This window comes from Kitasatospora sp. NPDC052896 (assembly GCF_044547075.1).
In the GTDB taxonomy this organism is placed as follows: Bacteria; Actinomycetota; Actinomycetes; order Streptomycetales; family Streptomycetaceae; genus Kitasatospora.
Window position 1 is genome coordinate 114,649 of the sequence record NZ_JBITZU010000002.1, and the last position, 57,671, is coordinate 172,319.

The 57,671-nt window shown below is 72.3% G+C and carries 46 protein-coding genes and 1 tRNA gene (1 of these 47 running past the window's edge); 12 read left to right on the forward strand and 35 right to left on the reverse strand.

Annotated features, from left to right (window positions below):
- The 21 genes from atpA to ACIGXM_RS06780 all read right to left on the reverse strand — a co-directional run.
- Positions 1 to 1,534: the 5' portion of a F0F1 ATP synthase subunit alpha gene (gene atpA / locus ACIGXM_RS06680; RefSeq protein ID WP_396557574.1), read on the reverse strand. 41 nt of this gene lie to the left of the window's left edge; 1,534 of the gene's 1,575 nt are visible here — the first part of the coding sequence; the start codon lies at positions 1,532 to 1,534; its stop codon lies beyond the left edge, outside the window.
- A gap of 277 nt (positions 1,535 to 1,811) precedes the next feature.
- A complete protein-coding gene (locus ACIGXM_RS06685; RefSeq protein WP_396557576.1) occupies positions 1,812 to 2,627 on the reverse strand; it encodes a F0F1 ATP synthase subunit delta in 816 nt (271 codons plus the stop codon).
- Positions 2,624 to 3,175: a F0F1 ATP synthase subunit B gene (locus ACIGXM_RS06690; protein ID WP_396557577.1), complete on the reverse strand. Its 552-nt coding sequence runs from the start codon at positions 3,173 to 3,175 to the stop codon at positions 2,624 to 2,626. The genes ACIGXM_RS06685 and ACIGXM_RS06690 overlap by 4 nt, the downstream gene beginning before the upstream one ends.
- Positions 3,176 to 3,209: 34 nt before the next feature.
- On the reverse strand, positions 3,210 to 3,440 hold the full coding sequence (gene atpE, locus ACIGXM_RS06695) for an ATP synthase F0 subunit C (protein ID WP_396557579.1): 231 nt from the start codon (positions 3,438 to 3,440) through the stop codon (positions 3,210 to 3,212).
- A 90-nt stretch (positions 3,441 to 3,530) separates the two neighbouring features.
- Positions 3,531 to 4,346 carry a F0F1 ATP synthase subunit A gene (gene atpB / locus ACIGXM_RS06700; protein WP_396557581.1) on the reverse strand — a complete coding sequence of 272 codons (816 nt, stop codon included), beginning with the start codon at positions 4,344 to 4,346 and terminating at the stop codon, positions 3,531 to 3,533.
- A 300-nt stretch (positions 4,347 to 4,646) separates the two neighbouring features.
- Entirely contained in the window at positions 4,647 to 5,090 is a 444-nt protein-coding gene (locus ACIGXM_RS06705; RefSeq protein WP_396557583.1) for a hypothetical protein, read from the reverse strand.
- Positions 5,091 to 5,411: 321 nt separating this feature from the next.
- On the reverse strand, positions 5,412 to 6,755 hold the full coding sequence (locus ACIGXM_RS06710) for an MraY family glycosyltransferase (RefSeq protein ID WP_396557585.1): 1,344 nt from the start codon (positions 6,753 to 6,755) through the stop codon (positions 5,412 to 5,414).
- Positions 6,756 to 6,887: 132 nt separating this feature from the next.
- Positions 6,888 to 8,156 (reverse strand): serine hydroxymethyltransferase, encoded by a 1,269-nt coding sequence (gene glyA / locus ACIGXM_RS06715; protein WP_396557587.1) that lies wholly within the window; start codon positions 8,154 to 8,156, stop codon positions 6,888 to 6,890.
- A gap of 38 nt (positions 8,157 to 8,194) precedes the next feature.
- On the reverse strand, positions 8,195 to 8,863 hold the full coding sequence (locus ACIGXM_RS06720) for a protein-tyrosine-phosphatase (RefSeq protein WP_396558331.1): 669 nt from the start codon (positions 8,861 to 8,863) through the stop codon (positions 8,195 to 8,197).
- Between the two features lie 47 nt (positions 8,864 to 8,910).
- Positions 8,911 to 9,558 (reverse strand): L-threonylcarbamoyladenylate synthase, encoded by a 648-nt coding sequence (locus ACIGXM_RS06725; RefSeq protein WP_396557590.1) that lies wholly within the window; start codon positions 9,556 to 9,558, stop codon positions 8,911 to 8,913.
- 31 nt (positions 9,559 to 9,589) lie between these two features.
- Complete coding sequence (prmC, locus tag ACIGXM_RS06730; protein ID WP_396557592.1) at positions 9,590 to 10,456, reverse strand: peptide chain release factor N(5)-glutamine methyltransferase; 867 nt, start codon at positions 10,454 to 10,456, stop codon at positions 9,590 to 9,592.
- Between the two features lie 22 nt (positions 10,457 to 10,478).
- Entirely contained in the window at positions 10,479 to 11,555 is a 1,077-nt protein-coding gene (gene prfA / locus ACIGXM_RS06735) for a peptide chain release factor 1 (RefSeq protein ID WP_396557594.1), read from the reverse strand.
- A 111-nt stretch (positions 11,556 to 11,666) separates the two neighbouring features.
- Positions 11,667 to 11,888 (reverse strand): 50S ribosomal protein L31, encoded by a 222-nt coding sequence (gene rpmE, locus ACIGXM_RS06740; RefSeq protein ID WP_145904411.1) that lies wholly within the window; start codon positions 11,886 to 11,888, stop codon positions 11,667 to 11,669.
- Positions 11,889 to 12,032: 144 nt separating this feature from the next.
- On the reverse strand, positions 12,033 to 13,169 hold the full coding sequence (locus tag ACIGXM_RS06745; RefSeq protein ID WP_396557597.1) for an LCP family protein: 1,137 nt from the start codon (positions 13,167 to 13,169) through the stop codon (positions 12,033 to 12,035).
- Positions 13,170 to 13,334: 165 nt separating this feature from the next.
- Complete coding sequence (gene rho, locus ACIGXM_RS06750) at positions 13,335 to 15,377, reverse strand: transcription termination factor Rho (protein ID WP_396557599.1); 2,043 nt, start codon at positions 15,375 to 15,377, stop codon at positions 13,335 to 13,337.
- A 616-nt stretch (positions 15,378 to 15,993) separates the two neighbouring features.
- On the reverse strand, positions 15,994 to 16,911 hold the full coding sequence (thrB, locus tag ACIGXM_RS06755; RefSeq protein WP_396557601.1) for a homoserine kinase: 918 nt from the start codon (positions 16,909 to 16,911) through the stop codon (positions 15,994 to 15,996).
- Between the two features lie 328 nt (positions 16,912 to 17,239).
- Positions 17,240 to 18,328 (reverse strand): threonine synthase, encoded by a 1,089-nt coding sequence (gene thrC, locus ACIGXM_RS06760; protein WP_396557603.1) that lies wholly within the window; start codon positions 18,326 to 18,328, stop codon positions 17,240 to 17,242.
- Positions 18,329 to 18,334: 6 nt separating this feature from the next.
- Entirely contained in the window at positions 18,335 to 19,627 is a 1,293-nt protein-coding gene (locus ACIGXM_RS06765; RefSeq protein ID WP_396557605.1) for a homoserine dehydrogenase, read from the reverse strand.
- A 132-nt stretch (positions 19,628 to 19,759) separates the two neighbouring features.
- A complete protein-coding gene (lysA, locus tag ACIGXM_RS06770) occupies positions 19,760 to 21,151 on the reverse strand; it encodes a diaminopimelate decarboxylase (RefSeq protein WP_396557607.1) in 1,392 nt (463 codons plus the stop codon).
- A gap of 82 nt (positions 21,152 to 21,233) precedes the next feature.
- Positions 21,234 to 22,895 carry an arginine--tRNA ligase gene (gene argS / locus ACIGXM_RS06775; protein ID WP_396557609.1) on the reverse strand — a complete coding sequence of 554 codons (1,662 nt, stop codon included), beginning with the start codon at positions 22,893 to 22,895 and terminating at the stop codon, positions 21,234 to 21,236.
- 117 nt (positions 22,896 to 23,012) lie between these two features.
- Positions 23,013 to 23,441 (reverse strand): response regulator, encoded by a 429-nt coding sequence (locus ACIGXM_RS06780; protein WP_396558333.1) that lies wholly within the window; start codon positions 23,439 to 23,441, stop codon positions 23,013 to 23,015.
- A gap of 165 nt (positions 23,442 to 23,606) precedes the next feature.
- Between ACIGXM_RS06780 and ACIGXM_RS06785 the strand changes: the two genes are divergently transcribed.
- Positions 23,607 to 23,678 (forward strand) — tRNA-Arg (locus ACIGXM_RS06785).
- 381 nt (positions 23,679 to 24,059) lie between these two features.
- On the opposite strand, the gene ACIGXM_RS06790 is transcribed toward ACIGXM_RS06785, so the two are convergent.
- From ACIGXM_RS06790 to ACIGXM_RS06800, 3 genes are all read right to left on the reverse strand, one after another.
- Positions 24,060 to 25,055 carry a trypsin-like serine peptidase gene (locus ACIGXM_RS06790; RefSeq protein ID WP_396557611.1) on the reverse strand — a complete coding sequence of 332 codons (996 nt, stop codon included), beginning with the start codon at positions 25,053 to 25,055 and terminating at the stop codon, positions 24,060 to 24,062.
- Between the two features lie 293 nt (positions 25,056 to 25,348).
- The gene (locus tag ACIGXM_RS06795; RefSeq protein ID WP_396557613.1) at positions 25,349 to 26,884 is read right to left on the reverse strand and encodes an MFS transporter; all 1,536 of its coding nucleotides are present in this window, start codon (positions 26,882 to 26,884) and stop codon (positions 25,349 to 25,351) included.
- A gap of 244 nt (positions 26,885 to 27,128) precedes the next feature.
- Entirely contained in the window at positions 27,129 to 28,874 is a 1,746-nt protein-coding gene (locus ACIGXM_RS06800; protein WP_396557615.1) for a DUF885 domain-containing protein, read from the reverse strand.
- Between the two features lie 185 nt (positions 28,875 to 29,059).
- Here ACIGXM_RS06800 and ACIGXM_RS06805 point away from each other — a divergent pair, with 185 nt between their 5' ends.
- Positions 29,060 to 29,851 (forward strand): TetR/AcrR family transcriptional regulator, encoded by a 792-nt coding sequence (locus tag ACIGXM_RS06805; protein WP_396557617.1) that lies wholly within the window; start codon positions 29,060 to 29,062, stop codon positions 29,849 to 29,851.
- A gap of 55 nt (positions 29,852 to 29,906) precedes the next feature.
- Here the strand turns inward: ACIGXM_RS06805 and ACIGXM_RS06810 are convergent, their stop codons facing one another.
- The gene (locus tag ACIGXM_RS06810; RefSeq protein ID WP_396557619.1) at positions 29,907 to 30,773 is read right to left on the reverse strand and encodes a fumarylacetoacetate hydrolase family protein; all 867 of its coding nucleotides are present in this window, start codon (positions 30,771 to 30,773) and stop codon (positions 29,907 to 29,909) included.
- Between the two features lie 155 nt (positions 30,774 to 30,928).
- Complete coding sequence (locus tag ACIGXM_RS06815) at positions 30,929 to 32,143, reverse strand: protein kinase (protein ID WP_396557621.1); 1,215 nt, start codon at positions 32,141 to 32,143, stop codon at positions 30,929 to 30,931.
- A 380-nt stretch (positions 32,144 to 32,523) separates the two neighbouring features.
- On the opposite strand from ACIGXM_RS06815, the gene ACIGXM_RS06820 reads away from it, so the two are divergent.
- Positions 32,524 to 34,827 carry an FdhF/YdeP family oxidoreductase gene (locus tag ACIGXM_RS06820; RefSeq protein WP_396557623.1) on the forward strand — a complete coding sequence of 768 codons (2,304 nt, stop codon included), beginning with the start codon at positions 32,524 to 32,526 and terminating at the stop codon, positions 34,825 to 34,827.
- Positions 34,828 to 34,876: 49 nt separating this feature from the next.
- On the opposite strand, the gene ACIGXM_RS06825 is transcribed toward ACIGXM_RS06820, so the two are convergent.
- Entirely contained in the window at positions 34,877 to 36,391 is a 1,515-nt protein-coding gene (locus ACIGXM_RS06825; RefSeq protein ID WP_396557625.1) for an NlpC/P60 family protein, read from the reverse strand.
- A gap of 365 nt (positions 36,392 to 36,756) precedes the next feature.
- Between ACIGXM_RS06825 and ACIGXM_RS06830 the strand changes: the two genes are divergently transcribed.
- Positions 36,757 to 37,929, forward strand: coding sequence for an anion permease (locus ACIGXM_RS06830; protein WP_396557627.1), 1,173 nt, complete (start codon positions 36,757 to 36,759; stop codon positions 37,927 to 37,929).
- A gap of 14 nt (positions 37,930 to 37,943) precedes the next feature.
- Positions 37,944 to 38,180: a hypothetical protein gene (locus ACIGXM_RS06835; protein WP_396557629.1), complete on the forward strand. Its 237-nt coding sequence runs from the start codon at positions 37,944 to 37,946 to the stop codon at positions 38,178 to 38,180.
- Positions 38,181 to 38,242: 62 nt separating this feature from the next.
- On the opposite strand, the gene ACIGXM_RS06840 is transcribed toward ACIGXM_RS06835, so the two are convergent.
- Positions 38,243 to 39,844 carry an MDR family MFS transporter gene (locus ACIGXM_RS06840; protein ID WP_396557631.1) on the reverse strand — a complete coding sequence of 534 codons (1,602 nt, stop codon included), beginning with the start codon at positions 39,842 to 39,844 and terminating at the stop codon, positions 38,243 to 38,245.
- A 107-nt stretch (positions 39,845 to 39,951) separates the two neighbouring features.
- The gene (locus ACIGXM_RS06845) at positions 39,952 to 40,536 is read right to left on the reverse strand and encodes a MarR family winged helix-turn-helix transcriptional regulator (protein WP_396557633.1); all 585 of its coding nucleotides are present in this window, start codon (positions 40,534 to 40,536) and stop codon (positions 39,952 to 39,954) included.
- 220 nt (positions 40,537 to 40,756) lie between these two features.
- Here ACIGXM_RS06845 and ACIGXM_RS06850 point away from each other — a divergent pair, with 220 nt between their 5' ends.
- Positions 40,757 to 41,797 (forward strand): DUF3533 domain-containing protein, encoded by a 1,041-nt coding sequence (locus tag ACIGXM_RS06850; protein ID WP_396557634.1) that lies wholly within the window; start codon positions 40,757 to 40,759, stop codon positions 41,795 to 41,797.
- A gap of 9 nt (positions 41,798 to 41,806) precedes the next feature.
- Here ACIGXM_RS06850 and ACIGXM_RS06855 read toward each other — a convergent pair whose 3' ends face one another.
- The 4 genes from ACIGXM_RS06855 to ACIGXM_RS06870 all read right to left on the reverse strand — a co-directional run bounded on the left by ACIGXM_RS06855 (position 41,807) and on the right by ACIGXM_RS06870 (position 46,181).
- Entirely contained in the window at positions 41,807 to 42,259 is a 453-nt protein-coding gene (locus ACIGXM_RS06855; protein ID WP_396557636.1) for a GtrA family protein, read from the reverse strand.
- Complete coding sequence (locus ACIGXM_RS06860; protein WP_396557638.1) at positions 42,256 to 42,684, reverse strand: hypothetical protein; 429 nt, start codon at positions 42,682 to 42,684, stop codon at positions 42,256 to 42,258. The genes ACIGXM_RS06855 and ACIGXM_RS06860 overlap by 4 nt, the downstream gene beginning before the upstream one ends.
- Positions 42,685 to 42,827: 143 nt before the next feature.
- Entirely contained in the window at positions 42,828 to 45,287 is a 2,460-nt protein-coding gene (lon, locus tag ACIGXM_RS06865; protein WP_396557640.1) for an endopeptidase La, read from the reverse strand.
- 144 nt (positions 45,288 to 45,431) lie between these two features.
- Positions 45,432 to 46,181, reverse strand: coding sequence for a rhomboid-like protein (locus ACIGXM_RS06870; RefSeq protein WP_396557642.1), 750 nt, complete (start codon positions 46,179 to 46,181; stop codon positions 45,432 to 45,434).
- A gap of 548 nt (positions 46,182 to 46,729) precedes the next feature.
- Here ACIGXM_RS06870 and ACIGXM_RS06875 point away from each other — a divergent pair.
- From ACIGXM_RS06875 to ACIGXM_RS06900, 6 genes are all read left to right on the forward strand, one after another.
- Positions 46,730 to 47,467, forward strand: coding sequence for a response regulator transcription factor (locus tag ACIGXM_RS06875; RefSeq protein WP_396557644.1), 738 nt, complete (start codon positions 46,730 to 46,732; stop codon positions 47,465 to 47,467).
- Between the two features lie 57 nt (positions 47,468 to 47,524).
- Positions 47,525 to 48,682: a sensor histidine kinase gene (locus ACIGXM_RS06880; protein WP_396557646.1), complete on the forward strand. Its 1,158-nt coding sequence runs from the start codon at positions 47,525 to 47,527 to the stop codon at positions 48,680 to 48,682.
- Positions 48,683 to 49,012: 330 nt separating this feature from the next.
- Positions 49,013 to 52,771 (forward strand): multifunctional oxoglutarate decarboxylase/oxoglutarate dehydrogenase thiamine pyrophosphate-binding subunit/dihydrolipoyllysine-residue succinyltransferase subunit, encoded by a 3,759-nt coding sequence (locus ACIGXM_RS06885; protein ID WP_396557648.1) that lies wholly within the window; start codon positions 49,013 to 49,015, stop codon positions 52,769 to 52,771.
- Positions 52,772 to 52,890: 119 nt separating this feature from the next.
- Positions 52,891 to 53,070, forward strand: a complete 180-nt coding sequence (locus ACIGXM_RS06890; RefSeq protein WP_396558335.1) for a DUF6104 family protein — start codon at positions 52,891 to 52,893, stop codon at positions 53,068 to 53,070.
- Positions 53,071 to 53,257: 187 nt separating this feature from the next.
- A complete protein-coding gene (locus ACIGXM_RS06895; RefSeq protein ID WP_396557650.1) occupies positions 53,258 to 54,160 on the forward strand; it encodes a DUF4097 family beta strand repeat-containing protein in 903 nt (300 codons plus the stop codon).
- Positions 54,157 to 55,164, forward strand: coding sequence for a helix-turn-helix transcriptional regulator (locus ACIGXM_RS06900; protein ID WP_396557652.1), 1,008 nt, complete (start codon positions 54,157 to 54,159; stop codon positions 55,162 to 55,164). Before ACIGXM_RS06895 ends, ACIGXM_RS06900 begins: the two co-directional genes overlap by 4 nt.
- A 44-nt stretch (positions 55,165 to 55,208) precedes the next feature.
- On the opposite strand, the gene ACIGXM_RS06905 is transcribed toward ACIGXM_RS06900, so the two are convergent.
- Together ACIGXM_RS06905 and ACIGXM_RS06910 are read right to left on the reverse strand one after the other, a co-directional pair.
- Entirely contained in the window at positions 55,209 to 56,171 is a 963-nt protein-coding gene (locus ACIGXM_RS06905) for a zinc-binding dehydrogenase (protein ID WP_396557654.1), read from the reverse strand.
- 87 nt (positions 56,172 to 56,258) lie between these two features.
- Positions 56,259 to 57,455 (reverse strand): NADP-dependent malic enzyme, encoded by a 1,197-nt coding sequence (locus ACIGXM_RS06910; protein WP_396557656.1) that lies wholly within the window; start codon positions 57,453 to 57,455, stop codon positions 56,259 to 56,261.
- Between the last annotated feature and the right edge of the window lie 216 nt (positions 57,456 to 57,671).

Sequence of the window (57,671 nt, forward strand, 5' to 3'; positions counted from 1 at the left end):
AGCCCAGCTTGAAGGCGTCGATCGCCTCGGTCAGCGCGTCGATCGTGCCGTCCTCGAGCTTGGCGGTCTCGACGATCGCGGCCAGCAGGTCCTTCTTCTCGATGCGCAGGTGGTCCAGGAACTCGCGCTCGAAACGACGGATGTCGGCGACCGGGACGTCGTCCAGCTTGCCGGTGGTGCCGGCCCAGATGGAGACGACCTGCTCCTCGACCGGGAACGGCTGGTACTGGCCCTGCTTCAGCAGCTCGACCATGCGGGCGCCGCGCTCCAGCTGGGCCTTGGAGGCCGAGTCCAGGTCGGAACCGAAGGCGGCGAACGCCTCCAGCTCGCGGTACTGGGCCAGGTCCAGGCGGAGCCGGCCGGCGACCGACTTCATGGCCTTGATCTGGGCCGAGCCACCGACGCGGGAGACCGAGATGCCGACGTTCACGGCCGGGCGGATGCCGGCGTTGAACAGGTCGGACTCCAGGAAGCACTGGCCGTCGGTGATCGAGATGACGTTGGTCGGGATGTACGCCGAGACGTCGTTGGCCTTGGTCTCGATGATCGGCAGACCGGTCATCGAGCCGGCGCCCAGCTCGTCGGAGAGCTTGGCGCAGCGCTCCAGCAGGCGGGAGTGCAGGTAGAAGACGTCACCCGGGTAGGCCTCGCGGCCCGGCGGGCGGCGCAGCAGCAGGGAGACGGAACGGTAGGCCTCGGCCTGCTTCGACAGGTCGTCGAAGACGATCAGGACGTGCTTGCCGTCGTACATCCACTCCTGGCCGATGGCCGAACCGGTGTACGGGGCGAGGTACTTGAAGCCGGCCGGGTCGGAGGCGGGAGCGGCCACGATGGTGGTGTACTCCAGCGCGCCGGCCTCCTCCAGGGCGCCACGGACGGACGCGATGGTCGAGCCCTTCTGGCCGACAGCGACGTAGATGCAGCGGACCTGCTTCTTCGGGTCGCCGGAGCGCCAGTTGTCGCGCTGGTTGATGATCGTGTCGATCGCCACCGCGGTCTTGCCGGTCTGGCGGTCGCCGATGATCAGCTGGCGCTGGCCGCGGCCGATCGGGGTCATCGCGTCGATGGCCTTGATGCCGGTCTGCATCGGCTCGTGGACCGACTTGCGGACCATGACACCGGGGGCCTGCAGCTCCAGGGCGCGACGGCCGGTGGAGGCGATGTCGCCCAGGCCGTCGATCGGGTTGCCCAGCGGGTCCACCACGCGGCCGAGGTAGCCGTCACCCACCGGCACGGAGAGGACCTCGCCGGTGCGACGCACCGTCTGACCCTCCTCGATGCCGCCGAACTCACCGAGGATGACGACACCGATCTCGCGGGTGTCGAGGTTCAGCGCGAGGCCGAGCGTGCCGTCCTCGAACTTCAGCAGCTCGTTGGCCATGACCGAGGGCAGGCCCTCGACATGGGCGATACCGTCCGCCGCGTCAGTGACCGTGCCGACCTCTTCACGCGAGGCGGCGTCCGGCTGGTACGACTGGACGAAGTCGGCCAGCGCGTCCCGGATCTCCTCCGGCCGGATCGTAAGCTCCGCCATCAGGCTTCCCTGCTCTCCTAGGTTGCGATCCTCGGCCCGCCCGTGGAGGGCCGCAAGTTTCGTGGCTTACGCTCGCCGGTGGAATCACCGGGCCCGTCCGCACCTCGGGGGTGCGGCCGGTTCCCGGGGGTTTCCCCCGAGGGAACGCTGCCGATCCTCGGCCGGTGCTGTTGGACCGGCCGTTCGTATGTGCCGGTTGCCCCGTGGGTGGGACCGGCGCCCGACCGAGGGTCGGATGTACTGCGTCGGTACTGCGTCTGGTTGTGCCGCGGAGGGCTCAGCCTTCGAGGGCCTGCCGAGCGCCTTCGAGGCGGCTCGACACCGTGCCGTCGATGATCTCGTCACCGATCTGCACCCGGACACCGCCGACGACCGTGGGGTCGACGTCGATGTTCAGGAGCACCGCCCGGCCGTACAGCCGGCCGAGCGCGCCCGCGAGGCGCTCCCGCTGGCCGTCGCTGAGCGGAACCGCGGTGGTGACCAGGGCCACCACACGGTCACGGCGGTCGGCGGCGAGCTTGGAGTAGGACTCCAGGCCCTGCTCCAGGCTACGGCCACGCGGGTGCACGACCAGAGCGGTGACCAGCCGGACGGTGCCGGGCAGGGCCCGGCCGCCGAGCAGCTTGGCGACCAGCGCGGTCTTCGCGGCGGCGGTGGCCTTGGGCTCGGTCAGCGCGGCGCGCAGCTCGTGGGAGCCGCTCACCACCCGGCCGAACCGGAAGAGCTCGTCCTCCAGGTCGTCCAGTCGACCGACCTTGTCGGCCGCGATGACCTCGGCGTACGCGGCCAGCCGCTCGGTCGCGTCGACCAGGTCGCGCGAGCCCGACCAGCGGGAGCGGACCAGACCGGACACCAGGTCCACGGTCTCACCGGAGACCTGGCCACCCAGCAGCGACGAGACCAGGCCGGCCTTGTCCGCACCGGAACGGGACGGGTCGGTGAGCACCCGGCGCAGCGAGACCTCGCGGTCCAGCAGCGCGGTGACGGCGCTGAGCTCCTCGGCGACCTTGGCCGAGTCCACCGCGGTGTTGTCGGTCAGGCTGTCGAGGTTCTCCCGGCCGGCGGCCAGGGCCTCACGGCTGGCGCCGATCACTTGGCGACCGCCGCGCTCGCGGAGGCCTTGGCCTCGAGGTCGTCCAGGAAGCGGTCGATGACACCGCTCTGCCGGGCGTGGTCCTCCAGGGACTCACCCACGATGCGGGAGGCCAGCTGCGAGGCGAGCGAACCCACGTCCTGGCGCAGGGCGGCGGTCGCCTGCTTCTTGTCGGCCTCGATCTGGGCGTGGCCGGCCGCGATGATGGCCTCGCGCTGGCGCTGGCCCTCCTCGCGCATCTCGCTGATCAGGGCAGCGCCCTGCTCGCGGGCGTGCTCGGTGATCCGAGCGGCCTCGTGGCGCGCCTCGGCGAGCTCGGCACGGTACTTCTCCAGCAGGGACTGCGCCTCGGCCTGGGCGGCCTCGGCGCGCTCCATACCGCCCTCGATCTGGTCCCGGCGCTCCGCCAGCACCTTCTCGATGCTGGGAAGAAGCTTCTTGCCGAGCAGACCGAAGACGATGAAGAAGCAGACCAGGCCGATGATCAGCTCGGGCGTCTTGGGCAGGAGGGGGTTCATCGGCCCCTCCGCCACAAACTGCGTGAGCATATCTGGACCTTCCGTCCGGTGGTACTACGGCGGATTACTTGGTGCCGAACACGAACGGCATGACGATGCCGATGAGCGCGAGCGCCTCGGTCAGCGCGAAGCCGATGAACATGTTGGAGCGGATCAGGCCGGCGGCCTCGGGCTGACGGGCCATGGCCTGAACGCCGTTGCCGAAGATGAGACCGACGCCGATGCCGGGGCCGATCGCGGCGAGGCCGTAACCGACGGAGGCGATGGAGCCACTGACCGCAGCGAGGTTCGACATCTCAGTTTGTCCTTTGCAGGGTGGTGAACCGGTGGTGGTTGGCCACCGGACGTACGGGAGGGAGGAGAGTGGCTGAGGGCTACAGCGGACTCAGTGCGCTTCCTCAAGCGCACCGGCGATGTAGCTGCTGGCCAGCATCACGAAGATGTAGGCCTGCAGGAACTGGACCAGCAGCTCGAACGCGGTCAGACCCAGGGTCACCACGAAGGAGGTGCCGGCGTACAGCGCACCGATGCTCGGGGTCAGCAGGTACCAGGACGCGATGGAGAACATCACGATCAGCAGGTGGCCGGCGAACATGTTGGCGAAGGCTCGGACCGCGAGGGTGAACGGGCGCACGAAGATGTTCGAGAAGAACTCGATCGGGACCAGGATGAACATGACCCAGCCGGGGATGCCCGACGGCCAGCAGAGGTTCTTCAGGCCGCCGACGAAGCCGTGCTTCTTGAAGGTCAGCGTCATGTAGGTGATCCAGACCACGGCCGCCAGGCCCGCCGGGAAGGCGATCACCGAGGTCACCGGGAACTGGGCCAGCGGGATCACCGACATGATGTTCATGATCCACACGAAGAAGAACATCGAGACCAGCATCGGGACGTACTTCTCGCCCTTTTTGCCGATCGTGTCGAGGACGATGGCCCGCTTGACGAAGTCGTAGCCGATCTCACCGACGAGCTGCAGCTTGCCGGGCAGCACCTTCGGCTTGGCGAACGCGACCCAGAAGAACCCGATCACCAGCACGGCGGCGATGATCGACAGCAGCATCGGCTTGTTGAAGTCGAAGCTTCCGATCGAGAAGATCGGCTTGAACTGGAACTCGTCGAGACCCGGCGCCGGGAAGCCGCAGCCAGAGAACAGATGGCAGCCCCCGGAGGCAAGCTGCACAGTGAGCTGGTCAGCACTCACCACGGACTCCTTCGTCGTGACGCATGGTTACGGCAACCTCGGTGTGTCGGCGCGGCCTGCGGCCACGGTGCGGCACTGGAACATGTTGGGTTTCTCGGTGACCCGGCGCGGCGGCGGGTGCCGCCGCCGCGGGATCTTCGAAGACTGCGCGAGTGCGGGGGGCGATCTTTCCGTGCGGCATCCGCGCGCCGCTCGGCGGGACCTGGCCGCTTCCCGTACTCCGTTGTTGCGACGGACGATAGCAGCCTGTCAGGACCGCATAAACACCGCCCCCCTCGCGAGAGGGACAGCAGGCGTCGGTCACTGTTGACGCTCCGGGTGCGACGTCCGGTCGGCGGCCCGGTCCTCGGAGTTCGTCTGTACGTAGAACGTCTTGGCCTTGAGCGCGCCCCGCACCTGGCCCGCGGTCCAGATCAACGCGCAGCCGAGCAGGGTGAAGCCGAAGACCTTGGTGTCGAAGAGCGTGGTGTTCTTGAAGATCGCCAGCACGATGGCCACCAGCAGGATCTGGGTCGTGTACACCAGCAGCCCTGCGGCCATCATCATCTGCGGGTTGTTCCTGGTCAGCCGGTCGAGGGCGAGCTGCCCGAAGCTGAAGAACGCCATCACCAGCAGGGTCGCGACCAGCGCGCCGATCAACCCCTTGCTCCCCACCACCACGGTCGAGATCGCAAGGGCAACGACTCCGGCGACCGCAGTGGGGATTGCGGCGCCACGGATGATCCGGGCGTCGTGGGACGGCATGTCGGCAACTCCGGCGGCATGTCGAGGACGGGGGAAGCTCTGCGGGAACGGGTGGCGCACGGTGCGGGAACACCGGACCGAGCGGGCGCCGGGAGATCGGCCGGCTGACGGCCGCGGCTCCTCGGAGACGACCCTCGGGGACGGAGGTCCTTCACCACTGGGTCTTTCGGCGCGTTCTCGGTACTCGTGAACGGTATCACAAACTATTTGATGAGAGCTTTACCATGAATGTGTGGCTCCTGTCACACTGACGGCCGAGCAGTGCCGCCGAACGAGTGAAGCCAATCGGAGTAAGGGAGCTGACGCACCGACGGCTCGCGGTCACCCCGTCCGCTGGTCCCCCGCGGCGGAGGCGCCGGTGCCCAGCCGACCGAGCAGCTCCTGGTCCTTGGCGGACAGCTCGGCCATCGCCGGCGGCTCCTCGGTGACCACCTCGGTGACCGTCTTCGCGGCCACCGTCCCGGCCTCGGCCGGGGTCGCCTCGGCGGCCTTGCCACCCCGTCGGTACCGCGGCGGGACGAAGGCCTGCACGGCGTTCGGCGCCTTCGGCCGGAACCGCGGGGTCAGCAGCACCACGATGCCGACCAGGCAGAGGCCGGCGCAGGCCAGCACCACCGTGCGGCCGGTGTCGGTGAACGAGAAGGCCACCGTGCCGAAGGCGATCAGCGCGGCCCAGAAGTACATCACCAGCACGGCCCGGCTGTGCGAGTGGCCGACCTCCAGCAGCCGGTGGTGCAGGTGCTGCTTGTCGGCGGCGAACGGCGAACGGCCGGCCCAGGTGCGTCGGACCACGGCCAGCAGCAGGTCGGCCAGCGGCAGCGCGATCACGGTCAGCGGGAGCAGCAGCGGGATGTAGATCGGCACCAAGGCGTGCACCGCGGCGGTCTGCGAACCGGCCTGCGCGGTGATCAGGTCGGGGTCCACCCGGCCGGTGACCGAGATCGCGGCCACCGCGAGCATCAGGCCGAGCATCATCGAGCCGGAGTCGCCCATGAAGATCCGGGCCGGGTGCAGGTTGTGCGGCAGGAAGCCCAGGCACATGCCGATCAGCAGCGCGCTGAACAGCACGGCGGGCGCCGCCTCGCTGATCCCGTAGCCGTACCAGAGCCGGTAGGAGTACACGAAGAAGGCGATCCCGGCGATGCAGACCATGCCGCCCGCCAGGCCGTCGAGGCCGTCGATGAAGTTGACCGCGTTGACCATGACGACCACCAGCGCGACCGAGATGATCATGCCCTGGGTGGGGGTCAACGCGACCGGGCCGACGCCGGGGACCGGGATCGAGATGACCGTGATGCCCTGGTAGACCATCACACCGGCGGCGATCATCTGGCCGCCGAGCTTGACCAGCGCGTCAACGCCCCACTTGTCGTCCAGCACGCCGAGCACCCACATGATGCCGACGCCGGAGAGCAGCGCCTTGATGTCCGAGGAGTCGTCGCTGAAGACCTTGCCCAGGTTGGTCAGGTGCGCGGCCACCAGCAGGCCGGCGCAGAGCCCGCCGAACATGGCGATGCCACCGAGCCGCGGGGTCGGCTCGGCGTGCACGTCACGGGCGCGGACCGGCGGCATGGCACCGGCGATGATGGCGAACTTCCGCACCGGAGCGGTCAGCAGGTAGGTGACCGCGGCCGTGCAGAAGAGCACGAGCAGGTACTCACGCACCGCTGACCTCCTTCCACTCGCGCCGACGGTTGAGTACGGAAGTTACTCCCGCACTGGTCCGGGGTTCGGGGTGCGTCGCCACGGCACACACCTTATTGAGTCGGACGCCCGCCGCGCGCACCGCGGTTCGCCCTAACGCCCGTCGCCGGCCCCGAACCTCCGGGCGAGTTCACGCACCCGGGGGACCACCCGGTCCACCGGTGTCCCGCCGAGCAGCTCCGCGATCAACCCGCCCACCTCGGCCAGCTCCCGCGCACCCATCCCCAGCGCGGCGGCCGCGCCGGTGCCCAGCCGGATCCCGGAGGTTTCCGCGGCCGACGCTGAATCGTACGGCAGTGCGCACTTTCCGAGCAGCAGTCCGGCCGCGGCGCAGCGCCGCTCGGCCTCCGCGCCGGTCACCCCCAGCGGGCTGACCTCGGCGGTCACCAGATGGGTGTCGGTACCGCCGGTGACCGGCCGGGCACCGGCCTCGGCGAGCGCCGCCGCGAGGGCGCGCGCGCCGTCGACCGCGCGCCGGGTGTACGCGCCGAACTCCGGCGTGCCCGCCTGCGCGAACGCGACCGCCTTGGCCGCCACCTCGTTCATCGCCGCGCCGCCCTGGATGAACGGGAACACCGCGCGGTCCACCCGCTCGGCCAGCTCCCCGGTGCAGAGCAGCAGCCCGCCGCGCGGCCCGCGCAGCAGCTTGTGGGTCGCGGCCACCACCACGTCCGCGTGCGGCACCGGCGAAGGCGCCACCCCGCCGGCCACCAGGCCGATGGTCTGCGCCGCCGAGGCGATCAGATAGGCGTCCACCTCGTCGGCGATCTCCCGGAACGCGGCCCAGTCCTGGTGCCGCGGGTAGGAGATCGAACCGGCCACGATGGCCTTCGGGCGGTGCACGTGGGCCAGTTCGCGGACCTGGTCCAGGTCGACCAGACCGTCCTCCTCGCGCACCCCGTAGCCCACGAACTGGAACCACCGGCCGGAGAAGTTCGCCCGCGAGCCGCAGGACAGGTGCCCGCCGTGCTCCAGCGAGAGCGCGAGCACCACGTCGCCCGGCCGCAGCAGCGCCGCGTAGGCCGCCAGCATCGCCGAAGTGCCGGAGCGGGGTTGGACGTTGGCGTGTTCGGCGGCGAACAGCCGGCAGGCCCGCTCGACCGCCAGCAGCTCGGTGGCGTCGGCCAGGGCGCAGCCGGTGTGGTGCCGGTGACCGGGGTAACCCTCGGCGTACTTGTCCACCAGCGGGCCGCTCAGCGCGGCCAGCACGGCCTCGGTGGCCAGGTTCTCGCCGGCCAGCAGCTGCAGGCTGGTCGCGCGCCGCTCGGCCTCCGCCGAGAGCAGGTCGGCCAGCTCGGGATCGGCCGCCCGGAGCGCCTGCGAGGGCTCCCAGCGGACCTGCACGGCATCGGTGACGGTCATGGCGACGCTCCCGGGCGGTCAGGGCGGTGGGAACCAGCCTAGGACCGCGCGCCCCAGCCGTCCTGGCGGCGCTCGGCCGGTACGCCCGTCAGGGCGGTCAGCACCGGATCGAGCGCGTGGAATATCTCCTCGCCGCAGTCGCGGAACATCCCGATCGGCGCGCCGTACGGGTCGTCCACCTCGTCGGCCTCCGGGGTCGCCGCGAGCAGCCAGCCGCGCAGTGAGGCGGCGGCCCTGACCAGCACCCGGGCCCGCTCGGTCAGCTCGGCGCCGTCCCGCGGGTCGGGCAGGGTGGTCGGGTCTATCGAGCGCACCAGGCGGGTGAACTCCTTGAGCGTGAAGGTGCGCAGTCCCGCCGCGTGGCCCATCGAGATCACCTGGGCCCGGTGGTCCAGGGTCGCGGTGAGCACCAGGTCGGCCTCGACCACGTGCTCGTCCAGCAGCTCGCGGCCCGCGAAGTTGCCGCTGTCCACGCCGTACTCGCCGAGCACGGTGGCCGCGTGCGCCTCCATCGGCGCGCCCTCGTGGCCCCAGGTGCCGGCGCTCTCCACCACGATCCGGGCGGCCGAGCCGCCGTTCAGCCGGGCGTCCAGCTCATGCCGGGTCAGCCGCTCGGCGATCGGCGATCGGCACACGTTGCCGGTGCAGACGAAGAGGATCCGGAAGACGTCGGCCGGGCGCGGCGCCACCGTGAGGTAGGGGGCCAGCCCGCCGAGCACCCGGTCGTCCGGGAGTCCGGGATGGAGTCCGGCCGTCAACTGCCGACCTCCAGGTCGGGGACGACCTCCCTCAGCTGTTCGACGCCGACCGCGCCGGCCCGCAGCAGGACCGGCACCTTGCCGGTGACGTCGACGATGCTGGAGGACTGGCCGTGCTCGGCCCGGCCGCCGTTCAGGTAGACCGCCACCGCGTCGCCCAGCTGGTACTCGGCGTCCTCGCAGGTCGCCGGGGAGGGGCCACCTGTCTTGTTGGCGCTGGAGACGGCCAGCGGGCCGGTGCTGTTCAGCAGTTCGATGGCGACCGGGTGCAGCGGCATCCGGACCGCGACGGTGCCCCGGGTCTCGCCCAGGTCCCAGCGCAGCGAGGGCTGGTGGCGCGCCACCAGGGTCAGGCCACCCGGCCAGAAGGCGTCGACCAGCTCCCAGGCCTGCTCGGAGAAGTCGGTCACCAGGCCGTGCAGGGTGGTCGGCGAACCGACCAGCACCGGGGAGGGCATGTTGCGGCCACGGCCCTTGGCGGCCAGCAGGGCGGCCACCGCCTCGGCGTTGAAGGCGTCCGCACCGACCCCGTAGACGGTGTCGGTCGGCAGCACGACCAGCTCACCGCGGCGGATCGCCGAGGCGGCCTCGCGCAGCCCGGTCACGCGGTCGCCGGCGTCGGCGCAGTCGTAGCGGCGGCTCATCGGTGCGGTCCCCTTCCGGAACGGTTCATGTCTAGAGCTGGATCTTGCGGGCGGTGGTGAAGCGCGGACGTCCGTTCAGGTCCCGGTGGTCGGCGGTGTCCGTCCAGCCGCCCTCCTCGTTGAAGATCCACGGCACCTGGCCGCCCTGGGTGTCCGCGTGCTCGACCACCACCGCGCCACCGGGCCGCAGCAGCCGGGCGGCGACCCGCTCGATGCCGCGGATCGTCTCCAGCCCGTCCTCGCCGGAGAAGAGCGACATCTGCGGGTCGTGGTCGCGCGCCTCGGGCGCCACGTACTCCCACTCGGTGAGCGGGATGTACGGCGGGTTGCTGATCACCAGGTCGAAGCGGCCGTCCCAGGAACGGTCGTCCACGAAGGCCCGGGTGGCGTCGCCGGCGTGCAGGGTGACCCGGTCCCGGTCCCCGCTCGCCTCGATGTTGCGCCGGGTGTACTTCAGCGCGCCCTCGTCCAGCTCGAAGGCGTGCACGATGCTGCGCGGCAGCTCCTGGGCGAGGGCCAGCGCGATGGCGCCGGAGCCGGAGCAGAGGTCGACCACCAGCGGCTCGGCGACGTCCATCTCGCGCACCGCCTCTATCGCCCACTCGACCACGGTCTCGGTCTCCGGCCGGGGCACGAAGACGCCCGGGCCGACCTCCAGCTCCAGGTAGCGGAAGAAGGCCCGCCCGGTGATGTGCTGCAGCGGCTCGCGCGCCTCCCGGCGCGACACGGCCTCCCAGTACCGGGCGTCGAAGTCGGCGTCCTTCACGGTGTGCAGCTGGCTGCGCTTGACGCGGTGGATGTGTGCGGCGAGCTCCTCCGCGTCGAAGCGCGGCGACGGCACGCCGGCCGCGGCCAACCGCTGGGTGGCCTGGGCCACCTCGGCGAGCAGCAGGTTCATCCGTACGTACCCCTCTGCAGAGTTACTGCTCTTGTGCGGCGGCGAGCTTCGCCGCGGCGTCGGCGTCGACCGCCGACTGGATCAGCGCGGTCAGGTCGCCGTCCAGCACCTGGTCCAGGTTGTACGCCTTGAAGCCCGTGCGGTGGTCCGAGATGCGGTTCTCGGGGAAGTTGTACGTCCGGATCCGCTCCGAGCGGTCGACCGTACGGACCTGGCTGCGCCGGGCGTCCGAGGCCTCCCGCTCGGCCTCCTCCTGCGCGGCGGCCAGCAGCCGCGAACGCAGGATGCGCATCGCCTGCTCCTTGTTCTGCAGCTGGCTCTTCTCGTTCTGGCAGGAGGCCACGATACCGGTCGGCAGGTGGGTGATCCGGACCGCGGAGTCGGTGGTGTTGACCGACTGGCCACCCGGGCCGGACGAGCGGTACACGTCGATCCGCAGGTCGTTCTGGTGGACCTCGACCTCGACCTCCTCGGCCTCCGGGGTGACCAGCACGCCGGCGGCGGAGGTGTGGATCCGGCCCTGCGACTCGGTGGCGGGGACCCGCTGCACCCGGTGCACGCCGCCCTCGTACTTCAGCCGGGCCCAGACGCCCTGGCCGGGCTCGGTGAGACCCCTGGTCTTCACGGCCACCGAGACGTCCTTGTAGCCGCCCAGATCGGACTCGTTGGAGTCGATGATCTCGGTCTTCCAGCCGGCCCGCTCCGCGTACCGCAGGTACATCCGCAGCAGGTCGCCGGCGAACAGCGCGGACTCCTCGCCGCCCTCGCCCGCCTTGACCTCCAGGATGACGTCCTTGTCGTCGTTGGGGTCGCGCGGGACCAGCAGCAGCCGCAGCTCCTCGGTCAGCTCCGCCTGGCGGCTCTCGGAGGCCTTCACCTCGGCCAGGAACTCGGAGTCCTCGGCGGCCAGCTCGCGGGCCGTCTCGATGTCCTCACCGGCCTGCCGCCAGGCCCGGTAGGTGGCGGTGATCGGGGTCAGCTCGGCGTACCGCTTGGCCAGCTTGCGCGCGTTCGCCTGGTCCGCGTGCACGGACGGGTCGGCCAGCCGCTCCTCGAGGGCGGCGTGCTCGACGAGGAGCTCTTCGACTGCCTCGAACATGGCGGGGCCTACTTCCGGTGAGATCGGTTTCCAGGTGGTGAGACGCGAACGGCGCCGGCCCAGGCGCCCCCGCGATGTGCGGGGGCACCGGAGACCGGCGCCGCGGGAGCGCTAGGCCTTCGCGCTGTGCTGCTTGCCGAAGCGAGCCTCGAAGCGGGCCACACGGCCACCGGTGTCGAGGATCTTCTGCTTGCCGGTGTAGAAGGGGTGGCACTGCGAGCACACCTCGGCGCGGATCACGCCGGAGGGCTCGGTGGAGCGAGTGGTGAACTCGTTGCCACAGGTGCAGGTCACACTGGTGACCACGTACGTGGGGTGGACGTCGCGCTTCAAGGGATTCTCCTAGGTATCGGGAGGGCACCGGGTCGGCGGAGGGAATCCGCACGTGAACCGGGACCGACGGACCAGTGTGCCAGCACGGTCCGCTTCTTCCCAAACCGGGGCCCGGGTGGATTTGTTCCGCACGCCCACGGCGCGCTAGGGCGCGACCCCGGCGGGCGCCCCGGGCGGCGTCGCAGGCGGCGTCGCGGTGGACGCCCCGGACGGCGTCGCGTCGGCCGGGTTGCTCGGCTGGTCGCCGACGATCGCCGGCGGCACCGGCCGGTCGGCCCGCAGCGCGGCCCAGAGCCGGTCGGCCGACGGCAGCTGCGGCACCAGCCGGTCGGGGTCGTCGGGGGCCGTCACGACCGGCATGGTGACCATGGTGAGCCGGTCGGTGCCGATCCCCTTCAGCTCGTCGCCCAGTCCGGTCAGCGCGCTCACCGAGGCCAGCCGGGAGTCGGTGGTGATGCTCCTGGTCAACGTGGTCCCCACGGTCCAGAGCCGGGCCGGGTTGGCGAACAGCCCGACCGACTCGACCTGCGTGATGACCGAGCGGACCAGCTCCTTCTGCAGCTCTATCCGGCCCAGGTCGCCGCCGTCCCCGACGCCGTGCCGGGTGCGCGCGAAGGCCAGTGCCCGGGTGCCGTCGAGGTGGGTGGTACCGGCCTTGAGGTCGAGCCCGCTGTCCTGGTCGTGGATGTCCACCGTGGTCGTGACGGTCACCCCGCCGATCGCGTTGATGAAGTTCGCGAACCCGCTGAAGTCGATCTCCAGGTAGTGGTCCATCCGCAGCCCGGTCAGCTGCTCGGCGGTCTTCACCGCGCAGGCCGCGCCGCCGACCTCGTACGCGCTGTTGAACATCGCCCCGCGCAGCGGCGGCACCGGCGTGCCGTCCGGCGCGGTGCAGGCCGGCCGGGCGACCAGGGTGTCACGGGGTATCGAGACCACCGTGCCGAGCGTGTGGTCCTGGTTGACGTGCAGCACCATCGCGGTGTCCGAACGGGCGGTGCCGTCGGTGGCGCCGCCGGCCAGCGCGCCGTTCGGGCCGCTGCGCGAGTCCGAGCCGAGGACCAGGACGTTGAAGGAGCCGTTGTTCGGCGCGGCCGGCCGGGAGCCGCCCAACGCGCCGTCGATGTCGACGCCGCGGATGTCGTGGTCCAGCCGCCAGTACGCGTAACCGCCCACACCCGCCCCGGCCAGCACCAGTGCGGACAGCGTCAGCGCGGCGGCCCGGAGCACCCGGCTCCGGCGACCGCGGACCTCGCGGGACTTCTCCTGCTGCTGATCGGCCATGGCGTGGGTTCCTCGCGCTCGGAGCCACTCCTTTCGAGGATAAGCGCCCGAGTTATTCGTGCATGTCCGGTTTGCGCAGTCGCGCAAGCGTCACGGAACGCCGGGAGACGCCGAGGAGCCCCGGGCGGCGGTGGCCGCCCGGGGCTCCTCGGGTTGGACGATGCGTCAGTCGCCGGATCCCGGCGTGGTCTTGGCGATCTGCATCAGGAACTCGCCGTTGCTCTTGGTCTGCTTCATCTTGTCCAGCAGCAGCTCGATCGCCTGCTGCGAGTCGAGCGCGTGCAGGACCCGACGGAGCTTCCAGGTGATCGCCAGCTCCTCGCTGCCGAGCAGGATCTCCTCCTTGCGGGTGCTGGACGCGTCCACGTCCACCGCGGGGAAGATCCGCTTGTCGGCCAGCTTGCGGTCGAGCCGCAGCTCCATGTTGCCGGTGCCCTTGAACTCCTCGAAGACCACCTCGTCGGCCCGCGAGCCGGTCTCCACCAGCGCGGTGGCCAGGATGGTCAGCGAGCCGCCGTTCTCGATGTTGCGCGCGGCACCGAAGAACTTCTTCGGCGGGTAGAGCGCGGTCGAGTCGACACCACCGGACAGGATGCGGCCGGAGGCCGGCGCCGCCAGGTTGTAGGCGCGGCCCAGACGGGTGATCGAGTCGAGCAGGATCACCACGTCGTGGCCCAGCTCCACCAGGCGCTTGGCGCGCTCGATGGCCAGCTCGGCGACCGTGGTGTGGTCCTCGGCCGGACGGTCGAAGGTCGAGGAGATGACCTCGCCCTTGACCGACCGCTGCATGTCGGTGACCTCTTCCGGACGCTCGTCGACCAGGACGACCATCAGGTGGCACTCGGGGTTGTTGCGGGTGATCGCGTTGGCGATCGCCTGCATGATCATCGTCTTGCCGGTCTTCGGCGGGGCGACGATCAGACCGCGCTGGCCCTTGCCGATCGGCGACACCAGGTCGATGATCCGGGTGGTCAGCACGCCCGGGTCGGTCTCCAGGCGCAGCCGCTCCTGCGGGTAGAGCGGGGTCAGCTTGCCGAACTCGGGACGGCCGCGGCCGCTCTCCGGGTCCATCCCGTTGACCGAGTCCAGCCGCACCATGGCGTTGAACTTCTCGCGACGCTCGCCGTCCCGCGGCTGGCGCACCGCGCCGGTGATCGCGTCACCCTTGCGCAGCCCGTTCTTGCGGACCTGGGCGAGCGAGACGTAGACGTCGTTCTGGCCGGGCAGGTAGCCGGAGGTCCGGACGAACGCGTAGTTGTCCAGGATGTCGAGGATGCCCGCGACCGGGATCAGCACGTCGTCGTCGCCGACCTGCGGCTCCGCCTGGCCGACCTCGAAGCCGTCGCGACGGCCCCGGCGGTTGCGGTCGCGGTAGCGGCCGCGCCGGCCGCGCCGGCCGTCGCCGAACTCGTCCTCGTCGAAGCCGCCCTGCTGGGCCGGCTGGGTGGCCTGCTGGGTCTGCGGGGCGGCCTGGCCGCCCTGCTGCTGGCCCTGGCGCTCGGCGCGGTCCCGCCGGCTGCGGCGGTCCCGACGCGACTCGCGGCCCTCGGCGCCCTCGCCCTCGCCGCCCTCGGTCCGCTCACGGCGGTCCCGACGCTCCCGGCGGCCCTCGCGCTGCTCCTCGCGGCCCTCGAAGCCACGACCCTCGCCCTGGCCGCGGGTCTCGGCCGGCTTGGTCTCGGTGGCGGCCTCGGCCACGGTCTCCACCGCGGTGGCGGCGGGCGCCTCGGCGGTGGCGGTGCCGGTCGGCGCGCCGGCCGCGGAGGTGGCCCGGCGACGGCCGCGCTCGGCCCGCGCCGGGGCGGCGGCCTCGGGGGCGGCCTGACCCGGGATCTCGATCTGGGCGGGGGCCTCGGCCGGCTTCTCGGCGCTCTGGCTGGCGCGGCTGCGGCGGGCCGGCTTCTCACCGGCCGGGGCGGCCTCCTTGGCCGCGGCACGGGCCGGTGCGGCCGGGGCCGCGGAGCCGGAGGCGAGCAGCGGGTCGCCGCCGCTCTTCTCCTTGATGGCCTCGATGAGCTGCTGCTTGCGCATCCGGCCGGTGCCGCTGATGCCGAGCGTCGAGGCGAGCTTCTGGAGCTCCGCCAGGACCAGACCGTCAAGGCCTGCGGCGGCGGTACGGCGGCGCTTGGCCGGCGCGGCGGGCGCCGCGGGCGCATCCGTCGCGTCGGCGTCCGGGCGCACGCCCATCAGATCGGTGGTGTCGCTCACTAAGGGTCCTTCCCTGGAGCGGACGTCGGCCTGTCTGGCTCGGCGACCGGTTGTGCTGTCTGACCTGCGCTCTGATCGGCGGAGGTCCGAGGCGGTGGTCCCGCCACCGCGGCGGTGCTGGGCGGCGGGAGAGTGCGAAGTGCGGTGCACGAGGCACGGTGGAGCGGATGGCACGGCGGACGGATCTCATGCCGACCGCGCAGCCTGCGAAACCCGGGCCCCCGTCGCGTGACGGTCTCCCGCGCTCCCGCCCGTCAGGACCTCGTCGGAAGGTCCGGTTGCGGCGGGTGGGGGTCAGGTTCCGTCACGGCTTCGGGATGCGGCCACAGTCGCGCAGGCAGGCTGCGTACGCGCCGTGGTGGGCTCCCGGAGAATCGTGGTCCCCGACATCGCCTGGATCCCGTGGACACGGGATGCCGGGATGGGGACGCGGTGCACCGGGCCCCGCAGGGCACCTGATGCAGACATGAGGTTAACACTACCGACCCCCTCACACATTCCCCAGCCTTGGGCTTGCCAATCGTGTCCCCGCCTTCCGCCCTCCCGGGCCGTGCGGTGGCGGCACGATCGTGCGGACAGTGACCGCGCGGGCCGCGTGGTCACTGTGCGTGGACGGTCACCCGTCCAACGGCAGGACGCGTGCTCCGTCACGGTCCAGCTGCAGCCGGTGCGCCGCGAACGACGGACCGGCGAAGTGCAGCAGCTTGTCGGCGCCCGCCTCGTCGGTCAGCGCGAGCACGGTCGGACCGGCTCCGGAGATCACCGCCGGCACCCCCTCGGCCCGCAGCGCGCCGACCAGCGCGGCGCTGTCCGGCATCGCGGAGGCGCGGTAGTCCTGGTGCAGACGGTCCTCGGTGGCGGGCAGCAGCAGCTCGGGGCGCCTGGTCAACGCCTCGACGAGCAGTGCGGAACGGCCCGCGTTGGCGGCCGCGTCGGCCAGCGGGACGGTCTTCGGGAGCAGGCCGCGGGCGGTCTCGGTGAGCACCTCGGTGGACGGGATGAAGACCATCGGCACGACCTCGGCGGCCGGGTCCAGCCGGACCGCGCGGGCCGCGTCCTCGTCCGTCCAGGCGATGGTGAACCCGCCGGCCAGGCAGGCGGCGACGTTGTCCGGGTGGCCCTCCAGCTCGGAGGCGAGGGCCAGCAGCGCGGCGTCGTCGAGGGCGGCCGGGCCGCCGATGGTCACCGCGCGGGCGGCGACGACGCCCGCGCAGATCGCGGCCGAGGAGGAGCCCAGGCCGCGGCCGTGCGGTATGCGATTGGCGCAGACCACTTCGAGCCCGCGTGGCTGCCCGCCGAGCCGGTCGAAGGCGGCCCGCATCGAACGGACCACCAGGTGGCGCTCGTCCCGGGCCAGGGTCTCGGCGCCCTCGCCCGCGATGTCGACCGAGAGGCCGGAGTCGGCTACCCGGACCACGATGTCGTCGTACAGGCCCAGGGCGAGTCCGAAGGCGTCGAAGCCGGGGCCCAGGTTGGCGCTGGTCGCGGGGACCCGCACCCGGACGGCGGCGGCACGGAACGCGGGACCGGCCATGCGGTGGACTCTCCTGGGATCTAGAGGCCGCGCGGAGCGCGTCGAAGGGGGGATGGGCGGGTGTCGGGTGGGGAGCCGATGAGGTCAGGGCCTGCCCGGCCGTTGGCATGCGCCACACCGCCGGGAGCCAGCGTATCGAAGAGAGGTTCCACAGCGGTACACCCCGCTCCCTCTCGATCTGCCGTGTTGCAGGTTCTGGCCGGAATCCGTGCCGAAATGGCATCGGATCAGCCTCACAAAGACCAACGAAATCGACACCGGTTGCGTTACCCGGACACGCCGGTGGGCCGGCCCCGAACGGACCGGCCCACCGGTGGTCGACGCCACGTCAGTCCAGCAGGCCCAGCCGCCGCGCGGCCGCCTCGGCGCTGATCGGGACGACGTGCGGCTGCGGCGCGCCGGCCACCGCCCAGTCCGGATCCTTCAGGCCGTTGCCGGTGACCGTGCAGACGATCCGCTGGCCGGGGTCGACCAGGCCGCGCTCGGCGGCCTGCAGCAGCCCGGCCACGCCGGCGGCCGAGGCGGGCTCCACGAAGACGCCCTCACGCGCCGCCAGCAGGCGGTAGGCGGAGAGGATCTGACGATCGGTCACCTTGTCGATCAGGCCGCCCGACTCGTCCCGGGCGGCCTCGGCGAAGGCCCAGGAGGCGGGGTTGCCGATCCGGATCGCGGTGGCGATGGTCTGCGGCTTGAGCACCGGCGCGCCGTCCACGATCGGGGCCGAGCCGGCCGCCTGGAAACCCCACATCCGCGGCTTGCGGGAGGCCAGACCGTCGTCCGCGTACTCCCGGTAGCCCTTCCAGTAGGCGGTGATGTTGCCCGCGTTGCCGACCGGCAGCACGTGGATGTCGGGCGCGTCGCCGAGCATGTCGACGATCTCGAAGGCCGCCGTCTTCTGGCCCTCGATCCGGACCGGGTTGACCGAGTTGACCAGCGCGACCGGGTACTTCTCGGACAGTTCACGCGCCAGGGTGAGGCAGTCGTCGAAGTTCCCGTCCACCTGGAGGATCTTCGAGCCGTGCACCAGCGCCTGGCCCATCTTGCCGAGCGCGATCTTGCCCTGCGGGACCAGCACCGCACAGACCATCCCGGCCCGGACCGCGTAGGCGGCCGCCGAGGCCGAGGTGTTGCCGGTGGACGCGCAGATCACCGCCTGCGCGCCGGCCTCCTTGGCCTTGGAGATCGCCATCGTCATGCCGCGGTCCTTGAACGAACCGGTCGGGTTGGCGCCCTCGACCTTCAGGTAGACGTCACAGCCGGTCCGCTCGGACAGCAACTGGGCCGGGACCAGCGGCGTGCCGCCCTCCAGCAGGGTGACCACCGGCGTCGTGGCGCTCACCGGCAGCCGGTCGCGGTACTCCTCGATCAGGCCGCGCCACTGGTGGGTGTGGCCGGCTCGGGCGGTGACGGCGTTCATGGTGCTCTACTCCCCTTCGACCCGCATGATGCTGGCCACGTCGCGCACGCTGTCCAGCGCGCGCAGCTTGTCAACGGTCGCCGACAGCGCGGCGTCGGTGGCGCGGTGGGTGACCACGACGAGCGAGGCGTCGCCGTCGCGGCCCTGCTGGCGCACGGTGTCGATGGAGACGCCGTGCTCGGCGAAGACCGAGGCCACCTGGGCGAGCACGCCCGCCCGGTCGTCCACGTCCAGGCTGACGTGGTAGCGGGTGACCACCTCGTCCATCGGCTTGGCGGGCAACTGGGTGTAGACCGAGTCACCCGGGCCGGTGGCGCCGCCCAGCTTGTTGCGGCAGACCGCGACCAGATCACCGAGGACCGCGCTGGCGGTCGGCGCGCCGCCCGCGCCCGGGCCGTAGAACATCAGCCGGCCGGCCGCCTCGGCCTCGACGAAGACCGCGTTGTAGGCCTCGCGGACCGAGGCCAGCGGGTGCGAGAGCGGGATCATCGCGGGGTGCACCCGGGCGGTGACCGAGGCGCCGTCCCTGGCCCGCTCGCAGATCGCCAGCAGCTTGACCACGCAGCCCATCTGCTTGGCGCTGGCGATGTCGGCGGCGGTGACCTCGGTGAGGCCCTCGCGGTAGACGTCGGCGGCGGTGACCTTGGTGTGGAAGGCGATGCCGGCCAGGATCGCGGCCTTGGCGGCGGCGTCGAAGCCCTCGACGTCGGCGGTCGGGTCGGCCTCGGCGTAGCCCAGCGCGGTGGCCTCCTCCAGCGCCTCCGAGTAGCCGGCGCCGGTGGTGTCCATCTTGTCCAGGATGAAGTTGGTGGTGCCGTTGACGATGCCCAGCACCCGGTTCACCCGGTCGCCGGCCAGCGACTCGCGCAGCGGCCGGATCAGCGGGATCGCGCCCGCCACCGCCGCCTCGTAGTACAGGTCCACGCCGGCCGCGGCGGCGGCCGCGTGCAGCTCGGCGCCGTCCTTGGCGAGCAGCGCCTTGTTGGCGCTGACCACCGAGGCGCCGTGCTCGAAGGCCGAGAGGATCAGGTGTTTGGACGGCTCGATCCCGCCCACCACCTCGATCACCACGTCGATGTCGCCGCGCTGGACCAGCGCCTCGGCGTCGGTGGTGAGCAGGTGCTCGGGGACGCCCGGGCGGGGGCGCCCGGCGCGGCGCACCGCGATGCCGGCGAGCTCGACCGGCGCGCCGATCCGCGCGGCGAGGTCGGCGGCGTCCGTCGTCATGATGCGCGCCACCTCGGAGCCCACCACACCACAGCCCAGCAACGCCACCTTCAGCGGGCGCGTACGCATCATCCGACTCCGCTCATCCATCCTGGTCGCCGGCGGTCGTTCGTTCGGGGGTGCCACCGGTCATCGGTCCGTCCCAGTCTCCGGGACTTTCCGTGCGAATCTACGGGCATTCCAGGATTTGAGACGAAATTTCCGCTATCCGACATCGAGCCGGAGGAGATCCTCCTCCGTCTCGCGCCGCACGATCACCCGCGCCGCACCGTCCTTGACCGCGACCACCGGGGGGCGCAGCGCGTGGTTGTAGTTGCTCGCCATCGAACGGCAGTACGCACCGGTGGCGGGCACCGCGATCAGGTCACCGGGCGCCAGGTCGGCGGGCAGGAAGGCGTCCCGGACCACGATGTCGCCCGACTCGCAGTGCTTGCCGACCACCCGGACCAGCATCGGCTCGGCCTCGCTGGTACGCGACACCAGGGCCACCGAGTAGTCGGCGTCGTAGAGCGCGGTGCGGATGTTGTCGGACATCCCGCCGTCCACGCTGACGTAGGTGCGCAGGCCCTCCAGCGGCTTCACCGTGCCGACCTCGTAGAGCGTGCAGGCGGTCGGGCCGACGATCGCCCGGCCCGGCTCGACGCTCAGGCGCGGCGCGGTGAGGCCGGCGGCGGCGCACTCCCGGCGGACGATGGCGGCCAGCGCGGCGGCGATCTCGGCCGGCTCGCGCGGGTCGTCCTCGCTGGTGTAGGCGATGCCGAGGCCACCGCCGAGGTCGATCTCCGGCAGCTCGACGCCGTGCTCGTCGCGGATGTCCGCCAGCAGCCCGACCACCCGCCGGGCGGCCACCTCGAAGCCGGCGGTGTCGAAGATCTGCGAGCCGATGTGCGAGTGGATGCCGCGCAGCTCCAGGCCCGGCCGGCCGAGCACCCGGCGGACCGCCTCGGCGGCGGCGCCACCGGAGAGCGAGAGGCCGAACTTCTGGTCCTCGTGCGCGGTGGCGATGAACTCGTGGGTGTGCGCCTCGACGCCCACCGTGACCCGGACCAGCACCGGCTGGCGGACCCCCTGGCCCTCGGCGATCGCGGCCAGCCGCTCGATCTCCTGGTAGGAGTCGAGCACGATGTGGCCCACCCCCGCCTTGACCGCCTGCTCCAGCTCCTGCTCCGACTTGTTGTTGCCGTGCAGCGCGATCCGCTCGGCGGGCATCCCGGCGGCCAACGCCACGGCCAGCTCGCCCGGGCTGCAGACGTCCAGGTTGAGGCCCTCCTCGTGCAGCCAGCGGACCACGGCCTTGGAGAGGAACGCCTTGCCCGCGTAGTAGACGTCGGCGTCGCCGCCGAAGGCGTCCCGCCAGGCACGGGCCCGGGCGCGGAAGTCGTCCTCGTCCATCAGGTACGCCGGGGTGCCGAACTCGGCGGCCAGTGCGCCGACGCCGACCCCGCCGACGGTGACCGCGCCGTCCGCGCCGCGGGCGACGGTACGGGACCAGACCTTCGGGTCGAGCGCGTTCAGGTCGCTCGGCGGGGCCTGGTAGTGGCCCTCGGGCAGCACGTCGCCGTGGCGGGGGCCCGCGGGGTGCGCGGAGCGGCTCATGGTGGTCTCTTCCTCGGTTGGTGCAAGGGGCAGTGACGGCTCTGGCGAGCCGTCACCGCCCCTGAACGCGGGCGGGGCGGTGTCACATCCGCTCGGGCGCCGAGACGCCCAGCAGGTTCAGGCCATTGGCCAGCACGGTCCTGGTGGCCTCCACCAGCCAGAGCCGGGCCCGGTGGGTGTCGTTCAGCTCCTCGTCCCCCTTGGGCAGGAACGGGCAGTTGTCGTAGAAGCGGTGGAAGGCGCCGGCGACGTCCTCCAGGTAGCGGGCCACCCGGTGCGGCTCGCGCAGCTCACCGGCGGTGGCGATGATCCGCGGGAACTCGCCGAGCGCGCCGAGCATGTCGCCCTCCCACTGGGTGGCCAGCAGCTCGGGCCTGAAGTCCGCGGCGGAGCCCTTGTCGACGCCCAGCTCGGCGGCCTTGCGCGCCACTCCGCACATCCGGGTGTGCGCGTACTGCACGTAGAAGACCGGGTTCTCGTTCGACTGGCTGGTGAGCACGTCGATGTCGAGGGTGATGGTGGAGTCGGTGGAGGACCGCGCCAGGGTGTAGCGGGCGGCGTCCACGCCGACCCAGTCGACCACGTCGTCGATGGTGATGATGTTGCCGGCCCGCTTGGACATCCGGACCTCCTCACCATCGCGCAGCATCTTGACGAACTGGCCGATCTTGACCTCGATGTTGCGGTCCATGTCGTCGCCGGCGCAGGCCGCGATGGCCTTGAGGCGGTTGACGTAGCCGTGGTGGTCGGCGCCCAGCATGTAGACGGAGACCTCGCTGCCGCGGTCCCGCTTGCTCAGGTAGTAGGCGGCGTCGGCGGCGAAGTAGGTGGTCTCGCCGTCGGCCTTGATCAGGACCCGGTCCTTGTCGTCGCCGAAGTCGGTGGTGCGCAGCCAGATCGCGCCGTCCCGGTCGAAGACGTGGCCCTGCTCGCGCAGCCGGTCGATGGCCTTCTCCACGGCGCCGGAGTCGTGCAGCGACTTCTCCGAGAACCAGGTGTCGAAGTGCACGCCGAACTCGTCCATCGAGCGCTGGATCTCGGCGACCATCAGCTTCAGGCCCTCGGTGCGGAACACCTGCAGCTGCTCGTCCTCGGGCAGCTGGAGCACGCCCGGGACGCCGTCGGTGATCGCCTTGGCGATGTCACCGATGTACTCGCCGACGTAGCCGTCGGCCGGGACCTCCCGGCCGTTGGCGGCGGCCCGCAGCGAGGCGGCGAACTTGGAGATCTGCACGCCGGCGTCGTTCAGGTAGTACTCGGTGGCCACCTCGGCGCCGGTGGCGCGGAGGATCCGGGCCAGCGAGTCGCCGACGGCCGCCCAGCGGACCCCACCGATGTGGATCGGGCCGGTCGGGTTGGCGGAGACGAACTCCAGGTTGATCCGCAGACCCTTGAGCGCCTCGTTGCGGCCGTACGCCGCGCCGGCCTCGACGATGGTGCGGGCCAGCTCCCCCTGGGTGGCGGCGTCCAGGGTGATGTTCAGGAAGCCCGGGCCGGCGATGTCGACCTTGGCGACGCCGGGCAGCTCTCGCAGGCGGGCCGCCAGTGCCTCGGCGACGGATCGCGGCGGCTTGCCGGCCGGCTTCGCGAGCTGGAGGGCCACGTTGGTGGCGTAGTCGCCGTGGTCCCGGTTCTTGGGTCGCTCGACCGTGACCGTCTCGGGAACGGGGACGGACAGCTCGCCCGCCTCGACGGCGGTGCGCACGGCGACCTGGACTGCCTGGGAAAGCTCTGCGGGTGTCACGACGCCAAGCCTAGGCGAGAGGCGGCACGGCCCGGCCACTCGGCCACCCGTTGAGACGGTTCGATCCACGGTGGTGTTCGCTGAGAGCGAAACACCGGCCCCTGCCCCCCCCAGGGGCTACCCCCGGACCCCTCCGGCCCCTTCGCCGAAGCCGTACGCGAACCCGTCCCCGTCCCGCATCCGCAGGGTCAGCAGCCGGCGGACCAGCTCCACCAGGTCACCCGGGTCGAACGGCTTGGCCAGGTAGCCGTCCACCCCCACCGACTCGCCGCGGGCCAGGTCCGCCGGCGTACAGGCACTGACGATCGCGATCGGCAACCGCGCGGTCTCCGGCCGGGCGCGCAGCCGGGCCGCCGTCCGCAGCCCGTCCAGCCTGGGCATCATCACGTCGAGCGTCACCACGTCCGGGGCTATTCGGTGCACCACCTCCAGGCACTCGGCACCGTCGGCCGCGGTCACCACCTCGAAGCCCTCCAGCTCCAGGTTGACCCTGATCAGCCGGCGGATCACCTCGCTGTCGTCCACCACGAGGACCCGCCCGGACACACCCGACACCCCACCGAGACTACGGCCGCCCACCACCGCCCGTCCGGCCTTTGCGCACTTCCGCCGCACCCGCCGCACCCCACCCCGGAAACCCCTGCACGGACCACCCCGCCGAGCTGGTAATGTTCTCCACGTCGCCGAGAACGCGGCAGCACCACCGAGCAGGCCCCCGTAGCTCAGGGGATAGAGCACCGCCCTCCGGAGGCGGGTGCGTAGGTTCGAATCCTACCGGGGGCACTTCGCAAGAAGTGCAACTAAGGCCCAGGTCAGCTGACCTGGGCCTTTTTCATGACTTCGAGTTTCATGACTTCGAGGGGCGCGTGAGCCGGGACGGCGAACCGCCGGTGCGCAACTCCCGGAGCCGCTGGTTCCGAACGGACCGGCAGAGCCGGGCCGAGGCCGTCGCCGCGGGCGGATTCGTCCTCGCCCTGGCCATCGGCCCGTTGCTCAGCACCCTCGGCCAACTGTGGGCCACCCGCTCGCCCTTCGTCCTCGGCGAGCTCCCGGGCATCGCCCCGTTCGTCCTGCTCGGCGCCAGCTTCCGCGTTCGACGCGTGAGCATGGGCGAGCCCTCCCGCCGGGGGGGATGGGAGGGCTCGCCGGTCTGGGGGGTGACGGTCAGGAGGAGGACTGGGACTCGGCGGTCTGGTAGAGGCCGGCGATCGTCTGGTCGAAGTACGCGCTGTACGAGACGTCCGGGGTGTCGCCGCCCTGCTGGTAGCCGCCGATGACGCCGATGACCGCGCCGGTGGAGGTGTCGATCCAGGGGCCGCCGCTGGTGCCGCCGGCGTAGGCCGGGCAGGCGATCTGCCGCTGGTAGGTGCTGAACTGGCTGGTGGCGTTGGTGCAGAGGGACGGGTCGTCGCCGTTGTTGTTGTAGCCGTAGAGGCGGACGCTGTCCGTGAAGGCGGCGTTCAGGCCGATCGGGTTGGCGCCGACCACGTCCTGGACCTGCTGGCCGCTGCTGTTGGTGCCCAGCTCCAGGAAGGCGAAGTCCTCGTCGGTGTCGCCGTTCTGGCTCCAGCCACTGGTGGTGAAGATCTTGGTGACCGGCCAGCTGCCGAACGGCGCGTTGCCCTCGCGGTAACCGGGCACGAAGCTGACCCCCTGGGTGGAGGACAGGCAGTGGGCCGCGGTGAGGATCAGGTTGTGGCTCGGGCTGGGCACCACGCTGGCGGTGCAGAAGTGGTTGCCGGGGCCGACGCTGCCGCTGAAGAGCGCGCCCACCCGGTTGGACTCGGGGCCGGCCGGGGCGATCACCGTGGTGTCGGGCGTCAGGTTCGGCGCGGCGACAGGCGTGGGCGAGGCGGTGGGGGACGGCGAGGCGGAGGGGGACGGCGAGGGGGAGGCCGAAGAGCTCGGGGTGGCGGAAGGCGAGGGGGACGGCGAGCTGGCGGCGGCCAACGGGGAGGCCGAGGACGCGGACGGCGACGCGTGCGTGGCCGTCGCGTGACTGGCGGTAACCGTCGGGCGGGCGAAGGCCAGCGCCTCCGGGGCGACCAGGCTGACCCCGGCGGCCGTGGCGACCAGGGCGGCGGCCATGCTGACCCCCAGCAGGATGGGACCGGGCTTGGAACGGCGCCCACGGTGCTGCCGCCGCTGCTGACTATCCATCAGGTCAGTGCCTCCTGCCCACGATCGGTGGCCCCGCGTCCGCCCCGGCGGTGAAGCACTGCCGCGACGTCTGGGTATGTTCCGACTATGTCCCGGCCGAGTGGTAACGGGATGATCCTCCGCTGAGATCCGAGTGAGAATCCACCGGCCGGACGATCACTGCCTTGATCGACTGCGAACTGCCAACATCATGACGGAGCGAGGCGCTCCGGTGAAGGGGGCAGGAACGGTTTTTCCCAGGTTGAGGCGGGTTCAAGCCCCCGCTGGCCTCCGGGTACGACTTCGGACGGCGGTCAGGGGTGCGCCACGGCGCGCACCGAGGAAGCCTCGCCGGTATCCTCCGCCTCACCCGGCTCGGGCCGGTGGTCGATCATCAGGAAGCCCAGCAGCGCGGCGAGCAGCAGGATGCCCAGGGCGACCGTGGTGGCCACCGTGTAGCCGTGCACCGCGGCGGCGGACTGCACCAGCGGGTCAGCTCCGTTCCGGCCGACCAGGTACGCCGTGGTGGCGCTGGCCGCGATGGTGTTGAGCAGCGCGGTGCCGATCGAACCGCCGACCTGCTGGGCGCTGTTGATGGTGGCCGAGGCCGCGCCCGTCTCGTACCGCGCGACGCCCAGGGTGGCCAGGCTCATCGACGGCATGAAGACCAGGCCCATGCCGAGGCCGAGCAGGATCTCGGCGGGCAGCACCGAGGTCAGGTACGGACTGTCCACCTGCAACCGGGTCAGCCAGGCCATCCCGGACGCGCCCAGTAGCAGGCCGGGCACGGTCAGGCGCCGGGTCGGCACCCTGGTCATCAGCCGGGACGCCACGCCGGTCGCGCTGAGCACGATCGAGACGGTCATCGGCAGGAAGGCGAGCCCGGTCAGCACCGGCGAGTACCCCTTGATCACCTGCAGGTAGTAGCTGAGGAAGAGGAACAGCCCGAACAGCCCGATCACCGCCAGACCCACCCCCAGCGCCGCGCCGCCGCGGTTGCGGTCGCGCACGACGTGCAGCGGCAGCAGCGGGTGGCCGCTGCGCCGCTCGGCGAGCACGAAGGCCACCAGCAGCACCCCGCCCAGGACCAGGCAGAGCAGCACCAGCCAGTCGCTCCAGCCGCGCGACTCGGCCTCCGAGGTGCCGTAGACGACGGCCAGCAGCCCGCCGCAGCCCAGGAACGCGCCGGGCAGGTCGAGCCGGATCCGGGCGTCCCTGGCCACCAGGTCGGTGCGCAGCAGGTAGCCGGCGGCGCAGGCGGCGGCCAGCGCGATCGGCACGTTGACGAAGAGGCACCAGCGCCAGTCCAGGTACTCGGTCAGCAGCCCGCCGGCGATCAGGCCGATCGCGCTGCCACCGCCCGCGATCGCGCCGAAGATGCCGAACGCGGTGGCCCGCTCGCGCGGCCGGGTGAAGGTGGTGGAGAGCAGGCCCAGCGCGGACGGCGCCAGCAGCGCGCCGAAGCCGCCCTGCAGCGCACGGGAGGCGAAGAGCATCGCGGGGGTGACCGCGAAGCCGCCGAGCGCCGAGGCACTGGCGAAACCCAGCAGGCCGATCAGGAAGGTGCGCTTGCGCCCGTAGAGGTCGCCGATCCGGCCGCCGAGCAGCAGCAGACCGCCGAAGGCCAGGGTGTAGGCGGTGATCACCCACTGCCGGTCGCCGTTGGAGATGCCCAGGTCGTGCTGGGCGGACGGGAGCGCGATGTTCACGATGGTGATGTCGAGCACGATCATCAGTTGGGCGAGGGCGATCACGGCGAGCGCCCGCCAGCGGCGGGGATCGGGCCCCGGGTCGGCTGCGACCGGGGCTGGGGCTGCGGCTGAGGCGTCTGACGCGGGCACGGAGGACACGGTGCACCTTCCGCCGGGGGGGTGCTGACAGTGTGCGCGAACGGCACTGCGCTCCAGCGAAGCCCTCCGGCCCGGTCAGGGGCAAATGAAAGTCTGCTTAATCGTCCGACGAATCCGAATATTTGGTACGTACTTCGACTTTCCGTGGGGTGGGGAACCGGCTCCCGGCCCCCACCACGCGCCGGGACGCGCGCGCCGGGGCTCGTCGGCGCGCCGGGGCCGGCCGACGCGCCGACGGCTTCCGTCAGAGCGCCGACAGCTCCGCGACCAGGTCGTCCAGGCCCAGCGAGCCCTGCGAGAGCGCCGCCATGTGCCAGGCCTTGAGGTCGAACTCCTCGCCGCGTGCCTCGCGCGCCGCCCGGGCCGCCGCCCGGCCGCGCAGCCAGGCCCGCTCGCCGAGCTTGTAGCCGATCGCCTGGCCGGGCATGCCGAGGTAGCGGACCAGCTCGCTGTCGAGGAAGGCCGGGGCCAGGCCGCAGTAGCGGCCGAAGAACTCGCGGGCGGCGACGGGTGTCATCGCCTCGCCCGGCCGGTACGGCGAGTCGGCCGGGAAGTCCAGGCCGACGTGCATGCCGATGTCCACGATCACCCGCAGCGCGCGCATCATCTGGGCGTTCAGGTAGCCCAGCCGGTGGCCCGGGTCGGTGAGGTAGCCCAGCTCGTCCATCAGCCGTTCGGCGTAGAGCGCCCAGCCCTCCAGGTTGGCGCTCACCCCGCCCAGGCTGACCTGGTAGGTGGAGAGCCGGTCGGCGACGTGGTTCCACTGCGCCAGCTGGAGGTGGTGGCCGGGGACGCCCTCGTGGTACCAGGTGCTGACCAGGTCCCAGACCGGGAAGCTGGCCCGGCCCAGGGTCGGCAACCAGGTCCGGCCGGGCCGGCTGAAGTCCAGCGAGGGCGCGGTGTAGTACGGCGCGGCCGCGCTGCCGGGCGGAGCGAGCCGGGACTCCACCCGGGTGACCGGCTCGGCCAGGTCGAAGTGGACGCCCTGGAGGTCGTTGACCGCCTGGTCCATCAGGCCCTGCAGGAACTCCTGGACCGGCCCGTCGCCGACGATCGCCGGACCGTCGGTGTCCAGCCAGCGCATCGCCTCCATCGGGGTGCTGCCGGGCAGCACCTTCTCGGCCTCCACCCGCATCTGCGCGTCCAGGTCGCGGAACTCCGCCCAGGCCCACTGGTACGCCTCGTCCAGGTCCAGGTCGGCGCCCGTCCAGTAGCGGACGAACCGGGCGTAGCGCTCGCGGCCGATGGTGTCGGGGGTGTCGGCGGCGGCGGGCTGGTAGACCTCGGCCATCCAGTCGCGCAGCTCGGCCAGCTTGCCGGCGACCGCGACCGCGACGTCGGTCAGCCCGCCGCGCAGCTCCTCCGGTGCCGGGGCCACCAGGACGCCGAACCAGCCGGCCGCCCGGCCCGCCTCACCGGCCGCCGGGTCGGCCGCCAGCCACTCGGCGAGCTGGCCGATCACCGTCTCGACCTGGCGCGGGCCGGAGAGCAGGCCGCGCTCGATGCCCTCGGCCAGGGTGGCACGGTACTGGTCGAGGGCCAGCGGGAACCGGGCCAGCCGGCGGCCGAGCCGCGCCCAGTCCTCGGCGGTGTCGGTCGGCAGCAGCGTGAAGACCTCCCGCAGGTTGTGCAGCGGGGAGCCGAGGTTGCGGACCGCGCGCAGTTCCTCGCCGGCGTCGTGCACGGCGAGCTCGGCGGTGAGCCGCTCGCGCAGCAGCCGGGCGCAGCGCCGCTCGGCCTGCGGGTCGGCGGCCGACGCGATCCGACCGGCCGCCTCCGCCTCCTCCAGCTCCGCCAGCGTGCGGCGGGCGAGGTCGGCCAGTGCGGCGAGGCCGGCCGGGGAGAGGTCGGGCAGCCTGTCGTCCTCCGGGTTCAGCCCGAGGTAGACGGCCGTGAGCGGGTCGAGATCGGCGAGCGCGTGGACGTACGCGTCGGCGATCCGCCGCGGGGTGGCGCCGTCGGCGCCCAGCGAGTTCGGTTCGTCAGCCATCCGGACATCCTTTCGCAGCACGGTCCGTTTGCAAGAGCCTTTTGGTGGTGTCCGAGGCGAACTACCAGCCGGAACCGCCAAGTCGGCAGGTGGCTGGAGGTCGGCCGGCCGCCGGACGGCCGCCGCTCGGCCGTCGTCGGTCGGCGGGGGTCCCAGGGCGGCCCGGCGGCACTACGCTGACCGGCATGGATGCCACCGAGACCGGCCTGGAAGCCACCGGACGGGCGGCGGAGGCGGCCACGCCGGCCGCCGGGGACCCGCCACGACCGCGCCGCGCCGGGTACCGGCGGTTGCCGGTGCAGCAGCGCCGCGAGCAGCTGATCGCGGTGGCGCTGGAGCTGTTCAGCGCCCGCCCGCCGGAGGAGGTCAGCCTGGACGACGTCGCCGAGGCCTCCGGCGCCTCCCGTCCGCTGGTCTACCGGTACTTCGCCGGCGGCAAGCAACAGCTCTACGAGGCCGCGCTGCGCTCCGCGGCGCAGGAGCTGACCAGCCGGTTCACCGTGCCGGCACGCGGCACCCCGAGCGAGCAGCTGGCCGCCGTGCTGGACCGGTACTTCTCCTTCGTCGCCGAGCACGACGCCGGCTACGGCGCGCTGCTGCGCGGCGGCTCGGTGGTGGAGACGGCTCGGACCACCGCGATCGTGGACGAGGTGCGCCGAGCCGCGCTCCGGCGCACACTGCGCTACATGGGCGTGCGGGAGGCCGGACCGCGCCTGACCCTGCTGGTCCGGTCGTGGATCTCGGTGGTCGAGGCGTCCTCGCTGACCTGGCTGGACGAGGGGCAGCAGATACCCAGGCGGGAGCTGCGGGACTGGCTGGTGGACGAGTTCCTGGCGATGACCGCGGCCACCGCGCGGCACGACCCGCAGACCGCCGAGGTGCTGTCGGGGCTGCTCGCGCTGGAGACGACGGACGGGCCGGCGGACCGACTGCTGGCCGAGTTCCGCGGGCGGTCGGTGGGGCCGGCCGGCGGCTAGGGCCTGGCCCGACCCCCGTGCCCGGGGTCGGGTGACGGTCGGTGCCGGCGGGCCGTCAGGCCTTGCCGAGCACCTGGCGCTGCCGGCCGAGCCCCTCGATCTCCAGCTCCAGCACGTCGCCGGGGACCAGGAACGGGGTGTCCGGGCGGCCCATCGCCACCCCGGCCGGGGTGCCGGTGCTCACCACGTCGCCGGGCTCCAGCACCATGAACCGGCTGATGTAGCGGAGCACTTCGAGCACCGGGAAGATCTGCGCGGCGGTGTTGCCGTCCTGCCGCAGTTCACCGTTGACCCAGAGCCTCAGCGGCAGGGCCTGCGGGTCGGCGACCTCGTCCGGGGTGACCAGCCAGGGGCCGAGCGGGTTGAAGGTCTCGCAACACTTGCCCTTGTCCCACTGGCCGCCGCGCTCCAGCTGGAAGGCCCGTTCGGTGACGTCGTTGGAGATCGCGTAGCCCGCGATGCAGGCGGCCGCCTGCTCGTCGGTCTCCAGGTAGCGGGCCCGGCGACCGATCACCACGGCGAGCTCGATCTCGTGATCGGTCTTGGCGGCGCCGCGCGGCACCAGCACCTCGTCGTCCGGGCCGATCACGGTGTCGGTGCCCTTGAGGAAGAGCACCGGCTCGGCGGGGATCGCCGCGCCGGCCTCCTCGGCGTGGTCGCGGTAGTTGAGGCCGACGCAGACCAGCTTGCCGGGCCGGGCCACCGGCGCGCCGATCCGCAGGCCGGTGAGGTCGGCGGTGGGCAGCTCGCCCCGGGCCACGGCGGCCGCGAGTTCGGCCGGGTCGAACCGGTCCGGGCCGAGCCTGGAGAGGAACGCCCCGTCGATGTCCGGGGTCAGCCCGGAGAGGTCGTACGCGGTGCCGTCCGGGCCGAGCGCGAACGGGCGCTCGGCGCCCGGCGGGCCCACTCGGAGGAGCTTCATCTGCCCATCACCACCTGTGTCGTCGCATCGTGCGGGGGAGGCCGCACACCTCCCTTGCCTATGCATCCGAGGTATATCAACGGCCTCGTGCCATCAACCAGAGGTGGGCCATCGGCCAGTTCCCATCAATTCATCCAAGCGGGTGAAGGGTGGAATCAGCTGCCCGTACGGTTGACAGCCCCGGGGTGCGGGACGGGCCGGCCCAGCAGGGGAGCGAGCAGGTCGGCCGGGCAGCCGGCCGCGGGGCGGGGCAGGCGGTCCAGACGGTGCCGGATGTCCCGGACGTCCGGGTGCTCCTCGCCGAGCGCGGCCACGCCGGCCGGGAGCAGCTCGGCCAGCAGGCAGTACGCCTGCCCGAGGTCGCCGGCCCGCTCCAGGCTCACCGCCAGGTCGTGACAGGTGCGCAGGGTCCGGCCGTCGGCCGGGCCGAAGGCGAGCGCGAACTCCGGGATCAGCGCGCGCAGCCGGACCACCGCCTGGGCGGCCCGGCCGTCCGCCGCGGCCTGCCAGGCGTCGTCCGCCCGGCGGCGCAGTGCCCGGATCCCGTCCGCCGCCGCGGCCAGCCGGCGGCGCACCTCCTCGGCGTCCGTGGGGCGGTCCGCCGGGTCCTTGGCCAGCAGCTCCAGCACCAGGTCGGCGAGGCCGGCCGGCAGTCCGGCGGGGCGCGGCGGCGGCTCGTCCAGGTGCTGGGTCATCAGGCCGACCTGGCTGGTGGAGGTGAACGGGCGGCCGCCGGTGAACAGCTCGTACAGCACGCAGCCGACCGCGTAGAGGTCGGAACGGACCGTGCCCGGCTCGCCGCGCCAGCGCTCGGGAGCCAGGTAGCGGGCGCTGCCGATCACCGAACCCTCGGTGGTGAGGCCGTCCCGGTTGTCGTCGATCTGCGCGATGCCGAAGTCGAGCACCTTGACGACGGCGTGGTCCGGGCCGACCAGCATGATGTTCTCGGGCTTGACGTCCCGGTGGATCACCCGGCCGGCGTGCGCCGCGCCGAGCGCCCGGCAGAGCTGCTGCCCCCAGTCCAGGGCGCGCGGCAGGTCGGGCCTCCCGGCGGCGATCACGGCGGCCAGGGTCGGGCCGTTCAGCAGCTCCATCACCAGGTAGCTGAACCGCTCGCCGTCGGCGTCGGCCTCGCCGACGTCGAGGACCACCACGATGTTGGGGTGGCTGAGCGGGGCCAGCACCTCCACCTCGCGGCGCAGGCGGATGACGTCGGTGCCGCCGCCGGCCACGCCGTGGTGGCGGAGGGTCTTGACGGCGACCTGGCGGCCGACGCGGTGGTCGTAGGCCTCCCAGACCACGCCGAACCCGCCTCGGCCGAGCTCACCGATCAGCAGGTAGCGGCCGCCCAGCACTGTTCCGGCTCTCATCCGTCCCCCTCGCTCCCCCGGCCCACGGCTCCGCGTCCGGCGCCGGCCGCGGGGACGGCGAGGTTCCGGCGGCCCGGCGGCCGGCGCCGAGCGCGGGCCACCAGTGTCGCGGACGCGCCGGGCAGGGTCCCGGGAAACGGTCAACTTCGTTGGGACGTGGGCGAATCGTCAGCTTCCGTACGCCGGACGGCAAGGGCGCGGCCACGCGCGCGGCGGCCGGCGGCCAGAGACGCTCAGCCCCGGAACGCGATCAGTTGGTGCCGGTCCCGCTCCGCTCGCTCGGCCCTCGCCGCCTGCTCCGCGTCGCGGCGGGCCGGAATGGAAGGATGGGGGGCCGGGCTGACGACGACGTCGCCCTGACCGAGCTGGAGGTGGGAGTCATGGCCAAGCAAGCCCCGCAGAGCGACCCGGCGCAGGACGCGCCCGTGGTGAGCGCTCCGCACCACGCGGCCGCCGGACTGCCCGCCGTCGGGCACAGCCTGCGGATGGCCGGCGAGCAGATGAGCGCCCGCCGGACGCTCGCCACCCTGCTCAAGGTCAACCAGCGCGACGGCTTCGACTGCCCCGGCTGCGCCTGGCCGGAGCCCGACAAGCCGCACACCGCCGAGTTCTGCGAGAACGGCGCCAAGGCGGTGGCCGAGGAGGCCACCGAGCGGCGGATCACGGCGGAGTTCTTCGCCACCCACTCGGTGGCCGAGCTGGCCGAGCGCTCCGGCTACTGGCTGGGCCAGCAGGGCCGGCTCACCGAACCGATGCTGCTGGCCGAGGGCGCGACCCACTACACCCCGGTGAGCTGGGACAAGGCCTTCACGATCATCGCCGAGGAGCTCGCCGGGCTGGACTCCCCCGACGGCGCCGCCTTCTACACCTCGGGCCGGACCAGCAACGAGGCCGCCTTCGCCTACCAGCTGTTCGCCCGCCGACTGGGCACCAACAACCTGCCGGACTGCTCCAACATGTGCCACGAGTCCTCCGGCTCGGCGCTGGTGGAGACGCTCGGGGTGGGCAAGGGCAGCGTCCACCTGAAGGACCTCCACCAGGCCGACCTGATCATCGTGGCCGGCCAGAACCCGGGCACCAACCACCCCCGGATGCTCTCCGCCCTGGAGCGGGCCAAGCGGGCCGGCGCGACCGTCGTCAGCGTCAACCCGTTGCCGGAGGCGGGCCTGGAACGCTTCAAGAACCCGCAGCACGCACGCGGCCTGGCCGGTAACGGCACCAAGCTGACCGACCTCTTCCTGCAGATCCGGCTCGGCGGCGACCTGGCGCTCTTCCGCGCCCTCAACCAGCTGCTGCTGGCCGCCGAGGACGCCCAGGGCGGCGTACTGGACCGGGAGTTCATCGCCGAGCACTGCCTGGGCTTCGAGGAGTGGGCCGCCGAGGCGAAGCGGACGGACCGTCAGGAGGTGCTGGCCGCCACGGGTCTGCCGTTCGAGCAGATCGAGGAGCTGGCCCGGCTGGTGCTCCGCTCGAAGAAGGTCATCGTCTGCTGGGCGATGGGCCTGACCCAGCACAAGCACGCCGTGCCGACCATCCGCGAGGTGGTCAACTTCCTTCTGCTGCGCGGCAATGTCGGCCGCCCGGGGGCCGGGGTGTGCCCGGTTCGCGGCCACAGCAACGTGCAGGGCGACCGCACGATGGGCATCTTCGAACGTCCGGCACCGGCCTTCCTGGACGCGCTGGAGCGGGAGTTCGACTTCGCGCCGCCCCGGCACCACGGCTACGACGTGGTGGAGACGATCCGCGCGATGCGGGACGGCCGGGTCGGGGTGTTCTTCGCGATGGGTGGCAACTTCGTCGCGGCCAGCCCGGACACCCTGGTCACCGAGGCCGCACTGCGGCGCTGCCGGCTGACCGTGCACGTCTCCACCAAGCTCAACCGCTCGCACGTGGTGACCGGCGCCCGGGCGCTGATCCTGCCCACCCTGGGCCGCACCGACCGGGACCGCACCGACGCCGGCGACCAGTTCGTCACGGTCGAGGACTCGATGGGCATGGTGCACTCCTCGCGGGGACGGCTGCGCCCGCCGGCCCCCGGGCTGCTCTCCGAGGTGGCCATCGTCTGCCGGCTGGCCAGGGCCGCGCTCGGGGCCGACGACCCGACGCCGTGGGAGGAGTTCGCGCAGTCGTACGACCTGATCCGGGACCGGATCGCCCGGGTGGTGCCGGGCTTCACGGACTTCAACACCAGGGTCCGCGCCCCCGGCGGCTTCGCGCTGCCGCACGGCCCGCGTGACAGCCGGACCTTCCCGACCAGCACCGGCAAGGCCAACTTCACGGTCAACCCGTTGACCGCGCCCGAGGTCCCGGCCGGGCGGCTGCTGCTCCAGACGCTGCGCTCGCACGACCAGTACAACACCACGATCTACGGCCTGGACGACCGCTACCGGGGCATCACCGGCGGCCGTCGGGTGGTGCTGGTCAACCCGGCCGACGCCGCCGAGCTGGGCCTGGTCGAGGGCGGCTACACCGACCTGGTGGGCGAGTGGCACGACGGCGTCGAGCGCCGGGCGCCGCACTTCAAGGTGGTGCACTACCCGGTCGCCCGCGGCGGGGCGGCGGCGTACTACCCGGAGACCAACGTGCTGGTGCCGCTGGACTCCACCGCCGACATCAGCAACACACCGACCTCGAAGGCCGTCCTGATCCGCTTCGAACCGGACTCGGGCCTGCCCGTCGGCTGACACCGCGACGGGCCCGCCCAGCACCCGGCCCGCCCAGCACCCGGCCCGCTCAGCGGCCCTCGGGCGAGGGTGAACCCGAGGCGCTCGGCGAGCTGGAACCGGACGGCGAGGCCGAGGCCGGCCCGCTCGGCGTCGGACCGCCCGAGGCGCCGGCGCCCGGCGACGCCGTCGGCGTGGCCGACGGGCTGGGCGGGGCCGGCGCGGGTCCGCTCGGCGCGGGCGAGGCGCCGGACGGCGCCGGACCCGCTGGCCCGCCCGGCTGCGGCTTCGGCTGCTGCGCGGCCGGCGGTGCCGCCGGCGGCGGCGTGACCGTCGGCAGCCCCGGGGTGTTGCCCGGTGCGATCGGGGTCGGTGCGTCAGCGGCCTGGGCCAGCCCGGCAGGCACCGTCCAGGCGCCGCCCCGGTCGTCCGCCCCGTCCTGCGGGTCCGGCCGGACCGCGCCCAGGATCGGCGCCATGCCGATCGGCGAGACCCGCACCACCGCACCGGTGTGCGGCGCCTGCACCACCAGCCCACCGCCGATGTACATCGCCACGTGGTCGGCGTCCGCGTAGTAGATCACCAGGTCGCCGGGGCGCAGTTGGTTGAGCGGCACGTGCGTCAGGTCGGCCCACTGGTCCTGGCTGGTGCGCGGGATCGTGACGCCCGCGTGCAGCCAGGCCTGCGAGGTCAGCCCGGAGCAGTCGAAGGAGTCCGGCCCGATCGCCCCCCAGACGTACGGCTTGCCGAGCTGGGCGAGCGCGTAGGCGACCGCCTGCCGCCCGGCCGCCGACGGGGTGCGCTCGCCCCGGCCGAGCGCACCGGAGGCGAGGAAGGCCAGCTGGGCCTGGTCCACCTGCTGCTGCTCCAGCTGTTCCAGCTCGGACTGCTGGGCGCCGGTGAGTGAGGAGACCACCTGTTCGACACCGGCCAGCTGCTGCGCTATCGCGGTCTTGTTCTGGTTCTGCTGGTCGAGCAGCGCCTGCGAGCCGGCGAGGGCCGCCTGGGACTGCTTCTGCAGCTGCTGCAGGCTGGCCTGCGCCGCCTTGAGCTGGCCTATGAAGGCCGCCTGCGAGCGCCCGGCGGCGCTGAGCAACGCGCCGAGCTGGACCGCCTGGTACGGGTCCTTGGCGAGCAGCAGTTCTCCGAAGGCCGAGAGGCCGTCGTTCTGGTACTGGTCGGCGGCGAGTTCGGCGGCCACGTCCATCCCGGTGTCCACCACCTGCTGCTGGGCGGCGAGCTTGCCGTTCAGCGCCGCCAGGTCGCTCTGCTGGCTCGCCAGCCGGGCCGCGGTGGCGTTGTACTGCTCGGTGGCGGCCTCGGCGTTCTGGTAGAGCGTGTGGATGGTGGTCAGCAGCGGTCCCAGGGTGGCCTCGGCGCCGGCCAGCGGGTTGTCCCCCGGCGAGAGCGAGACCGCGGGCGCACCGCCCGGTGCCGCGTCACCCACCGCGTACGCCGCCTGGCTGCCCAGCGGCACTGCCAGCGCGGCCACCGCGAGCAGTGCCCCGCAGCGCACCGCCACCCGCAGCCCCGGCCCGCGGCCCGCTCCAGCCCCGACCACGCGATTCCGCAGCTCGGCCCGCATCGGCCCGCCTCCCCCGCTCCGCCGGCCGGTCCGGCCGGGCCCTCCCCTGTCCCGCCGGTGACGGGTCCCCGCTGATCCTGCCACGGAGACCCGTGGGTCCGGCAGGGGACCTACCCGCGGTCTGACGAATTCTCAGCTTCGGCGGCCACCGTGACACATATCTCAGAATTCCGTCATCAATTGGGGCACTCTGCACGAAAGCGCTGGTCACCCCGGGTCTGGACATCTTGTGGAAGCTCTGTGGAAAGATGTCCGACATCAACGGAACCGGGCAGACCCGGTCAGTTCACCTTCCGTTAACCCGCTCTCCCTACCGTCGCGCCTGAGCGACGGAACAGACCGTCAACTACGACGATTGTTTGGGTATGGAACACATCACGTTCCTGGTGGCAGTTGTGATCATCACAGCGCTCGCCTTCGACTTCACGAACGGCTTCCACGACACCGCCAATGCGATGGCCACCTCCATCGCCACCGGCGCGCTGCGGCCCAGAGTCGCCGTCGCCATCTCCGCGGTCCTCAACTTCGCCGGGGCCTTCCTCTCGGTGAAGGTCGCGAGCACGATCTCCGGGGGCATCGTCAACGAGAAGGCCGGCGTCCACCCCGCGGTGATCTTCGCCGCGCTGGTCGGCGCCATCCTCTGGAACCTGCTCACCTGGCTGCGCGGCCTGCCGTCCAGCTCCTCGCACGCGCTGTACGGCGGCCTGATCGGCGCCACCCTCGTCGGGGCCGGCCTGCACGCGGTGAACTTCACCACCGTGGTCACCAAGATCCTGCTCCCGGCCGTCGCCTCCCCGATCGTCGCCGGGCTGGCCGCCTGGGGCGCCACCAAGGCCGCCTACCTGATCACCCGGCGGGCCGGCGAGCGGACCGCCACCAAGGGCTTCCGGACCGGCCAGATCTTCTCCTCCTCGCTGGTCTCACTGGCCCACGGCACCAACGACGCCCAGAAGACCATGGGCATCATCACCCTCACCCTGGTCTCGGTCGGCGCGCTGCCCAAGCACTCGCTGCCCCCGGTCTGGGTGATCGCCGCCGCCGGTCTGGCCATCGCGCTCGGCACCTTCTCGGGCGGCTGGCGGATCATCCGCAGCATGGGCAAGGGCCTGACCGACGTCCAGGCGCCGCAGGGCTTCTCCGCCGAGGTGGCCACCACGGCGGTGATCCTGACCTCCTCGCACATGGGCTACGGCCTGTCCACCACCCAGGTGGTCTCCGGCGGCATCATGGGCGCCGGCCTGGGCGGCCCGAAGGGCGAGGTGCACTGGAGCATGGCCCGCCGGATGGTCTACACCTGGGGTCTGACCCTGCCCGCCGCCGCCGCGGTGGCCGGCGGTGCCGCGTTCGTCGCCGACCAGGGCACCTGGGGCGTCGTGCTGATCGGCGCCGTGCTGGTGGCCGGCTCGGCGGCGATGTGGCGGCTGTCCCGGCGCACGCCGGTGACCGCGCACAACGTCAACGACGTCACGCCGGTCCCCGCGCCGACCACCGCGGTCGCCCCGACCCCGACCCCTGCCTCGACCACCGTCGCCGCCTGAGGAGGACGCCCGTCATGAACATCAACTGGAGCGCTCTCGCCGACACCGCCGGTGTCAGCTTCCTGGTCACCGTCGCGGTGGTCGCGGTCTTCTCCCTGGGCATCCTGGCGCTGTCCCGTCGCGAGGAGGCCGTGGCCGCCCGTGCGGCGGGCGCCGACGGCGGCGGCACGCTGGCCCTGGTCGGCGCCGGGGTCTGCTTCGCCGCCTGCGTCGCGGCGGTCGGCTACGGCCTCACCCTGATCGCCTCCTGACCCCGTGACGGAAGGGCCACCCCCGGGAAGCCGGGGGTGGCCCTTCCGTGTTGCCGGGACCGTCAGGCCTCGGCCGGCTGCTCGACGGCCGGCCGTGCCTTGACGGCCTGCGCCGTACGCAGCGGCACCTCCCGGATGAACAGCACCGCCACGAACGCCAGCAGCGCGCACGGCGAGGCGAACAGGAACACCGTGGCCACCCCGTGCCCGAAGGCGTCGGTGACCAGCGGCAGGAGCGGCGCCGGCAGCTTGCTCAGGTCCGGGATGTCACCACCGGAGAGCGCCTGGGCGCCGGCCGCCGGCAGGTGGGCGGCGGCCAGGTTCTGCGTCAGGTAGCCGCCCACCTTGTTGTTGAGCAGCGCGCCGAGCGCCGAGACGCCCATCGCACCGCCCATGGTGCGGAAGAAGGTGACCGCCGAGCTGGCGGTGGCCATCTCCTGGGCGGTGACCGTGTTCTGCACCGACAGCACCAGGTTCTGCGAGGTCAGGCCGAGGCCGATGCCGGTGGCGGCCATGTAGAGCGAGAGCAGCCCGTAGCCGGTCCCCACCCGGACGCTGCCGAGCAGCGCGAAGCCCAGCGCGAGCAGGAACGTGCCGGCCACCAGGAAGCCCTTCCACCGGCCGTACCGGGTGATCAGCCGGCCGGCCACCGCGGAGGCGACCGCCAGTCCGAGGATCATCGGCAGCGTCATGATGCCGGCCATGGTCGGCGTCTTGTCCTTGGCCAGTTGGAAGTACTGGCCGAGGAAGGTGGTCGCGCCGTACATCCCGACGCCGACCAGCACGCTGGCGACCGCGGCCAGGCTGACCGTCCGGTAGCGGAACAGGCTGAGCGGGATGATCGGCTCGGCGGCCCGGCTCTCGGCCAGCACGGCCAGCGCGCCGAGCGCGATCCCGCCCGTCACCATCGCCGCGGTCTGCCAGGAGAGCCAGGGGTAGTCGGTACCGGCCAGGGTGACCCAGACCATCAGCAGCGAGACCGCGCCGGCGATCAGCAGCGCGCCCAGGTAGTCGATCTTCGCCTGGCGCTTCACCACCGGCAGGTGCAGGGTCCGCTGCAGCACGACGATGGCGATCACCGAGAACGGGATCCCGACGTAGAAGCACCAGCGCCAGCCGAGCCAGCCGGTGTCCACGATGACGCCGCCGATCAGCGGGCCGCCGATGGTGGCCAGCGCGAAGACCGCGCCGAAGTAGCCGCTGTAGCGCCCGCGCTCGCGCGGCGGGACCATCGCCGCCAGGCAGATCTGGCCGAGCGCGACCACGCCGCCGGCGCCGACGCCCTGCAGCACCCGGCAGCCGATCAGCTCCCCGGTGTTCTGCGACAGGCCCGCCAGGGTGGACGAGACGATGTAGATCACCAGCGCGATCTGCACCAGCAGCTTCTTGCTGACCAGGTCGGAGAGCTTGCCCCAGATCGGGGTGGTGGCGGTGAGCGAGAGCAGCGCGGCGGTGATCACCCAGGTGTAGGCGGACTCGCCACCGTGCAGGTCGGTGAGGATCCGGGGCAGCGCGTTGGAGACGATGGTCGAGGAGAGCACCGCGACGAACAGGCCGAGCAGCAACCCGGAGAGGGCTTCGAGGATCTCCCGGTGCGTCATCGGTCGGTCGTCGTGATGGTGGTGGTGGCGACCGGCTCGGTGCGCCGCTGACGAGGAGGTCATGGGAGGGGTCCTTAGATCGTTGCCTTAGGCAACCATATAATTAATAGTTGACCTAGGCAACTTTCTCCCGACCTTGCGCCGCCCGCGCTCGTCCCACTGCCGCGAATTCAGTCCTCCGGACAGGGCTCCGGCGCGGGCGCCCGTTCGGCCACCGCCGCCACCGTCTCGTTGAACCGGGCCAGCAGCACGGCGAACCGGGCGAGATCGTCCGGATCCCAGCCGCCGAGCATCTCCCGGAACACCTCCAGCCGGAGGTCGTAGGCCCGCCGGTAGCGGGCCGCCCCCTCCTCGGTGAGCGAGACCAGCGACACCCGGCCGTCCAACGGGTCGGACTCCCGGGTCACCAGGCCCAGCTCCTCCAGGGTCTTGATCTGCCGGCTGATGGTGGCCTTGCCCACCCCGAAGTACGCGCCGACGTCCGTCACCCGGACCTGGCCGACCTCCTCCAAGTGGCCGAGCATGCTGTAGGCCACGCCCTCCAGCTTGGGGTGCACCAGGCGCGACATCTCGGCAGCCCGGGCCCGACCGCGCCGGAACATCAGCGCCACCTCGCGCTCCACCGCCCGGAAGGCCTCCTCGGCCGCCCCGCCATCAACCGGGCCCGCGCCCTCGCCGTTCCGTTCGTCCACGCCCAACCGCCACTCGCCAGCCACCAGCCCGGCGCTGCTCGCCGACGCGCGATCAGTATCCACCAGCACTCCCTTCCGGCCACGCCCCGTCGCCCAGCATGCGAACACCGGCGTGCGCCGACTTTGCGAACGACCCGAGCGGGCAACTGTTTCATGATATGAAGTATTAAGTTCGTTTACTTTTTGCCCACGCGGCCGACGCCGCTCCCGGAGCCCCCGGGAGCACGCCCGGACCGGGCCCGGAGTGGACCCGGAGTGGACCCCCGAGTAAAGGAGAACGCCGATGCCAGGCCGAGGTTTCACCGCGGAACTCAAGGAAGCCGTCACGCCACGCGCCGCGCTCCTGGTGCTCGGCGTGCTGCTGCTCCAGCTGGGCTTCATCACCTCGTACATCGGTGCGCTGCACCACCCGGCCCCGCACCGGCTGGCGATCGGCGTGGTCGCGCCGCCGCAGGTCAGCGACCGGATGGTGGCCGGGCTGGGGCAGTTGCCCGGCCAGGCGGTGGATGCCCGGCCGGTCGCCGACCAGGCCACCGCGGTCTCCCAGCTCAAGGACCAGCGGCTGTACGCCGCCCTGGTGGTGAACCCGCCCGGCAGCCAGGACACCCTGCTGGTCGCCGGCGCCCGTGGCGCGGCCGCCGCGGCGGCGGCCGAGCAGATCGCCACCGGGGTCGAGCAGGCCCAGGGCCGCACCGTGCGGGTCCAGGACGTGGTCCCGCTGGCACCTGGCGACGCCAAGGGCCTCTCCTCCTTCTACCTGGTGGTCGGCTGGTGCGTCGGCGGCTACCTGGTGGCCTCGATCCTGGGCATCAGCGCGGGGGCCCGGCCTGCGAACCACCAGCGCGCGCTGATCCGACTGGGGGCGCTGGCGCTCTACTCGATCGCGGCGGGCCTCGGCGGCACGCTGATCGCCGGGCCCGCGCTGGGCGCCCTGCCGGGCGGGATCGCCGCCCTCTGGGGGCTGGGGAGCCTGGTGGTCTTCGCGGTCGGCGCGATCACCATGACCCTGCAGTGCCTGTTCGACCTGATCGGGATCGGGCTGGCGGTGCTGCTCTTCGTGGTGCTCGGCAACCCGAGCGCGGGCGGGGTCTATCCGCCGGCGCTGCTGCCGCCGTTCTGGCGGGCGATCGGCCGCTGGCTGCCGAACGGCGCGGGCACCGACGCGGCCCGCTCGATCAGCTACTTCGACGGCAGCGGGCTCACCGTCCCGCTGCTGGTGCTGGCCGCCTGGGCGGCGGCCGGAGTGCTGGGGGTGCTGCTGGCAACCGGACGCGGTGCCCGCGGTGGCCGTCCTCCGGTCACCGCGGACACCGCGTCCGCCTGATGTTCTCGGTTATCGCATCTCGGCGGCGGGCTGGGCGGCCGGCTCGGCCTGCCCGGCGCCGCTCGCCTGCGTGGTGAAGACGAACTTCTTCATCGCCCAGTAGCGGAACGCCATCGCCACCAGGGTGCCCAGGATCATGCCGGCCAGGAAGTCGGAGACCTCCTGGGTGAACCCGCTGACGTACGGCGTGCGCAGGTCGAGCAGGTAGCGGCTGACCGTCATCGGGAGGTCGTTGACGCCGATGGCGATCCCGCTGACCACCGCGAACGGGATGAGCTCCTTGTGGGTGCCCTCCGAGCGGAAGGACCACTGCCGGTTGAGGAAGTAGGAGGCCACCGTGGAGACCACGTTGGCGACGGTCAGCGCGACCAGCGGCTTGGACTGGCAGACCGTGAGCCGGAGACCGTAGTTGATCACCATGGTCAGCAGGAAGCATGAGCCACCCACGACCAGGAACTTCACCAGCTCGCGATGTTGTACGAGGATGGGACGCACTGGCTCTGGCACCCTGGCCAGTGCTTTCTGTGTAGGTGACGGCATTGGCGCAGTGTCGCACGCCCGGATGAGGACGCCATAAGCGACTCCCCGCTCCGCCGGTCGGGCGCTTTTCGGCCCGCGGCGGCGATCCGCACCACCCCGGTGGCCGTCCCCTGGTAAACCACACCGCCCGGCGCGACGGTGGCGGCCATCTGCAGCGGATCGAAGGGGAAACCCGCGCCGAGGAACCGCGTGCGCACCGCCTTCCCGGTCTCCGGGTCGATCTCGGCGTCGTAGTAGTAGGGGTCGAGCACCGTGGTCAGGTCGGTGCCCGGGACCAGCGGCTCGCGGAGCACGGTGCTGATCAGGTGGTCGCCGAGGGACAGCCGCGGAACGGCGGCGGAGCGCACCGCGGCGGTGTCCCACACCAGGTCGCAGCCGGAGCCATGCCGACCGTTGACGCCGGGTCCCACAACACCCGTCTCACGCTCCGGTCACGGTGGAGCGCCCGAGGGGTTCGGCTCGTTGCCTCGGGCGCTCCGGCGGCGGTCCGCTACGCGGCCGTGGCCACCATGACCTCGGCCGGCTCGAGGGCCAGCCGCAGCACCTCGCGGACGTCGGCGACCGGGTGGACGGTCAGGCGGTCCAGGACCTCGGCGGGGACGTCGTCCAGGTCGGGCTCGTTGCGCTTGGGGATGATCACCGTGGTGACCCCGGCGCGGTCGGCGGCGAGCAGCTTCTGCTTCACCCCGCCGATCGGCAGCACCCGGCCGGTCAGCGAGACCTCGCCGGTCATCGCCACGTCCGGGCGCACCCGGCGACCGGAGAGCAGCGAGGCCAGCGCCGTGGTCATGGTGATCCCCGCGCTCGGGCCGTCCTTGGGGACGGCGCCGGCCGGCACGTGCAGGTGGATGCCGCGCTCCCGCAGCCCGGTCACCGGCAGCTCCAGCTCGGCGCCGCGCGAGCGCAGGTAGGAGAGCGCGATGTGCGCGGACTCCTTCATCACGTCGCCCAGCTGGCCGGTCAGGGTCAGCCCGCTGCTGCCGGTCTCGGCGTCGGCCAGCGAGGCCTCGACGTAGAGCACGTCGCCGCCGGCGCCGGTGACCGCCAGCCCGGTGGCCACCCCGGGGACGGCGGTGCGCCGCTCGGTCGGCGCCTGCGCGGCCTCCGGCACGTGGTGCGGCCGGCCGATCAGCCCGCGCAGTTCCTCGGCGCCGATCGCCACCGGCAGCTCCCGCTCGCCCAGCTCGCTCTGCGCGGCGACCTTGCGCAGGATCCGGGCGACCGCCCGTTCCAGGTTCCGGACGCCGGCCTCCCGGGTGTACTCGCCGGCCAGCCTGCGCAGCGCGTCCTCCCCGACCGTGACGTCCTCGACGCCCAGGCCGGCCCGCTCCAGCTGGCGCGGCAGCAGGTGGTCACGGGCGATCACGACCTTCTCGTCCTCGGTGTAGCCGTCCAGCCGGACCAGCTCCATCCGGTCCAGCAGCGGCTCCGGGATCGCCTCCAGCACGTTGGCGGTGGCCAGGAAGACCACGTCCGAGAGGTCCAGCTCGACCTCCAGGTAGTGGTCCCGGAAGGTGTGGTTCTGCGCCGGGTCCAGCACCTCGAGCAGGGCCGCCGCCGGGTCGCCGCGGTAGTCCGAGCCGACCTTGTCGATCTCGTCGAGCAGCACCACCGGGTTCATCGACCCGGCCTCCTTGATCGCCCGGACGATCCGGCCGGGCAGCGCGCCCACGTAGGTACGCCGGTGGCCGCGGATCTCCGCCTCGTCCCGGACCCCGCCGAGCGCCACCCGCACGAAGTCGCGGCCCATCGCCCGGGCCACCGACTCGCCGAGCGAGGTCTTGCCCACGCCGGGCGGCCCGACCAGGGCCAGCACCGCGCCGCCCGCCCGGCGCCCACCGCCCTGGACCGAGGCGCCGGGCACGGCCGCTCCGGTCCCACCGCCGCCGGCCGTGCCGAGCCCCTGGTCGGCCCGCCGCTTGCGGACCGCCAGGTACTCCACGATCCGGTCCTTCACGTCGGCCAGGCCGAAGTGGTCGGCGTCCAGCACCGCGCGGGCACCGGCGATGTCGTAGGTGTCCTCGCTGCGCCTGTTCCAGGGCAGCTCCAGCACGGTGTCCAGCCAGGTGCGGATCCAGCTGCCCTCCGGCGACTGGTCGGAGGAGCGCTCCAACTTCTCGACCTCCTTGAGCGCGGCCTCGCGGACCTTCTCGGGCAGGTCCGCGGCCTCCACCCGGGCCCGGTAGTCGCCCTCCTCGTCGGCCGGCTCGCCGTTCAGCTCGGCCAGCTCCTTGCGGACCGCCTCCAGCTGGCGGCGCAGCAGGAACTCCTTCTGCTGCTTGGCCACGCCCTCCTCGACGTCCTTGCGGATGGTGTCGTTGACCTCCTCCTCGGCGAGGTGGTCGCGCAGCAGCTGCAGGGCGAACTCCAGCCGGGCGGTCTGGTCGGCCTCCAACAGCACCTTGAGCTTCTGCTCGGCGGTGGCGAACGGCGCGTAGCCGATGTTGTCGGCCAGCTCGCCGACCCCCTCGATCTGTGCCACCCGGTCGACCACCTGCCAGGCGCCGCGCTTGCGCAGCCACTGCGCGGAGAGCGCCTTGTACTCCTTGACCAGCTCGGCCGTCCGGCCCGGCAGCGGCTGCGACACGACGGACTCGCGGAACGGGACGGTCTCCACCCAGAGCGCGGCGCCCGGGCCGGTCGTCCCGGAGCCGATCCGCACCCGGTGCACCGCGCGCACCAGTGCGGCCGGATCGCCGTCGGCCAGCCGGCCGACCTGCTCGACGGTGGCCAGCGTGCCGACCGCGCCGTACGAGCCGTCCAGCCGGGGAACCAGCAGCACCTGCGGCTTCCCCCCGTCCACCGACATCCGCGCGGCGGCCCGGGCGGCCTCGACGGCGGCACGCACCTCGGTGTCGGACAGGTCCAGCGGCACCACCATGCCCGGCAGGACCACCTCGTCGTCGAGCGGCAGCACGGGCAGGGTGAGCGAAGCGGACGTCGATGCCATGATCTCTCCCCAGTCAGCGAACTTGAGTCGATCTGACTAAGGCCGGGGTGCCCGAGGATGTTCCCCGACGCTTGTTCGCCCTGAGCGATCAGCCCGGGACGCCCCGGAAGCGGGGAGAAGAAGGGGGGAGGAAAAGAGAGCGGGCTACACCCGGTCGAGGGCGGGCCGGGGCAGCGGACCGCGCAGCGGCCGACGACCGCGAGGGCGCCGCGGCCGGCGGATCGGCCCCCAGAGCGCGATGCCCACCAGCAGCGCGGTGGGGTGCCCGATCGCGGTGACCAGATCCTGGTCGCTCAGGATCTGGTGCGCGACCAGCAGGAAGGCCCCGACCAGCGCGGCGATCCGTCCCCGGACCGGCAGCAGCCCACTGAACGCGCCCAGGCAGCACAGCACCCCGTAGCTGACCCCGATGTCCAGCTCGTCCAGGGCGCTCGCGCCGAGGTGTCCGGTGGCCACCGCCACCGCCACCACGGCCTGCGAGAGCAGCGTGCCGACGACGTGCCCGGCGGCGAAGACCCCGATGGCCCGCAGCGAGCCGATCCGGCGCTCCAGCGGCGCCACGGTGAAGGCGAAGGCCCAGAGGTAGGGCATCCAGACCGGCCCGGCCACCCAGAGCCCGCTCATCAGCAGCGAGCGCAGCGGCGTGTGCAGCAGGTGGTGCCCGTCGGTGCTGGACATGGTCTGCAGCTGGTGCACCAGGACGGGGTCGCCGAAGTGCGCGAAGAGCGTGGTGCCGGCCAGCACGACCAGGTAGAGCAGCGCGAAGGGGTTGCGCCGGGGCGTCGGCACCCGTGCCAGCACCCAGAACAGCGGGCCGCTGCGCAGGCCGAGCCGCAGCGCCGCGTAGGGAGCCGCCGTCGGGCGGTCTCCGGCCTCGTCCGCCGGCTGTGCCATCGCGCCTCCGTTCCGTCCGACCGCTCGCGCCCCCGCCAGCCACGCGGGGCGCGCCGTTGGACGACAACCGATCCCACCCACCGTACGGCGCGCATCTGAAAACCAGCTGAGGATCCGGCCCGCCCTGCTCCGAGCGGGAGTTCGGGATCCGGTCCGTACCAACCCCCGGCGCCGGGAGCTCGCTGGGAACTCGCTGGGAGCCCGCCGGGAAAGCACCCCACATCGTGGAGTCTGCCATCCCCGAAGCAGATACACACCGTTACGGCAGATCGACATCGCCGGGTAAGGTAGCGGCCCGTGCCCGTCCCCGGGGTGCGGCCCTGGGCCTGTGCGCCCGCAAATCCACGGTCCGCCTACCGGGGTGCACCTGCTGTCCGTACGCTGCGAAGTGAGCGCGCGGGACCGGCGGTTGGGAAGCCACCGGTCCGGCCGAGCGGCACGGCGGCAGGAGCGGCCAGGTCCGGGCACGGAAAACGACGGAACAAGACTACGAGCGGCGTCCCGCCACCCCCACAGGTGGCCGGCCCGCAGGCCCTGGGGGCGGTGGCGTGACCGTGACAGAAATTCAACAGGACACCAGTGGTACTGGTGTGATCGCCCAACGACGCGTGCTCGTCGTCGAGGACGAGCCCACCATCGCCGAGTCCATCGCCGCCCGCCTGGGCGCCGAGGGCTTCAAGGTGGCCGTGGCGCACGACGGCCCCGGTGCGGTGGACGGCTTCCACACCTGGCAGCCCGACCTCGTGGTGCTCGACATCATGCTGCCCGGCTTCGACGGGCTGGAGGTCTGCCGCCGGATCCAGGCCCAGCGCCCGGTCCCGGTGCTGATGCTGACCGCCCGCGACGACGAGACGGACCTGCTGGTCGGCCTCGGCGTGGGCGCCGACGACTACATGACCAAGCCGTTCTCGATGCGCGAGCTGGCGGCCCGGGTGAACGTGCTGCTGCGCCGGGTCGAGCGCGCCCAGCAGGCCGCCCGGACCCCCGCGCTCGGCTCGCTGCGCTTCGGCGAGCTGGAGATCGACCACGTCCAGCGCCGGGTCCGGCTGGCCTCCGGGGACGTCCACCTGACGCCCACCGAGTTCGACCTGCTCGCCTGCCTGGCCGCCCAGCCGCGCGCCGTGCTCACCCGCGAGCAGCTGCTCTCCGAGGTCTGGGACTGGACCGACGCCTCCGGCACCCGGACCGTCGACAGCCACGTCAAGGCGCTGCGCCGGAAGATCGGCGCGACCTGGATCCGCACCGTGCACGGGGTCGGCTACGCGCTGGAGGCCCCGGTGTCCTGAGCGACACGCAACCGGCGGGGGCCACGGGGGCAGAGACGTACGGGGACCACAGCACCGATGAACACCGCTGCACAGGCGCACACCGAACCCGGCGCGGCGCCACGCCGCGCGCTGCTCACCCGTGCCGCCGAACGGGCCTGGCGGGAGATCCGGCCCTTCGACCCGGTGCGTTCGATCAAGGGCAAGCTGGCCCTGCTGGTCGTGGTCTCGGTCGTGCTCGCCTCCGGGATGATGGTGATCGCGGTCCGCTCGGAGACCCAGATCCGGGTGATCATGACCTTCTCCATGATCGCCTCCCTGCTCTTCATGCAGCTCCTGGCGCACACCCTCACCGCGCCGCTGCGCGAGATGACGGCCGCCTCCCGGGCGATGGCCGCCGGTGACTACAGCCGGCGGGTCCGCACCTCCTCGCGCGACGAGATCGGCGAGCTGGCCGCGGCCTTCAACAAGATGGCCGCCGACCTGGAGGCCGCCGACCGGCACCGCCGGGAGCTGGTGGCCAACGTCTCGCACGAGCTGCGCACCCCGATCGCCGCGCTGCAGGCGGTGCTGGAGAACGTGGTCGACGGCGTGGTGCAGCCGGACCACGCCAACCTGGGCGCGGCGCTGGAACAGACCGAGCGGCTCGGCCGGCTGGTCGCCCACCTGCTGGACCTCTCCAAGCTGGACGACGGGGTGGTGCCGCTGGACGTCCGCGAGTTCGAGGTCCGGCCGTTCCTGGCCGGCGTGCTGCGCGGTCTGACGGTGGACGGCGCCACGGCCGGCGGCGCCTGGAGCCGCCGGGGCGACCTGCGCCTGGAGCTGGACGTCGAGCCGGCCGGCCTGACCGGGCTGGCCGACCCCGAGCGGCTGCACCAGGTGGTGGCGAACCTGGTGGACAACGCCTGCAAGCACTCCCCGTCCGGCGGCGTGGTGACGGTACGGGCCCGGGCGGGCGGCCGGGAGCCGCAGGAGCTGGTGCTGGAGGTCGAGGACCAGGGTCCGGGCATCCCGGAGCAGGACCGCACCCGGGTCTTCGACCGGTTCAGCCGGGCCGGCGCGCCGACCGCCCAGGGTCCGGGCAGCGACGGCGGCACCGGACTGGGCCTGGCCATCGCCCGCTGGGCGGTCGATCTGCACGGCGGACGGATCCAGGTGGCGGACGGCTCGCAGGGCTGCCTGATCAGGGTCGCGCTCCCCGGCGCCACGCCGCTGATCCCGCGCCCCCGACTGTGATCCACCGCACCCACCTGCGGAGATCTGTCCAGCCGGGCCAGCTTTGTCACCGAACTGGGACATTCCGGCGATCGACAGGCCGAGATGGCCAAACCTGGTCAATCCGGCAGAGGTTTGTCCGGTTTAGGGTGGTTTTGAGGCCCGAGCAAGGCCGCCCATTTCCCCCCACAGACCGTCTTGTAACGCAAACTTTCGGCCAATGTGGCCTAGCACACTGTGATCTGGGCGACGCAGGGCCTTCGGGGACTGCGCGATCATCGGTCAGGGGCGTAGCCTTAATCCCCGCTGTCCACACATCCCAAAAGGAAGCGGAAGAGGGCGGTTGCCGCCGTGTCGCCACACCCTGAAACCCCCAGCAGCTCGGCAAGTCCCACTGGCTTCGGCCCCAACGAGTGGCTCGTCGACGAGATCTACCAGCAGTACCTCCAGGATCCCAACTCGGTCGACCGAGCCTGGTGGGACTTTTTCGCCGACTACAAGCCCGGTACCGAGGTGACCCCAGTGACCCAGGCCGCGACCCCGGTCGGCCCCACGCCGACCACCGTTGCCGCCCCTGCCCCTGCTGCAGCTCCGGTGGCGCCTGCCCCCGCCGCCGCCCCGGTGGCCGCCGCGCCCAGCGCGCCGGCGCCCGCCGCCGCGCCGCTGGCAGCCGCCCCCGCCGCGCCGCCGGCTCCGAAGGCCGTCGTCGAGGCCGCTGCGGCCGCCGAGGCCGCAGCCGCGCCCGCCGGCCCCGAGCTGGTCGTGCTGCGCGGCCCGGCGAAGGCCGTGGCGACCAACATGGACGCCTCGCTGGAGGTGCCGACCGCGACCTCGGTGCGCGCCGTTCCGGCCAAGTTGCTGATCGACAACCGCATCGTCATCAACAACCACCTGCAGCGCGCCCGCGGCGGCAAGGTCTCCTTCACCCACCTGATCGGCTACGCGCTGGTGCAGGCCCTGAAGGCGTACCCGGGCATGAACCACAGCTACCAGGTCAAGGACGGCAAGTCCTACCTGGTGAAGCCGGAGCACATCAACCTCGGTCTGGCCATCGACCTGGTCAAGCCGAACGGCGAGCGCCAGCTGGTCGTCGCGGCCATCAAGAAGGCCGAGACGATGGACTTCTTCGGCTTCTGGCAGGCCTACGAGGACATCGTCCGCCGGGCCCGCGCCAACAAGCTGACCATGGACGACTTCACCGGCGTCACGGTCTCGCTGACCAACCCGGGCGGCATCGGCACCGTGCACTCGGTGCCCCGCCTGATGCAGGGTCAGGGCACCATCGTCGGCGTCGGCGCGATGGAGTACCCGGCCGAGTTCCAGGGCTCCTCCCCGGAGACGCTGGCCCGGCTCGGCGTCTCCAAGATCATGACGCTGACCTCGACCTACGACCACCGGGTCATCCAGGGCGCCGGCTCCGGCGAGTTCCTGCGCGCGATCCACCAGCTGCTGCTGGGCGAGCACGGCTTCTACGACGAGGTCTTCGAGTCGCTGCGGATCCCGTACGAGCCGGTCCGCTGGGCCACCGACGTGGCCGCCACCCACGACGACGAGGTCAACAAGACCGCGCGCGTCATGGAGCTGATCCACTCCTACCGGGTCCGCGGTCACCTGATGGCCGACACCGACCCGCTGGAGTACAAGCAGCGCAAGCACCCCGACCTGGACGTCGTGGAGCACGGCCTCACCCTCTGGGACCTGGAGCGGGAGTTCGCCGTCGGCGGCTTCGGCGGCCAGAAGATGATGAAGCTGCGCGACATCCTCGGCCTGCTCCGCGGCAGCTACTGCCGCACGGTCGGCATCGAGTACATGCACATCCAGGACCCGAAGCAGCGCAAGTGGCTGCAGGAGCGCCTGGAGAAGCCGTACACCAAGCCGGAGCGCGAGGAGCAGCTGCGCATCCTGCGCCGGCTGAACTCGGCCGAGGCCTTCGAGACCTTCCTGCAGACCAAGTACGTCGGGCAGAAGCGCTTCTCGCTGGAGGGCGGCGAGTCGCTGATCCCGCTGCTGGACGCGACCATCGACGCCGCCGCCGAGCACCGCCTCGACGAGGCCGTCATCGGCATGGCCCACCGCGGCCGCCTCAACGTGCTGGCCAACATCGTCGGCAAGCCGTACGGCAAGATCTTCGGCGAGTTCGAGGGCAACCTGGACCCGAAGTCGATGCACGGCTCCGGCGACGTCAAGTACCACCTGGGCTCCGAGGGCACCTTCACCGGCCTGGACGGCGAGACCATCAAGGTGTCGCTGGCCGCCAACCCGTCCCACCTGGAGACGGTCGACCCGATCGTCGAGGGCATCTCCCGCGCCAAGCAGGACATCCTGGACCAGGGCGGCACGTCCTTCCCGGTGCTGCCGATCCAGATCCACGGCGACGCGGCCTTCGCCGGCCAGGGCGTGGTCGCGGAGACCCTGAACATGTCGCAGCTGCGCGGCTACCGCACCGGCGGCACCGTGCACATCGTGGTGAACAACCAGGTCGGCTTCACCGCCGCCCCGGCCAGCAGCCGCTCCTCGATGTACTGCACCGACGTGGCCCGGATGATCGAGGCCCCGATCTTCCACGTGAACGGTGACGACCCGGAGGCCGTGGTCCGCGTCGCGCGGCTCGCCTTCGAGTTCCGCCAGACGTTCCACAAGGACGTCGTGATCGACCTCATCTGCTACCGCCGCCGCGGTCACAACGAGGCCGACAACCCGTCGTTCACCCAGCCGCTGATGTACGACCTGATCGACAAGAAGCGCTCGGTGCGCAAGCTCTACACCGAGGGCCTGATCGGTCGCGGCGACATCACCATGGAAGAGGCGGAGCAGGCGCTCCAGGACTTCCAGGGCCAGCTGGAGAAGGTCTTCGCCGAGGTCCGCGACGCGGCCTCGACGCAGGCCGCCGCCCCGGATGCGGTCTCGGCCGCCGACTTCCCGGTCAACGTCCAGACCGGCATCTCCCAGGAGATGGTGAAGCGGATCGCCGCCTCGCAGGTCAACCTGCCGGAGTGGCTGACCGTGCACCCGCGTCTGCTGCCGCAGCTGCAGCGCCGCGCCGCCTCGATCGAGGACGGCACCATCGACTGGGCCACCGGCGAGACGCTCGCCATCGGCTCGCTGCTGATGGAGGGCCACCCGGTCCGGCTGGCCGGCCAGGACAGCCGCCGCGGCACCTTCGGCCAGCGCCACGCGGTGCTGATCGACCGGCAGACCGGCGAGGACTACACCCCGCTGCTCTACCTGACCGAGGACCAGGCCCGCTACACCGTCTACGACAGCCTGCTGTCGGAGTACGCGGCGATGGGCTTCGAGTACGGCTACTCGCTGACCCGCCCGAACGCGCTGGTCATGTGGGAGGCGCAGTTCGGCGACTTCGTCAACGGCGCGCAGACCGTGGTCGACGAGTACATCGCCTCGGCCGAGCAGAAGTGGGGCCAGCACTCCGGCGTCACCCTGCTGCTGCCGCACGGCTACGAGGGCCAGGGACCGGACCACTCGTCCGCCCGCCCGGAGCGCTTCCTCCAGCTGTGCGCGCAGAACAACATGACGGTCGCCATGCCGACCCTGCCGTCGAACTACTTCCACCTGCTGCGCTGGCAGGTGCACAACCCGCACCACAAGCCGCTGGTCGTCTTCACCCCGAAGTCGATGCTGCGTCTGAAGGCCGCGGCCAGCTCGGCGGAGGAGTTCACCTCCGGCTCGTTCCGCCCGGTGATCGGCGACGACTCGGTCGACCCGGCCCAGGTCCGCAAGGTGGTCATCACCGCCGGCAAGTTCTACTACGACCTGGCGGCGGCCCGTACCGAGCGCGGCGTCACCGACACCGCGATCGTCCGGGTCGAGCGGCTCTACCCGCTGCCGGTGGCCGAGCTGCAGGAGGAGCTGGGCCGCTACGGCGACGACGTCCAGTTCGTCTGGGCCCAGGAGGAGCCGGCCAACCAGGGTGCCTGGCCGTTCATCGCGATGAACCTGGTCGACCACCTGGACGTGGTGATCGGCCGCAAGGCCGACGGCAGCCGGCTGCGCCGGGTGGCCCGGCCGTCGTCCTCGGCGCCCGCGGTCGGCTCGGCCAAGCGGCACGCCGCCGAGCAGCAGCAGCTGATCGAGGACGTCTTCTCGCTCTGACCGCTCTGACGCCAGTGCGCGTGACGGGCCCGGTCTCCAGCCACACGGAGGCCGGGCCCGTCGGCGTCCGGGCCCGCACTATCCTGACCCCGAAGATCCCCACCCGACCGGAGCACACCGTGTACTTCACCGACCGCGGCATCGAGGAGCTGGAGAGCCGGCGCGGCGACGAGGAGGTCACCTTCGAGTGGCTGGCCGAGCGCCTGCGCGAGTTCGTCGACCTCAACCCCGACTTCGAGATCCCCGTCGAACGACTGGCCACCTGGCTGGCCCGGCTGGACGACGAGGACGACGCGTAGGGCCGCGCGAAGGGGCCCCGGGTGGCATCAGCCGCCCGGGGCCCCTTCGTATCTCGGCGCACGGAGGCCCTTGACTTCCGCGCTACGCGATATATCGTGTTATTCGGAAGACGCGATACATCGCGACTCGCCGGATCGTCGCCCCTCCAGGGTACGACGGCGGCGGCCGAACGGGAGGACGAACACCATGAGCCAGTGGACAGTCGAGGAACCGCAGCGGATCGCCATCGAGGAGCCGGTCCGCGGTCTGCAGGTGCGCATCATCGGAGGCGCCGTCAACGTCGTCGCCGCCGAGGGCCCGGCCCGACTGGAGGTGACCGAGCTGGAGGGCGAGCCGCTCCAGGTCTCCCTGGTCGACGGCGTGCTGACGGTCAGCTACCCCAACCTCGACTGGGCCGAGTTCGGCGAGAAGGTCAAGTCGGTCGACGCGATGAAGGGCTTCATCGGCTCGCTGCGCCGCAAGCGCCGCGCGGTGGTCTCACTGACCGTGCCGGCCGCCACCGAGGTCAAGCTCGGCACGATCACCGCCGCCGCCACCGTCTCCGGGGTGACCGGCGGCACCACCGTCTGGGGCGTGGCCGGCGAGGCCACCCTGGTGGAGCTGGCCGGCCGGACCGAGGCCAAGACGGTCTCCGGCGACGTGAACGCCCAGTCGGTCGCCGACGAACTGCGGGTGAACTCCCTCTCCGGCGAGCTGACCGTCATCTCCGGCACTGCCGCCACCCTGCACGCCAACACCGTCAGCGGCGCCGTCACGCTCGACCTGGACGGCACCACCCCGGCCGACATCAAGGTCAACACGGTCAGCGGCGACGTCGCCGTCCGACTGCCGCGGCCCGCCGACACCACCGTCGAGGCCGGCAGCACCAACGGCCAGTTCTCCAACGCCTTCGACGAGTTGACGCTCGGTGGCACCTGGGGTGCCAAGAAGCTCAGCGGCAAGCTGGGCGCGGGCACCGGCAGGCTCCAGGTCACCACGGTCTCCGGGGCGATCTCGCTGCTCAGCCGCCCCGAGCCGGAGGACGACCTGCCGAGCCTGGTCAAGGAACTGCCCGCGACCCCCACCGAGACCCCCGAGGACCAGGCATGAGCACCGTCTTCGCCCACGGCCGGCTCCGGCTCTACCTGTTGAAGCTGCTGGACGAGTCACCGCGGCACGGTTACGAGGTGATCCGGCTGCTGGAGGAGCGGTTCCACGGCCTGTACGCGCCGTCCGCCGGCACGGTCTACCCGCGGCTCGCCAAGCTGGAGAAGGAGGGCCTGGTCGAGCACTCCACCGAGGGCGGCCGCAAGGTCTACCGGATCACCGAGGCCGGTCGCACCGAACTGACGGCCCGGCAGGACGACTTGGCGGAGCTGGAGGTGGAGATCCGGGACTCGGTGGCCCAGTTGGCCGGCGCGATCCGCGAGGACGTCCGGGACTCCGCCAAGGACCTCCGCGACGAGCTGCGGGACGCCGCCCGCAGCGCCCGCCGGCCCACCCCCGCGGCCGGCGAGGCCGCCGGCGGCGCCGGTCGGGCCGGCGAGGCGGCCTGGCAGCGCACCCGCGAGGAGTACGCCGAGTTCAAGGCCCAGGCCAAGCGGGCCAAGGAGCAGGAGCGGCAGGCCAAGGAGCAGGCCAAGCGGGCCAAGGAGGAGGCCCGCAAGGCCCGGGAGCAGTCGCAGGCGGTCCGCCAGGCGGCGCAGCAGGAGGCGCTGCGGATCAAGCGGCGGGTCGAGCAGCAGGTGCGCGAGCACGTCAGCAAGGGCGACTGGCCGAGCGGGCTGGCCGAGGGCTTCTCCGAGCTGACCCGGGGGCTGGCCGGCCTGGCCGACCCGTCCCGCTGGGACGCCTCGGGCGGCTCGGCGGCGCAGAGCGAGAAGATCACCGTCACCCGGGTCGACCTCGGCGAGGACGGCCCGACCGACCTGCCGGACTGGGCCCGCACCGACCCGGCCGGCGAGCCGGCCCGCGAGCTGGAGCGGCTGCTCGACCGGTTCCGTGACCAGGTCCGCGACGCGGCCCGGGACGGCGGAGTGGACCGCGAGCGGCTGGCCGAGGCGCGGACCGTACTGGCCTCGGCCGGCGAGCGGCTGCGCCGCCTGCTGGGCTGAGCCGACCCTGGTGGGCGCTCCCGCGCGGGAGCGCCCACCAGGGATCACGGCGTCAGCACGATCTTGCCGAAGACGTCGCCCTTGGCCAGCCGCTCGAAGCCGGCGCGCGCCTCGGCCAGCGGCAGCACCGAGTCGATCACCGGGCGCACGCCGGCGTGCGCACAGAGCGCGAGCAGTCCGGCCAGCTCCTCCTTGGTCCCCATGGTCGAGCCGACCACCTTGAGCTCCAGGAAGAAGATCCGGTTCAGCTCGGCCGCCTTCGGGTTCGGCCCGGAGGTGGCGCCGGAGATCACGATCGTGCCGCCCGGCCGCAGCGACTTCACGGAGTGCGACCAGGTCGCCGCGCCGACCGTCTCCATCACCGCGTCGACCCGCTCCGGCAGCCGGGCGCCGCTCTCGAAGGCCGCGTCCGCGCCGAGCCCGATCGCCCGGTCCCGCTTGGCCTCGTCCCGTCCGGTGACCCAGACCCGCAGGCCGGCCGCCTTGCCGAGGACGATCAGCGCGGTGGCCACCCCGCCGCCGGCGCCCTGCACCAGCACGGTGTCGCCGGGCCTGACCCCGGCGTTGGTGAAGAGCATCCGATAGGCCGTCAACCAGGCGGTGGGCAGGCAGGCGGCCTGCTCGAAGGAGAGCTCGGCGGGCTTGGGCAGCAGGTTCCAGGTCGGCACCGCCACCCGCTGCGCGAAGGTGCCCTGGTAACGCTCGGTCAGCAGGGAGCGCTGCTCGGTCGGACCGACCCCGTGGCCGCTCTGGCCGATCACCGAGTGGATCACCACCTCGTTGCCCTGCTCGTCGACCCCGGCCGCGTCGCAGCCCAGGATCATCGGCAGCCGCTCGGCGGGCAGGCCCACCCCGCGCAACGACCAGAGGTCGTGGTGGTTGAGCGTGGCGGCCCGGACGGTCACCACGCTCCAGCCCGGCCGGGCCTCCGGCTCGGGCAACTCGCCCAGCTCCAGGGCGCTGAGGGGGTCGTCGGCGTCGATGCGTGCGGCGTAGGCGGCGAACATGGACCGGACACTAGCGCCGATCGGTGCGGGCCCGGAACAGCGAGCGGGTGTGACCTCCACCGCGTGCCCCGGGCCCCTGGCGGACCGTCAGCGTCGGGCGACGCCCTCCCGGCGGGCCGCCTCGGCGACCGCCCTGCTCACCGCCGGGGCGACCCGCGGGTCGAACGGCGAGGGGATCACCCGCTGCGCGCTGAGGTCGTCGGCGACCAGGCCGGCCAGCGCCTCGGCGGCGGCCAGCTTCATCCCCTCGGTGATCCGGGAGGCCCGGACCTGCAGCGCGCCGGCGAAGATGCCGGGGAACGCCAGCACGTTGTTGATCTGGTTCGGGAAGTCCGACCGGCCGGTGGCCACCACGGCCGCGTACTTGTGCGCGACCTCCGGGTGGATCTCCGGGTTGGGGTTGGCCATCGCGAAGATCAGGCAGTCCTTGGCCATGGTGGCCACGGTCTGCTCCGGCACGGTCCCGCCGGAGACGCCGATGAAGACGTCGGCGCCGGCCAGCGCCTCGGCCAGGGTGCCCTTGAGTCCGGTCCGGTTGGTCAGCGCGGCGATCTCGGCCTTGACCTCGGTCAGGTCCGCCCGGCCCTGGTGCACCACGCCGCGTCGGTCGCAGAGCGCGACGTCGCCGATCCCCGCCGCCACCAGCATCTTGGCGATGGCGATCCCGGCCGCGCCGGCCCCGGAGATCACCGCGCGCAGCTCGCCGATCTCCCGGCCGGTCACCTTGGCGCCGTTCCACAGCGCGGCGGTGGTGACGATCGCGGTGCCGTGCTGGTCGTCGTGGAAGACCGGGATGTCCAGGGCCTCCTGGAGCCGGCGCTCGATCTCGAAGCAGCGCGGCGCGGAGATGTCCTCCAGGTTGACGCCGCCGAAGGAGGGCGCCAGCCGGACCACGGTCTCGACGATCTCGTCAACGTCCGTGCAGTCCAGGGCGATCGGGACCGCGTCCACCCCGCCGAACTGCTTGAACAGGATCGCCTTGCCCTCCATCACGGGCAGCGATGCCTGCGGACCGATGTCGCCCAGGCCCAGCACCGCGGTGCCGTCGGTGACCACCGCGACCGTGTTGGCCTTCCAGGTGTAGTCGTTGACCAGTTCGGGCTGCTCGGCGATGGCGGTGCAGACCCGGGCGACCCCCGGCGTGTACGCGAGGGACAGGTCGTCGGCGTCGCGCACGGGCACCGTTGCACGCACCTCCATCTTGCCGCCGCGGTGGAGTGCGAACACGGCGTCGACGGGGTCGTCGGTGTCCTGGGTATGGGGGTTGATGATCTCCGCTGCCACGATGACCTCTTCGTCATGATCAGCGAGGGCGCTCCGGCAGCCGCGCGACCTGCCCGGAGATGCTGAAACCCGGGTCCGCTGGGCGGATCCGGAATCCGGTGGTCGGGCGCGGCAGTCGAACGGGCGCCCTCGGGTGAGGGTTTGGGTGTTCTGCGCTGTGCTCCCGGGCTGAGCCTAGGCCCGCGAAATGGCACCGCACCTGTGCCTTGGGTCCTC

Bases quoted from the DNA above. Each gene is read 5' to 3' on its own strand.
- ACIGXM_RS06820 (WP_396557623.1), top strand. From the start codon at position 32,524: ATGGCCAAGCAAGCCCCGCAGAGCGACCCGGCGCAGGACGCGCCCGTG.
- thrB (WP_396557601.1), bottom strand. From the start codon at position 16,911: ATGGCCGGTCCCGCGTTCCGTGCCGCCGCCGTCCGGGTGCGGGTCCCC.
- glyA (WP_396557587.1), bottom strand. From the start codon at position 8,156: ATGACCGTCACCGATGCCGTGCAGGTCCGCTGGGAGCCCTCGCAGGCG.
- ACIGXM_RS06800 (WP_396557615.1), bottom strand. From the start codon at position 28,874: ATGGCTGACGAACCGAACTCGCTGGGCGCCGACGGCGCCACCCCGCGG.
- ACIGXM_RS06815 (WP_396557621.1), bottom strand. From the start codon at position 32,143: ATGAGAGCCGGAACAGTGCTGGGCGGCCGCTACCTGCTGATCGGTGAG.
- ACIGXM_RS06870 (WP_396557642.1), bottom strand. From the start codon at position 46,181: ATGGCACAGCCGGCGGACGAGGCCGGAGACCGCCCGACGGCGGCTCCC.
- thrC (WP_396557603.1), bottom strand. From the start codon at position 18,328: ATGAACGCCGTCACCGCCCGAGCCGGCCACACCCACCAGTGGCGCGGC.
- ACIGXM_RS06690 (WP_396557577.1), bottom strand. From the start codon at position 3,175: ATGCTCACGCAGTTTGTGGCGGAGGGGCCGATGAACCCCCTCCTGCCC.
- ACIGXM_RS06895 (WP_396557650.1), top strand. From the start codon at position 53,258: ATGAGCCAGTGGACAGTCGAGGAACCGCAGCGGATCGCCATCGAGGAG.
- ACIGXM_RS06840 (WP_396557631.1), bottom strand. From the start codon at position 39,844: ATGACCTCCTCGTCAGCGGCGCACCGAGCCGGTCGCCACCACCACCAT.
- ACIGXM_RS06745 (WP_396557597.1), bottom strand. From the start codon at position 13,169: ATGGCCGATCAGCAGCAGGAGAAGTCCCGCGAGGTCCGCGGTCGCCGG.
- atpE (WP_396557579.1), bottom strand. From the start codon at position 3,440: ATGTCGAACCTCGCTGCGGTCAGTGGCTCCATCGCCTCCGTCGGTTAC.
- ACIGXM_RS06880 (WP_396557646.1), top strand. From the start codon at position 47,525: ATGAACACCGCTGCACAGGCGCACACCGAACCCGGCGCGGCGCCACGC.
- ACIGXM_RS06830 (WP_396557627.1), top strand. From the start codon at position 36,757: ATGGAACACATCACGTTCCTGGTGGCAGTTGTGATCATCACAGCGCTC.
- ACIGXM_RS06905 (WP_396557654.1), bottom strand. From the start codon at position 56,171: ATGTTCGCCGCCTACGCCGCACGCATCGACGCCGACGACCCCCTCAGC.
- ACIGXM_RS06725 (WP_396557590.1), bottom strand. From the start codon at position 9,558: ATGAGCCGCCGCTACGACTGCGCCGACGCCGGCGACCGCGTGACCGGG.
- prfA (WP_396557594.1), bottom strand. From the start codon at position 11,555: ATGTTCGAGGCAGTCGAAGAGCTCCTCGTCGAGCACGCCGCCCTCGAG.
- ACIGXM_RS06790 (WP_396557611.1), bottom strand. From the start codon at position 25,055: ATGGATAGTCAGCAGCGGCGGCAGCACCGTGGGCGCCGTTCCAAGCCC.
- ACIGXM_RS06850 (WP_396557634.1), top strand. From the start codon at position 40,757: ATGCCAGGCCGAGGTTTCACCGCGGAACTCAAGGAAGCCGTCACGCCA.
- lysA (WP_396557607.1), bottom strand. From the start codon at position 21,151: ATGAGCCGCTCCGCGCACCCCGCGGGCCCCCGCCACGGCGACGTGCTG.
- ACIGXM_RS06835 (WP_396557629.1), top strand. From the start codon at position 37,944: ATGAACATCAACTGGAGCGCTCTCGCCGACACCGCCGGTGTCAGCTTC.
- ACIGXM_RS06825 (WP_396557625.1), bottom strand. From the start codon at position 36,391: ATGCGGGCCGAGCTGCGGAATCGCGTGGTCGGGGCTGGAGCGGGCCGC.
- prmC (WP_396557592.1), bottom strand. From the start codon at position 10,456: ATGAACCTGCTGCTCGCCGAGGTGGCCCAGGCCACCCAGCGGTTGGCC.
- ACIGXM_RS06765 (WP_396557605.1), bottom strand. From the start codon at position 19,627: ATGATGCGTACGCGCCCGCTGAAGGTGGCGTTGCTGGGCTGTGGTGTG.
- ACIGXM_RS06705 (WP_396557583.1), bottom strand. From the start codon at position 5,090: ATGCCGTCCCACGACGCCCGGATCATCCGTGGCGCCGCAATCCCCACT.
- ACIGXM_RS06805 (WP_396557617.1), top strand. From the start codon at position 29,060: ATGGATGCCACCGAGACCGGCCTGGAAGCCACCGGACGGGCGGCGGAG.
- lon (WP_396557640.1), bottom strand. From the start codon at position 45,287: ATGGCATCGACGTCCGCTTCGCTCACCCTGCCCGTGCTGCCGCTCGAC.
- ACIGXM_RS06900 (WP_396557652.1), top strand. From the start codon at position 54,157: ATGAGCACCGTCTTCGCCCACGGCCGGCTCCGGCTCTACCTGTTGAAG.
- ACIGXM_RS06810 (WP_396557619.1), bottom strand. From the start codon at position 30,773: ATGAAGCTCCTCCGAGTGGGCCCGCCGGGCGCCGAGCGCCCGTTCGCG.